The following is a 57,671-nucleotide window of genomic DNA, read 5'->3' as shown; positions in this document are numbered from 1 at the left end:
ATATTTAGAAGCAGAAATTAGTAAAGAGCAGTTCAGAAAGCTCAACATTCAAACGGGTGAGTTTGTATATGTACATCCGAGAGAAGTGAAAGTGTTTATTCCGGAGGATTTTGTGATTTAAGAGAGCGAAAATTAACTTGGATTAACAGTGAATTTTCGCTCATATTAGCAATCTATTAATAAGAGGAAGTCTCCTAAAATATATTTTGGGGGACTTCCTCTTGTTTGTTGCGATAACTTTTTTTTATATGAAATGTAGTGGGAAGTTTGTTATAGATATATGGAAATACAACAGAGAAATCTATCATGTTTGGCGGTAAAACGCAAACACACAAATATGAATATGATGTAGATAATAAAAATACAGTGTATATCGATGCGTTAAATCGCCGTATTGAACACACATATGATGAAAATGCAAACAAGATTAAAACAAAAATGCCAAATGGCTCGATTTTAGAGTCTGTATATGATACAGCAGATCGCGTCGTTGGAGAAAAACGCAATGGAAAAGATTCATTTACATATGAACGTGATCAAAATGGACAAGTTACGAAAGTCAAAGACCATGTTAACGGTGTAGAACGTACAAAAACATACGATAAGGCAGACCGCGCGACAAGTGCAACGGATAGCCGAGGTGGAAAAATTGACTGGGCGTATCATGACAAAGCAAACAGTAAGACAGAAAAACTAAAAGAACAAACAGTAACGCAAGGCGGATACACAAATAAAGTATCGTATGACTACAACACGTTAGATCAAAACATTCGTGTGACAGATGGTTCTCAAACGTATCGCTTTGATTATGACGATCAAGGAAATGTTCGTACGTATACAGCCGGAAATGGTTCGGGTTCTACTTTCAACTATGACCATGCGAACAAAATTAAAGATTTAGTAGTAGGTACGTCAAATAGTATTCTACTTTCTGAACGATATGAATATGACCAATCGGGTAACCGTACGAAGATAAAGCATGAAAGTACAGGCGGAAAAGTAACAGAAACAAATTTTGTATATGACCCGATTAACCAACTATTAAACGAGGCATTACCAAACGGGACAAGTAAATCATACACATATGATGGATTTGGAAACCGTACGAGTGTTAAAGTTGTAGAGAACGGAAAAGAAACAAAATCTATAGCGGCAACATTCAATGAAGGAAACCAGCTTGTAAAATTCGGAAACGAATCGTTAACATATGATGCGAATGGCAATCGTACATCAGATGGGAAGTACAAGTATACATGGAATGAACATGACCAGATTGTAGCTATCACAAAACAAGGTGAAAGCAATGCATTCGCAACTTATAAATATGATGATGATAATCGTCGTATTGAAAAGAGTGTAAATGGTCAAGTAACACGTTACTTCTATGATGGAGATAGTATTAATCCGTTGTACGAGACGGATGGTAGCGGAAATGTACTTCGTCAATATGTATACTCAACAAGTGGCGCGCGTCTAGCAATGAAGACAAAAGGACAAACGTTATACTACCACTCTAATCCTCGTGGTGATGTTGTTGCGATGACAGATCAAAATAAAGAAGTTGTAGCAACGTATGAATATGATGCATGAGGTAACGTATTAAAGAGTGATACGAAAGATATCGCAGCAGACAATCCATTTGGATATGCGGGATACATGTATGATAAAGAAATTGGTATGTATTACTTGATTGCGAGGTACTATAATCCGGAGCATGGGGTGTTCTTATTGGCGGATCCTGATCCAGGTGATGAAGATGATCCGGTTACAATGAATGGGTATACGTGTGCAGACAATAATCCGGTAATGAAGGTTGATCCTGATGGGCATGTAGCTTGGTGGGTTGGTAGTGCAGCAATTGGTGCTGGTTTTGGAGTAGCTAAATATTTATACTAAAACAGGAATACTGGATATACTTGGAAAGGTGGTTTGAAAGCTGCAGGGAAAGGTGCTTTAAGTGGCTTGATTTCTGGTGGTGTAGGGAGAGTGTTTGGGTTTATAACTCCTATGCAAGGGGGGATAAGAGTAGTGAAAAAAACTATTCAAGGAAGGGGGCGAATCCCGTTTAAACAAGCAGGACGTAACGTGTCTCGTTTTATTGGAAACCCGAAAAAACACTTTGAAAGGCTTCCAGGTGCACGATTAGAAAGGCTAGCTAAAGCGAAGAAGAATTCTACAAAAGCAAAGTTAATGCGTATTTCTAATGCGATAGGAAAGCGTAAATAAATTTAAGAAGGAGAATTTAGGATTGGTAGAGCTTTTAGAATATTTATTAATTTTGGGTTTGAATATGCTAGTAGCATCTATCGTATTTTTACAAGAGTACTGCATAGGTAGTATAAGACTGTTTCATTATAAGAGAATCTTTGCCATGATTCTAGTAATACGTTCATTGTTGAGCATATGGATCATTTACCCTATGGCAGCTACCCTGTTAGGGACGCTAAATATCTTAGTGATTCAATCAATTATATTACTTTGCCTTTGGGGGATTATGCAGTGTGTAAAGAAGTACAAGGGAAAGTGGTATATTACAATGATTGCACTTATTATTTATGGTCTTAGCTGTTATTTTCATATTATGTATGCGAAAACTGTATAGATAATTAGAGGGTATTTATAGTGGGACATGTGATAGTTATGATGGATGGGAAACGCAAGTTGTAGGGTAATATATAATGAAAGACTATTTTAAATTAAATTTTAGATAGTCTTTTTTATTGTGAAAATAGGGATTTGAAATATTGCTAGTGAAAGTTAATATAAAATGGAATAGCTGAGATCCTACTCATTTGTACAAGTAATAATTTTTTATTTAAAAATATAATGCATAAAAATGATGATTGAGGAAGATTTGATGAACTTAAAATATAAAAATGGTTTTTATGTAAGAGAAGATGTGCATGGGGAAACTGTATTAGTATCTCAAAAAAATTTAGGTGAATGTATAGAATATATTAATATGTTTAATATTTCTGGAGTACAAATATGTGATATGTACTATGAATTAGAAGATATAAACTTTTTAAATGAGTGTGAGAATATTACACATTTAATGTTAGATAACATGTTTTTAAAAGATGTATCGGGTATATATGATTTAAATAAACTTCAAGATATATCAGTAATGGAGTCTAATTATAAATTAGAGTTAAATAAATTAACAAACTTAGAGAGCTTGACGATGTACTGTGATAAAAAGATAACAGGCTTACAGGAACTAACGAATTTAAAATCACTGTCTTTATGGAAATACAGTCCTAAAAATAGAGATTTGACTGAATTGAAACATTTACGAAATTTAGAAGATATAAGGATTACACAATCTAAAATAGATTCAATCAATGGTATTGAAAATTTTAATAAATTGCAGTCGTTACAATTAAATTATTTACGTACATTAAAAACGATAGAGCATTTAAAGTATGGGAGTAGAAAATTACTTAATTTAGAAATGGAAGCATGCAAAAATATTGAAGATTTTTCTGTTATTCAATGTTTAGAGTCTTTAGAGGTGTTGCACCTTTTCAATTGTGGGGATATACCGACAATAAGTTGTATACAAACATTAGATCATTTAAAACGTTTTTCTTTTTGGGGAAGTAATGTTGTAGATGGTGATGTTAGTTTCTGTGAGGGGATAGAATTTGTTAGTTTTACAGACAAAAAGCATTACTCTCATAAAAATAAAGATTTTAATGATATATAAGAGATAAGAGGGCATTATAATGAGGTTTCCAAAAGATGAAGATGGGCAAGTACTGAATAAATAAAAAGAGTGTCTAATTACTTTCAAGGAGAAAATATGGATATATATATTGAAATACACAAACCTGCAACTGAAAAAAACGAGTATTTTCTAGTGCTAGATGAACATGATAATTTTGAAAATGATAAAATTTCAAAGTTATTATCATCGGTTAATAGATATATAGTTGATGTTGATACAGGCATGGAACGATTTATGGAAACAATGATATCGAGATTTCATTTATATATTTTAGTGAATTTTGAAGGGGTTCAAGAAGAATTAACAAAGGTGCAAAATTACATTTTGGAAAAAGAATTAAAAGAGTTAAACTGGAAAAAATCCACTGTAAAGAGCACGATTTTAACGAATCAGTATGATAATACAACTAATATTTTCGATGTGATTTCTCCTGTATGTATGGAGGGAAGTCTTATGTTCTTTTTCTCTGAGAAGGAAGTAAACGAAGAAGAGTTAGAAAATATAATAAAATATATAAAATTTGATCGGACAAGAGTATATTTTAATAAAGAAACAATTGAACTAGCGGGGAAAATGGGTTATATAGTAGGGCATTTTACAGATGAATATTATATAGTATCTTTACGTTCGGAAAAGCAAGTATTTGTTTGTTATGGGGAAGAACGTATTATGGGGTAGAATAGAGATACAAAACATGAAATTGCTACGTTGAGAATGAAAATGCATCTAAATTAAGGGTGTATTTTTTTTGCAATCTGTATGTATTTCATCTCATCAATTTTTTATTTACTGGTGTAGTTGCATGTAACTTTTTCTGAAATGATAATGTGCTGTTATTTTTATAATGGAGATCGTATTCACCCGTTATACGGGACGGATAGTAAGGGATGATTAAACGTGAAGTATACTTATTATTCGGAATTTCATTTAGTTCAAATGAAAGATAAAAAGGCTAAAGGTATGCCTCTTAGCCTTTTGTTTAATCAATACTTCTCAGTTTTATATTCATTTGGAAGCTATTTGAGTTAATTTACGAATAAATTCCACTGCACTGTTTTTATTATCTGCCAATTCTATAGGTACAGAGATGTAGGGTGCAGTATATAATTGTTTCGCCATATACCTCCTAAGGTGTTTTTAACAAGGTGATGGGTTATTTTTCATTGTGATATTCTTCTAAGGTGATACCTTTCTCGTATATTTCTGTTGCAATGTCACCTACGTATCGAATATGCCATGGTTCATATGAATAACCTGTAATGTGCTCTTTTCCTTTTAAATAACGTATAATAAAGCCAGCACGATGAGCATTGTTTTTAAGCCATTTTCCTTCAGTAGTATTCGCGAATTGAGTTTCTAGTGTATTATTGACACTATTCGCAGAAACATCCATCGTTAAACCTGTTTGATGTTCGCTATGACCTGGCTGTGCAGAAACTTTATCAGCTTGGACTTGACCTTGTTTCGCTACATTTCGTCTATAAACAGTTTGTTGATATTCTTCCGAACGAAATCCGGATATAGCATGTAGTACTATTCCATCTTGTTTCGCTAAAGCAAATAATTTTTCCAAAGCGATAGCAGCTTCTTTTCGTAAATGACTTTTTTCTTGAATCCCATCGAATGCAAAAGTAACTTTAGGTACAACTAAATCGTCAGGTCTATAATTACTTGGAAGTTTCCTATTTTTATTAACTACTACATCCACACTATTGGGGGATCCAATAGTTACAGATCCATCATTATTTTGTATATCGTCCTTGCCTTTAGCGATGTCAGTTATACTAGGGAAAAAAATATATATGCATAGGAAGAGAAGAACAGCTCCCCCTACTAAGCGGCCTATTAATTTTCTAATCATTTTATTTACTCCTTATAGCAATCTATTTTAAAATTTACGTTTCTATATAATTTCGTATTATCTATTTATCATAATTTAAAGATTAATGCTACCAATTCAAAAAAGTCGAGCTAATTTTATTAAATCCATATGAAAATAATTTTTTTGTTTCTATAAATCTCTTAGTATCTTCTTTAGTTCCCGCAACAACAGAAATCAGCCTGTTTTCACCTTGTTTTGCTGTGCCTGTAAAACAGTATCCTGCTTCATCTGTAAATCCAGTTTTCAAACCATCAATTCCTTGAAAATACAATTCATCATTAGATGTATCGAGCATCTTATTTGTAGTTATTATAGTTGAACTATTATACGTTAATGTATAGTTTGTTAGCTTGGTTATATCTAAAACTTCGGGATATGTTTTTAACAAATGTTGCGCGAGCGTTGCGACATCTAAAACAGTCATTTTTGACTCTTTATTTTGAGCATTTGGTAGTCCTGTAGCATTAACAAAATGAGTCGCATTAGATAAATTTAATTGCTTTGCTTTCATATTCATAAGCTTTGTAAAATTCTCTTCACTTTTAGAAATATGCTCAGCTAAAGCAACAGCAGCATTATTGGCTGATGATATTACCATCGCATGAAATAAATCTCTAACAGTTAAACGATTACCAACTCGTATATTGATCTTAGCTCCAATACTATTTACAGCATTTGGACCAATTCTGACGGGATCGCTCCATTTTAATGTACCGTTATGAATTTTTTCTAGTACAATATACTCGGTCATCATCTTTGACATACTTGCTGGAGCAAGGGGCACATTTTCATTCTTACCATAAACAACTTTTCCTGATTGTGCATCCATTAGTATAGCAGCGTTAGCTTCTATAACGGGTTCTTTTGTAAAAGCTAAATAAGTATATAAGGTCACAAAAATAGCAATAAATACTATAAGCATGTTCCTACTTCTCTTTGCTATTTTCATTTTCTATTCTCCTTCATCATTGTTACTAGCAAAGTGTATGTTTCAGGATTTGTTGCAAAGTTTCCGAAGACATAAAGAGCTGAGGAATATTGCAACAGAATCTGATTTTTATTATTACATTGCAATAGTAAATAAACTATCTAATAACCTTACGTAAAGGTGACAAACTTGTAAGGTTTCATAAGTAGAAAATGAATGTAACAAAAGGATCCTATTAATTTAGACCTCTAATTGTTAGATGCAAATATAACAATTAGAGATCTTTACTGTGATGAACAAGGTGCTTAATATTTACGTTTAACGTGCATAACAAGTTATAATAGAAGAAATTAATAAGGAGGCTGGCTGTGAAGAATCTTCGTTATTTCAATATATTTACTATGTTACTTGTATACACACTACTTATGTTTTACATAGGCTGGAACGGATGGGTTTGGCTCAGTGCGGTATTTGGCTGGGAATCTTGGGGATATTACGCTTTCGTAGTTGGATTTATTTCATATGCGTATATTCTCGTACAAGTGTTTAAGTTTTTGCCATTTTTACGAACGGTCGGTTCAATTTGGTTTGCGGTCATACAATATGCGCTTATGTTGTTGCCACTTGCTGATATTACAGTTTTCCTTTTTCAATTTGGGGTGGAGAAAGAAACAGCAATTATTTGGACAGGGGCGGCTGTGATAGCTACATTTATCTTTATCTTTGCGTATGGAGTATTTAATGCGTATAGTCCGGTAGTAAGAAAATACGAAGTGCACATACCGAAAAAGGTAGAGGGGCGTAAAAGTTTACGCATTGCGATGGCTTCTGATATGCATTTCGGTAAATTGTCTGGTGTTTCGCATTTAAAGAGACTTGTCCGTCATGTAAATGAAATGGAGCCCGATATTATTTTACTGCCTGGTGATATTATCGATGATCATCCAGGTGTGTTCATTCAGAAAAATATGGGACCAATCATGAAACAGATGAAAGCTCCATTAGGCGTATATGGTGTGTTAGGAAACCATGAATATTACGGCCGAGCTGTTCCTGAGTTTTTACAAGAGATGGATAAGATTGATATTCGTATTCTTTTAGATGAAGTCATTACAATTGAAGATGATTTTTATCTCGTCGGAAGAAGGGATAAAACAGAGCGTGATCGTCAAAGCTTTGAAAATCTAATGAGTACGGTAGATAAATCGCTTCCTGTTATCGCAATGGATCACCAACCATTTGAATTAAAACAAGCAGCGGACGCCGGCGTTGATTTATTATTATCCGGTCACACGCACCGCGGACAAATGGCGCCGAACCATATTGTGACGAGAAGAATGTACGAACTAGACTGGGGATATGCACAAAAAGGTGCATTCCACGCAATTGTTTCTTCTGGATTTGGATTCTGGGGACCACCGCTTAGACTTGGAAGTAGATCTGAGATTGTGCAGGTGGAGGTTACGTTTGAATAGATTTATGAAATAGAGGGCTGATAGCTCTCTATTTTTAAAAATAAAAAAGGCTCCACATAAGGAGCGCTCAATAAAAGTATAGTAAATGAATTAAAACAAATAACAGACATTTATAATATATACAAAAATAAATGTAATACCAATATATATTTAAATATAGATACAAAATAAATCAGAACATTCATGTTTTTATTGTGAAATATTGTATTTACTTGCCTTTGAAAAAGAGATACTATAAGAAGACTCTGCTTGAAAAGGGGGATTTTAGGTGATCATATCAGATGTCATATACGGTGAGTTTAAAGTAGATAAAGTGTTAGAAGAATTAATTTTAAGTAAGTCTGTGCAAAGACTAGAAGGTATTCATCAAAACGGCGCAAGCTACTTAATAAATGAGAAGTGGAATGTAACACGCTTTGATCATTCAGTTGGTGTTATGTTGTTAATAAAAAAACTCGGTGGTTCAGTAGAGGAACAGATTGCTGGTTTACTGCATGATGTATCGCATACTGCTTTTTCTCATGTGATCGATTACGTTTTTGATAACGAAAATGAAAGTTATCATGAAGAAATATTTAGTGCTGTCGTGAAAAACTCGGAAATCCCGGCGATTCTTTCAAAACATGGTTATAACTATGAAGATATTTTATTAGATGATTCAAAGTGGACATTGCTGGAAAGATCAGCACCAGAATTATGTGCAGACCGAGTGGATTATACATTACGAGATATGTATACATATGGATATATTTCTTTAGAAGAAGCTCAAAATTTTTTAGATGATTTAATCGAAGTTAATGGGAGAATGGTTCTTCAAAATATTGAAATTGCAGAATGGTTTACGAAGACGTATTACAAAGAAGTAATCGATTTCTTTATGAAACCACTTAATATTTATGGAAATGATATGTTAGCTAAAACGTTAAAGTTAGCTCTTCATAAAAAGGTTATTCATGCAGATGACTTTCTTCTTGAAGATCATGAGCTTATATCGAAATTGCAGCTATGTAACGATCCAGAAGTACATGTTTTATTAAGAAAAATTCATCCAAGTATAGAAGTAAAAGAAGATAGAAATGAGTATAATTTACATCAGAAAAATAAAGTCCGTCTTATTGATCCGCCGTTACTTCGTGCAGGTGAGGTTATTCAATCGTCTGTTGTGTCAGAAAACATAAGGAAGATGAGTGAGATCGCTTATGAAAAAGCGGTGAGAGGGATGTATGTGAAAGTGATTGCGAATTAAAAAAGAAGTAGCGCATCATTTCTAATGCGTTACTTCTTTTTATTAATTATCAAACCAATTCCAAACCTCAATATCTCCAAGAGTCGCATAACGTACGTGCGGGGAGTTTTGTAATTTTAATAACTCTTTCGACGGCCCAGTAATGACAATGCCGTATACTTTTACGCCGTTATCCTTTACATATTTATAACGTTTATCTAAGTTCAGCTGATTCTCAAGAAGCATAGCAACTTTATTTACAGTTTTTTCATGTGTAGAAAGAATGCGCATCATTTCAATAACTTTATCCTCTTGCGTTTTCAGATTTTCTGTTTCATCATCAAGGAATCCTATATGTTCTGGAAATCCTATAAAGTCGCTCCCGGATAGGATGAAATCTTCTTCGTTTATTCTTTCTTGCCCCGTATCTAAAGCGTACCATACAGGAGTTGGAGGGAGTTCTTGTGCTTCAAATACACTATATAAAAGTGGTTCTAACTCTTGTAAAGTGTAGGATTTATCAAAAGAAATTGCTACTTCTGCAACGGTTCCCTCATGTACCTTTGCAAGTGTATCCCAAACCTTTTTAGATGCTTCTTTCAAATAATCACCTTGTTTTATTTTTGGATGAACAAAGTGGATGTTCGGTTGATAGTGCATATTCACCCAAGATTTATTTGTGATATTTAAAGAAGATAAAAAGCTGCTCGTTTCCATTGTACCGAGTGGCATTTCTTTTTTACCAATCGTTTTGACTAAATCAAATTGGCTGTTTGTTCGAAAGAAAGCTTCTACACTTGTTCCGCCCCCCATGACGCGGCTATTTGGGATAGTTGCTTCAAGTGCAAGAGAGGGAACATCTCTTATTTCTTTTAGCTTTTTATCATTATTAGCTTGAAAATAAAAGGCAGACAATACCCCGCCAATCATATATATAACGATACAAATTGCTAGTATAAAACCAAACATCTGTAAACGATGTTTCCACTTAATTCTCCAAAAAGGAACTTTAAGTTCTTTTGGAGGTAATTTTTTCTTTACGGGTTCACTCTTCGTAAGCAATTCATCTAAATGAGCTTCACATTCTGCACAAGTTTCTATATGACTTTCTAACTGTTCTTGCTCATCACGTGTGAGCGTACCTTTTTCATATTTCTCCCAAAGTTTTTTAAACTCTGCACAACCCATCTGTATCACTCCTTTATGCTTCTTGCTTCTTTTCGTCCGCGGTGTAATTCAATTTTCACTTTCGCTAATGAGAGACCGGTCATTTCTGCTATTTCCTTATAGGTGAATCCGTAGTAATCTCGTAGTAGTAGCATATTTCGTCTTTCGAGCGGAAGTGAGGATAAACTATCTAACCAACTAGCAATCTCATTTTTTACAAAATATGCATGTTCTGTACTTGGCACGTTTGGTAAATGGAATTCTTCAACTGTCGTTGTTTTATATTTTTTTTCTTTTCGATACCAATCGATAAAGGCGTTGTAGGCAATCGTAAACAACCACGGCCTAATTTCTTCGCCTTTATAATAATCAATGTGGACTAGTATTCGGTAAAACGTTTCTTGCATAAGATCTTCCGCGTAGTGAGAATCTCCGGTTAGGGAGAGAAGATAGCGAAATAAATCTTGCATATGCTCTGAGTAAATCTCTTCTAATGATTGTTTGCGTTTCACTAATTTCCCTCCCTTCATACATAACAACGAAATACATATAAAAAAGTTACATTTGTTTTTAGAATTATAGTAAAAAACGTCAAGAATCAGATATGATTCTCTTTTATCATAATACATATAAGGCGGGTGAACAGAGATGGAAAGCTATGAAACACAAGTTCAAAGGTCAATTGATTATATTGAGGAAGATGTAATGGAAAAACAAACGCTGCGTAATTTGGCGCGTATTGCAGGTTTTTCTGAGTCGCATTTTCATCGTGTATTTCAGGCGTTAGTAGGTGATACAGTAATGGAGTATGTTCGAAAGAGGAGGTTAGCCCGGGCAGCTTATCAACTTTCTCATACGGATGAAAAAGTTATTGATATCGCATTTGAGCATGGCTTTCAATCTCACGAAACGTTCACGAGAGCCTTTAAAAAATTATTTCAAATGACACCAAGTGAATATCGAAAACAAGAAATCGAAACACCGATGTATTACAGAGTGAATGTAAAGCAAAGAAAATTAAATCCGTATTTAGGAGGCATACAAATGGAATATCGTATTGTAAATAAACCAGAATTTTTAGTGGCGGGTTATGAACTGAAGACGACAAGTAAAGAAGGAAAAAATCATCAAGACATTCCAGCATTTTGGCAAGAATATTTACAAAAAGATCTTGGAACGACGATTCCGAATCGTAAAGATACGAGCCAATGGGTAGAACTTGGATTATGTACTGATTTTAATTTAGAGACAGGGGACTTCACTTATATTATCGGAATGGAAGTTACAGACTTTGAAAATGTACCAAATGCAGTTGCAAAGCGTACATTCCCAGCTGCGACATATGCAGTATTTACAACGCCGAAAGTTCCTCATGAAGAAATGGTATCGTCTATTCATCAAACATGGAATGCAGTATTCTCAGAATGGTTCCCGCACTCAGGATATGAGCATTGCGGAGTTACAGAATTTGAGCTATACGATGAGCGTTCCCATGCAGATAAAAGTGAGTTTGCTCAAGTTGAGCTTTGGATACCAGTGAAGAAGAAATAATAAGAGGAAAAGTGAACCACTCAGTGGTTCGCTTTTTTATCATATAGGTTGCCACATTTGACGATTTTTGTCGGTAAATCGATATATCTTGAAAATCGCTGATATAATTTGAGTTGCGCCGATATAAATTCATGTACCGTAGAACTAATACGAAAAACCACTTCATAATTTCATTCACCGAAAAAAATTCCTCAAAAAAAAGACGCCCTACAGCGTCTTTCCTATGAACTAAACGGAAACATAAGTATAATCGTCGTTCCTTTTTCAAGTTCACTATCAATGGAGATCGTTCCGTTATGAGCATGAACGAGCTGTTTTGTAATGGCGAGGCCAAGTCCAGTTCCGATGTTGCTTTCTTCTGTATTCGTTCCTCTGTAGTACCGCTCGAATAGAAGTTCTTTCGTTTTATCGTCCATACCTTTTCCATCATCTGAAATAGATAGTGTAAAGAAGTTAGCATTTTGCGAAAGTTTTACGATTACGTTTGTCGTTTCATTATTATGTTTTACAGCGTTTGCGAGTAGGTTTTCGATAATACGCTGGAACCATTTTTCTTCAATAAAATATTGGATTTTGCTTGAACTTGGCACAAATTCAATATTTTGATTTTGTAGTGTTGGGTTATTAATAAATTGTAATAATACTCTTTGGACGAACTGATTAATTTCAACATTTACGTGTTGCGCAGGAAGAGTATCATTTTTTAATTGATATGTTAAGCTTAAGTCGTCAATTAATGTAGTCATATATTGAGATTTTTCTTTCATTACATGGCCAAATTGTTGAATGTCTTGATCAGTCCAATTATATTGCTTCGATTCTAGTAATAATGCATAGCCGTATATAGAGCTAAGCGGTGTTTTTAGATCATGCGTCAGGCCGGTAATCCACTCTTCACGTGTTTGTTGCAGTACTTTTCTCATTGCATCGTTCTTTTTCAAAGTAATAGAAAGGTGCTCTAGTGAGTTTGTAACATCTTTAAATATACGGAATGACCATTTTTCTTTACCGGAGCGCCGGAACCGAACAGGTTTGCCTTTTTTACTAACAGGTTCTTCATATTTTCCTCCGGCTATGTTTTTAAGCCAGCGCATCGTATGTAATAAAGGCTTTCCAAACTTATTTCCATACCAAATTGAAAGAATGACTAAATAAACAAACACAATAAGGAGGATTAAGCTGCATCCGATTAGAAGTTTCTTGGTAAATACATCATCTAATTCATCATCTGGATAATAATGAGCGTTTGGGGCGGATACAACGACGAGATGACCGCTATTTGAATCGTAAAAACTAGATGTATTTTCTTTATAATTCCACGGTTCTTTTTCATTAAGAGCCGTTTTTATGGCTGAAAATGTTTTTTTCTTCCCAGTTGGATAGGAAAAAACTTCTTCTCCATTGTTATTAAATATTTGTAGTGTTGCTTTTTCTTTAGAAATTAATTGTTTTTCTTGTTCAGTTAGTGCAAATTCATTTAATGATAAAGAAGGATGTCCTTGTTGTATCGTTTTTAGTAAAGTATTACTTTTTAGTTTGGCACCGTAAATAACGATCGCTGGTTTCTTTTCTAATTTAATCTCCCAATAGTTAAATTTATAAATACTGTTGCTGCTATTCTGTAAATACGTAAGTAAGGATGTCTTTGTGTAAGAGGTAGGAACATCGTTAGGCGTATTAAAGTTGTAAAGGACCTTTCCATCTTCATCTACAATTTGAAGCCAATCACTCTTTTCTTTTATTAAATCTTTTACCTCAGATTTTAAAGTAATTTTATTGTCTTCAGAAGAAATATATTCGGAGATTGTAAAGGTATCATAATCAGAAATATTAGGTTCATATAAAGTACTATTAAGAAGAAAAATTAAATAAGAAAAAGAAGCAACTACTGCGATAAGTAACGTAACTAAGACGAAAACGTGTTGTAAAATAAACTGGATTATAAGTCTCTTATTAAAATTCATATCTTTAACCTACTTTGTAATGAACTTATAGCCAAGTCCACGAACTGTTTTTATGTATTCTGGTTTACTTGGATCATGTTCAATTTTTTCACGTAGTTTTCGAATGTGAACCATAACAGTATTATCATCTCCATTATAGGCAGGTGCTCCCCAAACTTTTTCGTATAATTCTTCTTTCGAAAATACGTAGTTCGGATTCTCACAAAAGAAGAGTAGTAATTGAAAGAGTTGAGCGGAACATTCGACAACGTTTCCATCTACTGTTAGTTCCGCAGAATGTTGATCAATTTCAAATCTCCCAAATGAAATGGAGTGCGTTTTTTGTTCTTGTACGCTTTGCTTCATATGTCTTCGAAGTTGTGCTTTCATACGAGCGACTACTTCAAGTGGATTAAATGGCTTCGTAATATAATCATCGGCACCGTATGAAAATCCAGATACTTTATCTAAATCAGAAGTTTTCGCTGTTAGAAAGAAGATGGGGCAATCCGTTTTTTGGCGAATGATCGGACAAATGTCAAAACCAGACTGTCCAGGAAGCATCACATCTAAAATGATTAAATCGTAATTGTTTTGCTGGGTGAGAGATAAGGCTAGTTCCGCAGAGGTTGCAGTTGTAATATGAGAAAAACCTTCTTTTTTAAGAATGGTAGTTAGTAATTGTAAAATTGCTGTTTCATCATCAACGAGTAAAATATTTGCGTGATACATATGAATCCCTCCTAATTTCCTCGAATATCATATCATCTTTTTGTAACTTATGGAATTTTTAAGGAAATTTTAAGGTTTTCTTTCACAAAAAATTAAGATTCAAATGATATGATAAAAGTAACATGGGGAGGAGATGAATGTGAATCCGTTTCAAACGATGCGAGCTAGATATTTTTTAATTGTATTTGCATTATTAATTTTAATAGCACGAAGTAGTAATGAAGTGCTAGAAAATACATTTCATATACAGAATTCATCTTTTATAAACATTCTTATATTTTATATCCTTCCAATAGTATGGCTGTTTTACGGATATAGAAAGCATCGTGTTTCATTTTCATCATTTATTAATAGAAACGAAACATTTAATCTAGTGCAAGTTTTGTATATCGCAATTATGCTATGTATGTTTAGTTACGGCTATCTTATTTTGTACATGTACAGCTTCGCGTGGATTACACCAGATTTTATAATGAATGCCTTGCATGAACCGATTATAGATAGTACCGGGGGATATGTATATCAATTTATTATGGTCGTATTTATCGCGCCTATTGTCGGAGAGTTTGTTTTTCGAGGATTTTTACTACAGCGTTTTGCAGCAAAATGGGGTACTAGTATAGCGGTGGTCGTTGTAGCACTTTTATTTGCATGCTTACATGTTGATTTCCTTGGTGCAGTTGTGTTTAGCATCGTAATATCAATTGTATATATTCGTACGAAAAGCTTACTCATGCCAATTGCCATTCATATGTTAAACAATGCGTTTGTGCTTAGTTCATCTTTTTTAGTAAGCAGAGAAAAGATAATGAGTTTTGCCGATTTTTCGAACTATACGACATTCTTTCCAGGATTAATTATTTTTATGGCAGGATTAAACTTAGTACTCATCTTTTTATTTGTGAATCGCAAATATTGGAGTAAAGAAGTGCCTGTTATATATGCGGAGAAGGAAAAGAGCTTTTCGAGCATAGTGGGGGATAAGTAAGGTAGAGAAGATGTTTGAGAAAATATTGAAGGAAATGATAGATTCCACTTCTATTAGACGTAAGTACTTCTCCATCAATAATGATTTCATCTTATCGTGTTAGGGACATTAATAATAGTTAGCTTTATTGTGGAAGAAATGATGAGGCGTATCTTCAGACAGTATGTAAAGAACGAAGAAAATTATGTTAGGGCTCATAAAATGTTTGAGAAAGTAGTGGGGACTTTTATTTTATGAAAACTAAATCATCATTAATTCGTAATTTGAAAGGGATGTATAAAATTATATGAATGAAACAATATCGTCAAATAAGTTTTTTTATTTGATTGTACTGAGTTTAGTATTAATTACGACAGTAAATGTTGTTCTTCGCTGGGAGGAAGCTTACTTTTTTATGTATTTAGCGCTCCATTTATTAGGGATTTTATGCATTACGGGCGGAGTAGTTGCTGAGAAAAAGCATGAAGAAAGTATTAATTATATGTGTGTGATGGGTCTTATTTTACTTTTAACTGTACAAGGTATTATGAAATATAGTTCTTTTTCTTTGCAAGATTTTAGTTTATTAATAGATGTGCTTCCTTAAGGCGGATTATTATAACGACGCTAGTTTGTAAGTACATTTCTTATACATAGATTATGAGACAAAGAAAATATTTAAAAATAGGGAAAACTCTTCTTGTAATAGAAGAGTTTTTTTATATAAATTGAACGAGCTAGAACAATTCTCACAATTAGCTTGTTCTAATTTTGAAAGTCCGAACTTACAATAATAATAGACAGGCAGCATAGAGGAGGGAATAGCGTGAGGAAAGTTATTGGGTGGTCGCTTTTTTTGTACGTTGGGTTTGCGTTACTTATATATTGGTATTTATTTGGATGGAATCATGAACTCATTCCAGACATGTATAAAGGAACGAGTGCGGATCCAGAGACTTTTATGAATGCGAGGGAGCTTACGCTAAGCCAAGATTATTCGCGCGTGAAAAACTTACTGTACTTTTTAGCGACGCCTCTTGAATGGATTATTTTATTGTTTGTACTTGTGCTCGGTATTTCAAAAAAGTTTGAGAAATGGTCGAAGGAAACGACAAAAATAAATGTCTTACAAGTTGCGATTTATTTCTTTTATTTATCATTACTGACAACAGTCCTTGCCCTGCCGATGCAATGGATTGGGCGTAAAGTGTCGGTTGCTTACGGTATTTCCACGCAAAGTACACAAAGCTGGATAAAAGATCACGTTATCGATTTTTGGGTTAATTATGCGACGATGTTACTCATTGTTACTGTTCTTTTATGGCTTATCCGTAAATTCCCGAAGAGATGGTGGCTAGCAGGGTGGGCGCTCTCTGTACCGTTTACAATTTTCTTAACGTTCGTGCAACCTGTTATTATTGATCCACTTTATAACGACTTCTCGACGCTGAAAAATAAAGAATTAGAAACGAAAATTTTAGCGATGGCAGATAAAGCTGATATTCCAGCTAAACACGTATATGAAGTAAATATGTCGGAAAAAACGAATTCGTTAAATGCATATGTAACAGGAATAGGCCTTAACTCGCGTATCGTAATGTGGGATACGACGCTTAAGCAATTAAAAGATAAAGAGATTTTATTTATAATGGCTCATGAAATGGGACATTACGTAATGAAACATATATATTGGGGCGTTGCGAGCTATGTCTTGCTATCGTTTATAGGTATGTATTTAATTAGTCGTATTTTAAATATGTGTATTCGAAAATGGGGAGATACGCTGAAAGTTTCAAAAATGGCATGTTTCTCGATTTTACCTTTATTTTTCTTAATTTCTTCTGTACTATCCTTTGCATCACAACCAGCAACAAACTACGTTTCTCGTATAGAAGAACGAGCGGCAGATCAATACGCTTTAAATATGACGAAAGATGGAAATTCAGGTGTGAGAACTTTTCAATACTTATCAAAAACAAGTTTAAGCCAAGTAAATCCGCCTGCGTTAGTGAAATTTTTCTTATACACACATCCACCAATTTTCGAAAGAATTCATACGTTTGAACAATATGAAAAACAGAAGAAGCAGTAGTATACTGCTTCTTTTTATTGTGGAGTATTCGAATTTTGGAAAATTATAGTGTATAATATATGGAATATTCAGTGAAATGTTTAGGAGGTTAATATTTTGTTTCATTCAAAATCAATGCCGGCTATAAAAATGATTCTTTCGATGTCTATTTTCGGATCGATTGGATTTTTTTCTGTCCAGACAGGTTTACCGTCTTTTGAATTAGTATTCGTTCGTTGTATTTGTGCGACTATATTTTTAGCATTATGTTGGTTCGTAACGGGGCAGTACAAAAGTGAGAAATGGAACAAAAAAGAAACCATGCAAATATTAGCTTGTGGTGTATTTCTTGTTTTTAACTGGGTGTTTTTATTTAAAGCGTTTGAAGTTATGTCGATTACAATTGCAATTTCTGTATATCATCTTGCACCGATCATCGTATTAATAATTGGTAGTATTGTATTTAAAGAGAGGTTTACAGTATTTTCTATTATATCCATCATTATTTGTTTTATCGGTACAGTTTTAATAGCTGGAGTAGATGGCAATGTGTCGCTTGAGAAATTAATGTCATCTGGAATGGTGTGGGCACTTCTTGCAGCTTTATTTTATGCATTTACAACGTTGCTCGGAAAAGGAATTAAGCATACGAGTGCGTATGCGATGACATTTTTACAAACATTTTTAGGTATATTTTTACTATTACCATTTATAGATTTCGGAGCATTTCAAGGATTAACACAAACGAATTGGATCATGATTACAGCGACAGGACTTATACATACAGGGTTTGTGTACTATTTGTTTTTTGACAGTTTAAGAGATTTACCGACGAGACTAATTTCTGTATTAGTGTTTCTAGATCCTGGTGTTGCAATTGTATTAGATACAGTCTTTACTGGATTCAGACCGACTAGTATGCAAATTGTAGGGATTGTCCTAATATTTGTAGGGATGGCGTTTACTTTTCGGAAGCCGCGAGATGAAAGAGTGCAAGTATGCTCAGAAGCGTGATTTATTCCAATAATTAAATAATATTGTAAAGATTTTGAGTATTCAATATAATCGAAAAAGAGGTGAATAAAGAAAAAGGTGGATGACTAAAATGAAGAAGTTATTAAAAGTAGCTACATCATTAACGTTAATGGGCGGAATATTTGTAAGTGCAAATGGTGCTTCTGCAAATACTGGCGTGAATCAAAAATCTGGTCCTAATATTATTATAGATTTTGATGATTTATCAAAGGATCACTGGGCATATGATGAAATTGTTGAACTAGTGCATCACCGAATTATGTATGGCTACGGAAATGGGAAATTTGGTGTAGAAGATAATGTAACACGCGAACAAGCAGCGGCAGTACTGTATCGCGCACTAGATTTGAAGCGAAATGTACATATTGAAAATCCATATGGAGATATTGACGGGAAATCAACAATGTTTCCTTATGAAATTTTACAGTTAACAAAGCTCGGTATTTTTAAAGGAGACGAAAATCAGAACTTCCGTCCAAAAGATACGTTAACTCGTGCGGAACTAGCGCAAATTTTGGTGAAAGCATATAATCTGAAAGCTAAACAACCTCATACATTTACAGACGTATCAGAAGATTATTGGGCGAGAGATGCGATTAGTGGGCTACAATCTAATAACGTTGTAGTAGGAACAGGCGATGGGAAGTTTGAACCTGAAATGCTTGTAACACGTGGGCAATTTGCGAAATTCTTAAAAAAGGCAATCGATAATTCACCAGGGAAAATGGAATAAATAAGAGTGTAAAAAAGTACAAGTAGATTATATTTGTGCTTTTTTTGTCTATAAAGTGAAATTTTTATAAGTGAAGGACTTGATTAGTAGATAGTAGAATATTGTATATATAACATCTTTTCAAAAGCTTTTGTCTATCCTTTTGAAAATCAAACAGAGGAACTAGAGCGTAAAGATGGGAATATTTCTTCAAATGATTTGTATACAATTCAGAATACCAATTGGAATTGAGAGCGAATTGGCTCACCTAGTAATCTTCAAAATAATAGATGTTAAAAATGCAATATATTACATAAGGCTTGTAAATACAGCATATGTAATATGAAAAAAGAATTTAGTCTATTATGTTCCATTTTTAATAAAGTGGAAATGAAGGAGAGAGGACAATGAAGAAAAAAATGTTACGTATAATGGCCGCAGCGACTATTATGGGTGGATTGTTGGTAAGTGCAAATGTTCCTAACATAAAAGCAGAAGAATATCCTGAAATGATTGTATTTGACGATGTCCCAGTAAACCATTGGGCATATGATTACATTCTAGATGCGGCATATAATAAAATTATGCTAGGTTATGGAAATGGAAAGTTTGGTGTAGGTGATAACGTAACACGTGAACAAGTGGCGGCAGTACTATATCGCGCACTTAATATAGAACATGAAGGACCGTTAAAAAATCCGTATAATGATATTTCTGAAAGATCAACAATGTTTCCAAATGAAATTTTAGCATTAACAGAACGCGGTATTTTTAAAGGTGATGAGAAGGGGAACTTTAGACCTAGGGAAATAATTACACGTGCAGAAGTAGCGCAAGTTCTTACACAGGCATTTTCATTTGAAGTGAAGCAACAGCATACATTTGCAGATGTACCGAATAATTACTGGGCAAAAAATTCAATTAGTGCTCTGCAATCAAATAATGTCATAGTAGGGACAGGAAATGGAAAGTTTGAACCGAATAAAGTTGTAACACGTGAGCAATATGCAACATTTTTATATAAAGCTATTATTAACTTTCATTTAAAAAATGAATGACGTTAAATTATATTGATATAGTATATTTTAAGAAAAAAGCGCGAAGATAACGCGCTTTTTTCTTGTTTTAAATGGATTATTTTGTATATTTATTATGATGTTCATAGTTTAGTGAATAGTATCATATGGAAAAAACAGGTTAATTTTAGTTACTTTTTATATCGAAAAAATATGATTTAGTAACTTTATTGTTCACTAAGTATAAAAATAAGTATATGAAATAGAGTTCATAAATTAGACAAAACTTATATGGATAAGTGTATTGTTACTTTTCTATGAATTCTTTATATTAGAAAAAAATACGTTTTTAGGGAGAGAACAAAGTGAAGAAAAAAATTTTAAAAGTAGCAACAGCTTTAACAATTATGGGTGGAATTGCATTTAGTGCTGAAGGCGCTACAGTGAATGCTGAAGTAGCTGCTAAGCCTAAGCCACAACAAGCAAGTCAGGCTATCTTTAAGGATGTACCAGCAGGACATTGGTCTTACGAAGCAATTCAAACTTTAGCACAAGAAGAAATTATGCTTGGTTATGGAAATGGCGTGTTCGGTTTTGGTCATAACATAACTCGTGAACAAGTAGCTGCTTTAATTTATCGTACTATCGATTTCAGTGAAGTATTCGAGGAAGGCGATATCCTTGAGAATCCATACAAAGATATTAATGAAAAATCAACAATGTTCTTAGAAGAAATTTTAGTATTAACAGAGGTAGGTATCTTTAACGGTGATGGAACTGGAAACTTTAGACCGAAAGATACACTAACACGTGCAGAAATGGCTCAAGTACTTACAGTAGCATATGAGTTAGAAGTAAAAGGAACACAAGGATTTAAAGATGTACCGAAAGGACATTGGGCATACAATGCGATTAATGCAGTAGGTTCAAATGGTATTTCTGTAGGAGATGGAACTGGAAACTTTGCTCCAAACATGAAAGTAACACGTGAACAATATGCGCAGTTCTTATTTAAAACAATTTTTGAATAAATAATAAAAAAGAGTCAGTGTTATATAACACTGACTCTTTTTTTGTGTGTAACGATGGTAAAAGAATATAGTTTCATAAAAAACAATTAAATTTTCAAAAAAAACTTCCTTTTCTGAAGATTTGTTATATAATATAAAACATAAAATCAAATCTGTTATAAAACAGTTTAAGAAGGGGATGCTAATATGTCGACGCAAACTTCACGGGTTACATTGCCCGGAGAAATGTTACCAGCGTACAACGAAATATTGACACCTGAGGCGCTTAGCTTTTTAAAGGAACTACATGGGAATTTCAACGAACGCCGCACAGAACTTTTACAAAAGCGTGTGGAGAAACAAAAAAGAATTGATGCAGGGGAGTTTCCTACGTTTTTAGAAGAAACAAAGCATATACGTGAAGGTGATTGGACAATCGCTGAGCTTCCGAAAGATTTAGAGGATCGTCGTGTGGAGATTACTGGACCAGTAGATAGAAAGATGGTCATTAACGCTTTAAATTCAGGAGCACATCTTTTTATGGCAGACTTTGAAGATTCGAATGCACCAACTTGGAGAAATGCTGTTGAAGGCCAAATTAACTTGCGAGATGCGAGTAAGGGAACGATCTCACATAAAAATGAGAACGGAAAAGAATATCGGTTAAATAGTAAAACGGCTGTCTTAATCGTGCGTCCGAGAGGGTGGCATTTAGAGGAAAAACATATGCAAGTTGACGGCAAGAACATGTCTGGCAGCTTAGTAGATTTTGGTTTGTTCTTTTTCCATAATGCTAAGACGCTTTTAGCAAAAGGAAGTGGCCCATACTTTTACTTACCGAAAATGGAAAGTTACTTAGAGGCAAGATTATGGAATGACGTTTTCGTATTCGCTCAAAAGTATATCGGTATTCCGAAAGGAACGATTAAAGCGACTGTATTAATAGAAACGATTCACGCTTCATTTGAAATGGATGAAATTTTGTATGAACTAAGAGATCATTCTGCTGGTTTAAACTGCGGGCGATGGGATTATATATTTAGTTTCTTAAAGAGTTTCCGAAATCATAATGAATTTTTACTTCCAGATAGAGCGCAAGTCACGATGACAGCGCCGTTTATGCGCGCGTATTCTTTGAAAGTTATTCAAACGTGTCATCGCCGTAATGCGCCAGCAATCGGAGGGATGGCAGCGCAAATCCCAATTAAGAATGATCCAGAAGCAAATGAGGCGGCTTTTGAGAAAGTGCGTGCTGATAAGGAGCGCGAAGCTTTAGATGGACATGACGGGACTTGGGTTGCCCACCCGGGACTTGTACCGGTTGCAATGGAAGTATTTAATCACATAATGAAAACGCCAAATCAAATTTTTAGAAAGCGTGAAGAAATAAGTGTAACAGAAAAGGATTTATTAGAAGTACCGATGGGAACGATTACAGAAAGTGGTCTTCGCACGAATATTAACGTCGGTATTCAATATATTGCATCTTGGTTAAGCGGGAGAGGAGCAGCTCCAATTTATAACTTAATGGAAGATGCGGCAACAGCGGAAATATCAAGAGCACAAGTATGGCAGTGGATTCGCCATGAGGGTGGAAAGCTAAGTGATGGCCGTAATATTACTTTTAAATTGATGGAAGAATTGAAAGAAGAAGAACTAGCAAAAATAGAAAGAGAGATTGGTAAGGAAGCATTTAAGAAGGGGAGATTTGAAGAAGCTACAAAACTGTTTACAAACCTTGTTCGTAATAATGAGTTCGTGCCGTTTTTAACATTACCGGGTTATGAAATTTTATAAGAAACAAGAAAAGGGGATGGAACATATGAAAAACGAAAGAATTGATAAATTGCAAGAAAGCTGGGAGTTAGATACACGCTGGAAAGGGATCACACGTCCATACTCTGCTGAAGATGTAATTCGTCTGCGCGGATCGATTGATATTGAACATACGTTGGCGCGCTGCGGTGCAGAGAAGCTTTGGAAATCACTTCATACAGAAGATTATATTAATGCACTTGGCGCATTAACAGGAAACCAAGCGATGCAACAAGTGAAGGCTGGATTAAAAGCAATTTATTTAAGCGGTTGGCAAGTAGCGGCAGATGCGAATCTTTCTGGACATATGTATCCTGATCAAAGCTTATACCCAGCGAACAGTGTACCAGCTGTTGTAAAGCGAATTAACCAAACACTTCAACGTGCTGATCAAATTCAGCACATGGAAGGAAATGGTGATACGGATTATTTCGTCCCAATTGTGGCGGATGCTGAAGCTGGCTTTGGTGGACAGTTAAACGTATTTGAGCTAATGAAAGGGATGATTGAGGCTGGTGCATCTGGTGTGCACTTCGAAGACCAATTATCTTCAGAGAAAAAATGCGGGCATTTAGGCGGAAAAGTGTTATTACCGACGCAAACAGCGGTGCGTAATTTAATTTCGGCACGTCTTGCTGCGGATGTAATGGGTGTACCAACAATAATCGTCGCAAGAACAGATGCAGATGCGGCAGATTTAATTACGAGCGATATCGATCCAGTTGATCAAGAGTTTATTACAGGTGAAAGAACACCAGAAGGGTTTTATCGTACGAAAGCAGGTCTTGATCAAGCAATTGCACGTGGTTTAGCGTATGCGCCGTATGCAGATCTCGTTTGGTGTGAAACGTCGGAGCCAAGTTTAGAAGATGCAAAACGCTTTGCAGACGCAATTCATAAGAAATATCCAGGGAAGCTACTCGCTTACAATTGTTCGCCTTCATTTAACTGGAAACAAAAATTAGATGAAAAAACGATTGCAAGCTTCCAAAAAGAAATTGCATCGTACGGTTATAAATTCCAGTTCGTAACGCTTGCTGGATTCCATTCATTAAATTACGGCATGTTTGAATTAGCGCGTGGTTACAAAGAGCGCGGCATGGCTGCGTACTCTGAATTACAACAAGCAGAGTTCGCAGCAGAAAAATTTGGTTACTCTGCAACGCGCCATCAACGCGAAGTAGGAACAGGATACTTTGATGAAGTAGCACAAGTGATTACGGGCGGTACTTCATCAACGACTGCTCTAAAAGGATCCACAGAAGAAGAACAGTTTACGAAATAAAGATAGAAGTAGGTGCCTGTTATAGGTACCTACTTTTACTTAAAATATCCAATTTAATATAGTAAATATACCAATAATAGCAGTAAAAAGAAGGAATGCGAATAATGCTAGACAGCCCCATGTAAATAGTTTGTCTTTCCATGTTTCTTCATAATCATCAATTAGTTCCTCTATCACTTTTTTCTGCAATGGCTGTACGGGACATTCGGTGTGTAGTCCTGTAATAATGTTACAATCTCCTTTGAATTTTAAAGCACGTACAATATGATAAGGGTCGTTTCCCATCGATTTTTCAAATTGTAGACATGCCGCGTGCATAACATCTGTTTTTTCTTTTTCAAGATACCAATACCGTCCAGCCATTTCTGGGTATTATAATGTAAAGTAAATATCACCGAGTTTTTTTCTAAGTTCTAATTCATTCGGATAAGTAGCGATTAATCCGTGTAATCTATCTCTTGCTTTTCCAAGGTTGTTATTTTTAAGATCTTTTTCAATTCTCTTTAATGTTTTTTCAGGTATTATTTCTGCCATATACACCTCCTTATTAGAATAGGTGTGTTTATATTTTATAAGAAATAATAAAATTTAGAAATTTTATTATTAAAAAGGATTGTACATTCTATTTTAAGTATGCTATGATAATACCAGTTGAATAATTAAATTAAGCAATCCATATATTATCAAGTGCCGAAAACAAACGGGGAAAAGTATGTGAGAACTAGTTTATGTTTCGAATTTGATAATGTGTGGATTCTTTTTTTATACATGAAGACTAAATAATAAAATGTATTTTCTTAGGAGGAAATAATTATGACAGTTACAGGACAAGTAAAATGGTTTAACAACGAAAAAGGCTTCGGTTTCATCGAAGTTCCAGGCGAAAACGATGTATTCGTACATTTCTCTGCAATCGAAACTGAAGGTTTCAAATCTTTAGAAGAAGGTCAAAAAGTTAGCTTCGAAATCGAAGAAGGCAACCGTGGACCTCAAGCTAAAAACGTAATCAAACTATAATTTTATAGTTCATTATGGAAAAAAGGATGGCTTATGCCATCCTTTTTTTGTTGTTGAGATATATGATATTATATTAGTTATAAAGACTGCCTAAAAAGTACGATTGAAGAGATAAAGGCGTACGCGGAAACTTATGAAAATGATAAAATGGAACTTTAATCAGTGGGGGTTCATCCCCCACTGATTATTAGTCCTCACCAATCGGGTGTTAATGCGGGATAAAGTGATGTTAATTGATTTGAAAAAATCTTATTCTCATGTTTTAGATGAAGAACGATATACAATCACATTACAAATTGAAAGAGATACAGAAAATCTCGGAAGAAAATATGAATATGAAGAAGAGTAAAAGGCTTTCCCAAAAAAAAGGAAGGCCTTTTACTCTTCTTTTCCAACTTTTTTCTTTGCTCGTTTCTTGCATTCTAGGCATTTTGATTTACGAAAAGGCTTTGCAAAGAACAGTAGAATGAAAAATAAAGCGAATATAATACTAGCTGAGTTTTTCACAATCACAATGTTGGTATTTTTTATATGAATCGTTGGTTGGATCTCTTTTTCTTCCATAATAGCCCTCCATATATTGGATTTATATTTTAATTATAGCAAAGTTGATTGTTGTAATGATGTGAAAAGAGGAAGCGATTATAAATATTTATAGATAGTATAAATATTTTTTGTACAGGTTAAAATCATTTCATTGCTATATAATTACTTTTAAATTTAATAAATGTTTGATAAATGATAAAGTATTGTAAAAAAGGGAAATCTGTAAAGCGTTTCCTTTTCATAGGTGCTAAAATTGTACATGCAGCTGCTACTATAAATAGAAAAAGGAGATAGTAGAATATGGAAAGTAAAGTAGAACGTTATGTTGAAAATTATGTTGTAAGTAAAAATACGATGGCCTTACTTCCTGTTGTTCTAGGAGAAAAGAAAGTGGTTACGCGAATTGTTGAAATGGAAGATTCTTTTTTCGTATTTCAAAAACCTCTCGATATTATAGAGAGAAGTTGCCGGAAACATGGTTCTAGTTTTTTTGGAAGAAAAGAAGGAACTAAGGAGTTAACTAGTATTACACATAAAGCTCCTATCGCAATTAGCCCGACAGATCAACTTTATTTTTTCCCTACGTATTCTTATTCTCGAAAAGAGTGTGCGTGGTTGTCTCATTTTCATATTGAAAATAATAAAGAATTAAAAGATGGAAATCTTATTATTAGATTTATAAATGGTTTCGCTGTCAAATTAGAAATATCCAAAAGCAGCTTTGAAAATCAGCAAAATCGTACAGCAAAATTACGGACAGAGTATGAAGACCGGAAGAAAAAACAAGGAAATCCTTCTTTTAAAGAGATTGATAAAAGTGAAGAATCTAAATTAACGCCAGCCTATGAGAAAGTGTATTTTGTGAGGGAAGGCGAAGTGTGAGAGGAAAAGGATGGGGGGACTCATCCTTTTTTGATTTCATTATATATACCGTTACGCTGTAAGATTCATAAATAAAACGAGAAAAATTTGCGGATTTTTTGTTCTTTAATAGCTTGAGAAAGTGTAAAATTACAATATAAGGGTAATTTTACTACATATATTTATCGCGATGTTAATATGCATAATTTAACATTTGCGGCATACATGATATTTCTTACCTTATTGTATAAAAAAAGGAGATGGTATGTTGAAAAGGACTATGTTATTTTGGGCGCAATATATTCTTGTTTTGCCTATATTATTTCTTACCTTTATGTTTACTGGTTTCGTTGGTAGTCAGTTAATGATAGGTGCTGATAAACAACATTTTATTTTTACGCCTCAAAATGCAACAGAATATAGTCAAATTAGTGAAATTGATAAATTACTATTTTCTTTTTCAATTCAGCCAGTTGTCACCATAGTATTTCTGCTATCGATCGTGTACGTACTGACACTTATTGTCTTTCAAATTATTGAATGTAAGAAGAAAAGAAAGATATTACATAGTTTGCAATATATGATTCTTATACCAATTTTTATTTACTTGTGGTTAGGAATAATACAATTTTCCGCAGTTAGTTTAACTTGGATAGATAATTGGAAAGATTACCTTATATTCACTCCTAGTACGATAACTGATGAGCAAGATATATATACGATTGATAAGTTTTTATACAAATTTCGAAGGTTACCTATTCCGAGTACAGTATTAATACTATCTTTCTTATATTTATTAATACTTGTCGTGATTGATAGTATACGCTTACTAAAAAAGTTTCTTATAAGAACTAGTCATTAGAAAAGGGTAATTGTTTGAAGGTACACCAATTATTTGCCATTACTTATTTCCATACAGGTAGAAATAACCTTACGCGTAGTAAGGGGATTTTTTTGAAACTATAGATTGACACTTTCTGTAGTTTCTTCTTTTTTATAATCTGTGCGTGGTGTCCAAATTATTCTCATGTCTTGTCGAATATTGAAAGATTATCATAGCATAATAATGAAGGAATTCTAGAGGGAGATATGGAAACTTAATAATTACATCTCCATATGTCATATCTACCATTTCCTCTTTCATATAAGCGATGATACAGTAGAGGTAGTAATTAGAGTAAAGGGGTAAAGTGTAGAATGGATTTTCAGACAATCAAAGAATATTTTTCACCAGAAAATATGGATCACATTGTTGAAAGTTATAAAGCGTTCGGGCCGCTTCTTGGTATTGGTTTACCGATGATAGAGGCGCTTATTCCAGCATTGCCTCTCATTGTGTTTGTACTGGCGAATGCTGTTGCATTTGGTTTTTGGTTCGGTTTTCTTTATTCTTGGCTTGGATCAGTAATTGGTGCAATGCTTGTATTTTTCATCATTCGTAGCTTTGGAAGGACGCGTTTCTTTTCTTTTGTAAATAAACATGAGAGAGTGCGAAAGGCGATGGGATGGATTGAAAGAAAAGGGTTTGCGCCAATCTTCGTCATATTCTGTTTTCCTTTCACACCATCTGCGCTTATAAACGTTGTAGCTGGTTTGTCTCGCATTAGCGTAAAACAATTTGGACTAGCGTTAGCATTCGGAAAGCTTGTTATGATCTTTATTTTAACGTATATCGGTCATGATTTAATGTCGTTTATTCATAAACCGGTAAAATCGGTTATTGTTGGTGTTGGTATTTTTATTTTATGGTATGTCGGTAAGAAAATTGAAGTAAAGTTAGAACTACATTAGGAAAAGTCTTCTTTGTAAAGATAAGCTTCATTATTAAAGGGCGAGGGGAGAAGCGAATGAAGAAAACTTTGAAAAAAGAAGGGCTAGAGTGGATAAGAACAATTTTAATTGGTGTACTATTAGCTGTATTTTTTCGAACGTTTTTCTTTTCAACGTACGTTGTAGAGGGGAAGTCAATGATGCCGACATTGCAAGATGGCAATATGCTCGTTGTAAATAAGGTGAGTTATCAAGTAGGGGACTTGAACAGGTTTGATGTCGTCGTTTTTCATGCGAATAAAAAAGAGGACTACGTAAAGCGAATTATCGGTTTACCTGGGGATCATATTGAATATAAGCATGATAAACTATATATAAACGGACAATTTGTGGATGAACCTTATTTAGAGGCGTATAAGAAAGAGATAAATGGACGACAACTAACAGGTGATTTTAAATTAGAAGAATTAACGAAAGAAAAGTTTGTACCACCCGGGTCTATTTTTGTAGTTGGTGACAACCGCCTCGGTAGCTGGGATAGTAGGCATTTCGGTTTTGTAAAAGCTGATACAGTTGTCGGTAAAGTTGACCTGCGATATTGGCCGATTCGAGAGGTGCAAACGAATTTTTCAAAAGGTTGATATAATTATTTGAAGTACGAAAAAGGCAAACAATTATGTTTGTCTTTTTTATTTTATATTTTTTTAATCTATTGATAATGAGAATATTTTAGTATTTGTCTAACTACAGGTTTTGTTATTGAAGTACAGATAAATAAAAACGACATTACAGAAAAGAACGTCTTTTATTTTACTGATAAAAAAGTTATACATAACAGAATAACAGATGTTAACGGTGAAAAACAATGTATATTTAGAGAGTGTGGAATACCTGAGGTAGCATGGCAATTTATATATCAAGCGTTGCAGTCTAAAAATACTTGTTCACGTTCGAATTATACATTTAAACTTCCTTGCGCCGTATATGAAAAAGATTTTTTAAATCAATCAGAAAAGTATTTATCGGAATTATTAGGATATTATGCGGATGATGATGATGTTAAAAAATTAGTGAATATTATATGTGACCGTGAAGAGTTAACTACAGTTAAAACTCATTATTATATAAAGGATACATGGTATACCGATAGTATTCAGTATATGTATAGTCAAAATCAATATTGGCTTATCCAAAAAATACTAGACAGTGGAGAGAAGCAAACGAATGTTATTTGTCTAGATATCTTTGCAATTATTGAAGAAATCAAAAAAATGGTTCTGTACCTTAAATCAATAGGTGGTGAATCAAAATGAGTAAAGAAATTAAAGTTACTCCTGCCCTTTTAAGGGAGTTAGCTTCTAATATAGAGCGTGCAGCTCATGAATTATTTGAAACACATAAACGTTTGAATCAGCAATTAATGGATTTACCCTTTCAAGTATCTGGAAGAGATGCTGTATTGAATCAGGCTTTATATGCAGGTTAAATGTTAGAGCGTGTAACGAATGATTTAAAAACTCATAGTAAATCATTAAGAAATATTGCTGATCGTTTTGAGAAAACTGATCAACAAGAAGTTTCATTAGGAGATTGGAAAATAGATAGTGTTGATTTATTAAGTCCTTTTGGGGGAGGCATTGATGAATGGAAAGAAAACCCCATGGGAGCCGGGTTAACAGCATTTGGAACCTTTAAAGATGGTCAAGAGGCATACCAAATTGCTCAAAGGCATAACCAAGGTTTTCGCGCGACACCATATACAAATAATCAAGGAAAACCTATGGTGCGATTTGAGAACCGTACACTTATTAAAGGAAAAGATGGTAATAACATTATTAGAAGAACAAAGCTGCCATTAGAGGAAGCTAAAACAATTGATGAAGTAAAACGTTATGTTTTAAAACCAGGTGCATTATTAAAAGAATCATTATCGTTAAAAAATAACGCATTAGGATATATAAGTACCGGTTTAGATGTCTTTAAAGATACGAAAGAAAATTTGGAAAGTAATGCGAGCGGCAGCAAAATTGTAGGAGACATTGTTGGTGATGTAGCGGTTGGAGTAGGTTCTACTGCTGCTAGTACTTGGGCGGGTGCTGCAGTCGGTACAGCAATTGGAGGACCCATTGGAACTGTGATTGGGGCTGGTGTAGGTTTTACCGCTTCTGTAGTATCTAGCATAATAACGGATGGAATTAAGTTCGATAAAGGGGATTGGAATAATGATGGTGAAAAAGACTCTATAAAAGATCGGATTAAATCTGGAATAGGCTCTGCTTTAGATGAAATCTTTTAATTTTCTATGAGGTGCATAATGGATAAATATAATTTTAAAAATATAGATGATGGCATACGAATATTACTACCATTTGATATAAGAAATATTGTCGGAGCCTTTGTATGGTTTATTATGAATTTTTTGTTATTGATTATAATTTTTGTATTTCCACCAATATATAATGTGTATTTTTACTTGGCGCTTCCATTTTTTATAGTATGTAACTTGTGGGGAATTTGGATTTTTATTAATAAACCTAAGCAGCCTCAATTACAACATTTACTATATTCTGGATTTGTTGGAACTAGCATTTCATTTTGTAGTTTTATAGGTGTTCAAAAAATAGCTTACGAGTTAATAGGATTGGAATCACCTTTATTTTTTATTTTATCATTTATAGTATATTGTTTGGTTGTTTATAAATCCGGACAATTGTGGATTAAATATTTTACAGCTCGTTTAATGGGTATAGATGATCAGAAGGTGAAATTTTCAAAAGTCGGTGTTTTTTCAGGTGTAGGCTACATTGTTGGTCAAATCAGTATAGGAATTTTAAGTCAAGATTCTCTAGCGATTTTGCTAATTATCTTACTGTCATTTTTCTCGATTATTTTCTTGTTTGCGAGTGTCCATGTGTACTTTTATTTTGATTTTAAAAAACATCTTATCATTACAGGGCATTCAAAAATGAAACAGGTTCAACAAAAATCTAATCTTACAAGAAAGGAAAGGAGAAGGAAATGAATTCACAGCTTCTACCTATAGGCTCTATCGTAATCTTAAAAGAAGGAACCAAGAAACTCATGATTTATGGACGTAAACAACAAGTAGAAACAGATAAAGTGAAAAAATTTGACTATATGGGATGTTTTTACCCAGAGGGCTATATTAGTCCTGATTTTACTTATTTATTTAACCATGACGATATTCAAGAAATTGTATCAAGTGGATATAAAGATGAGGAAGAAAGAGCTTTTCAACAAAATATATTGTCTAAAGTGGAGTAAGAAATATTACATGGAAAAAGCTGCTTATATGAGCAGCTTTTTCTATGTAATTAAATACTTTAGTGGTTGTATTTTTATGTTTTGAGAGGGGGGATCGTCATTATACATGTTTGTCTTTTTTCGTGTCCTATAATACAATTATAGTAGCAAACTAACGTTCGTTATGTAAGTGAAAGGTGGGGTTACATGTCACTTCGATTTGTGATTGGTAGAGCTGGAAGTGGAAAAAGTACACTTTGTTTACACGAAGTGCAAGAAGAGTTAAAGCAGCGCCCAAGAGGGAAAACAATATTATATCTTGTGCCAGAACAGATGACATTCCAAACGCAACAGGCGTTAATTGGAAGTGAGGATGTAAGAGGTTCTATTCGGGCACAAGTTTTTAGTTTTTCGCGATTAGCGTGGAAGGTGCTGCAAGAAGTTGGCGGAGCGAGTCGTCTTCATATTGATGAAGCGGGCGTGCATATGTTACTTCGTAAAATTGTAGAGTCCCGTAAAGATGGATTATCGGTGTTCCAAAAAGCAGCGGAGCAAAACGGTTTCTTTGAACATCTTGGTAGTATGATTGCGGAGTTTAAACGTTACAATGTGACGCCATCTAACGTATATGAAATGTGGCAACAATTAGATGCGCATAGCAGTAGTGCAGAGCAAAAGCTGCTAGCGAATAAAGTGTATGACTTACAGCTATTATATGATGATTTTGAACGTGCCTTAATCGGAAAATATTTAGATTCAGAAGACTACCTACAATTGTTAGTGGAAAAGCTTCCGCAGTCTGAATATGTAAATGGTGCGGAAATTTATATAGATGGATTTCATTCATTTTCTCCGCAAGAGCTTGAAATTTTAAGGCAGCTTATGGTTTGTGGAGCGAGAGTTACGATCACGTTAACGATAGATGAAAAAACGTTAGCACAGCCAGTAAACGAACTAGATTTATTTTTTGAAACGACGTTAACATATGAAAAAATAATACAAGTAGCGCGTGAAGAGAAAATAGAAATTGAAAAAACAATTCCACTTATGGAACAGCCGCGTTTTCATTCTCCGGCATTAGCTCATTTAGAAGCTCATTATGAAGCGCGTCCGAATGAAAAATTTAACGGTGAAGCGAGTGTAACAATCAGTACAGCAGCTAATTTACGAGCTGAAGTAGAAGGTGTAGCTCGTGAAATTCGTAAGCTTGTCGCAGATGAAGACTATCGTTACCGAGATATCGCAGTCCTCCTTCGTAACGGAGAAAGTTATTACGATGTAATGCGAACGTTATTTACGGATTATAATATCCCGCATTTCATTGATGAAAAACGCCCGATGTCACATCATCCGTTAGTAGAATGCATTCGTTCAGCTTTAGAGATTATTAGCGGAAATTGGCGTTATGATGCCGTGTTCCGCTGCGTGAAAACAGAGCTTTTATATCCGTTAGGTGTAAGAAAAGAAACGATGCGAGAAGAAATGGATGAGTTTGAAAACTACTGTTTAGCGTACGGTGTACAAGGGAAGCGATGGACTTCAGAGGATCCGTGGATGTATCGCCGTTATCGTTCTCTTGACGAGACAAACGGAATGATCACAGATAGTGAACGTGAAATGGAAGAGAAAATAAACAGGCTGCGTGATGTTGTAAGAACGCCTGTTATTCGTATGCAAAAAAGACTGAAGCGTGCGGGAACGGTTATGCAAATGTGCGAGGCAGTTTACTTATTTTTAGAAGAACTTGACGTTCCGAAGAAGTTAGAAGAGTTACGTATACGAGCAGAAGAAAGTGGAGATTTCTTATTTGCGACAGACCATGAACAAGTATGGGAAGAAGTAATGAGTCTTCTTGATCCGTTCGTAGAGATGCTTGGTGAGGAGAAAATGTCACTATCCATGTTTACAGACGTTATGTCCACAGGTCTTGAGGCACTTCAATTCGCGAACATTCCGCCGTCATTAGATCAAGTATTAGTTGCTAATATTGATCACTCCCGGTTATCAAATGTGAAAGCGACGTTCATTATCGGCGTAAATGAAGGCGTCATTCCGGCAGCACCGATGGATGAAGGGATGCTTTCTGATGAGGAAAGAGAAGTTCTTGGCGCTGCGGGTATTGAACTCGCGCCAACGACGAGACAAACTTTATTAGAAGAACAGTTCGTTATGTACCAAATGGTAACGAGAGCGACTGAGAAATTATATATTTCATGCCCGCTTGCAGATGAAGAAGGAAAGACGTTACTTGCGTCTAGCTTTATTAAGAAAATAAAAAGAATGTTCCCTGATGTGAAAGAATCATTTATTACAAATGACGTAAATGACTTATCACGTTCGGAACAAATTTCATACGTAGCAACGCCAGAAGTGACATTGTCTTATGTCATGCAGCAGCTGCAAACATGGAAACGATACGGATTTGAAGGACAATTAGACTTTTGGTGGGATGTATATAACTTCTACGTAACTTCAGATGAATGGAAGCAAAAAAGTAGCCGCGTGTTATCAAGTTTATTTTACCGAAATCGTGCGCAGAAACTAAGTACAACTGTAAGTAGAGATTTATATGGAGATACAATTAAGGGAAGTGTCTCTCGTATGGAACTATTTAACCGTTGTGCGTACGCTCATTTCGCACAGCACGGTTTATCACTAAGAGAGCGTGATATTTTCAAACTTGATGCGCCAGATATCGGTGAACTATTCCATGCAGCGCTAAAGAGAATTGCAGACAGGTTATTACGTGAAAACCGTACTTGGGCAGATTTATCAATAAAAGAGTGTGAGCATCTTTCTACTTTAGTAATAGAAGAAATTGCACCGTTATTACAAAGACAAATTTTATTAAGTTCAAACCGTCATTTCTATTTAAAGCAAAAACTACAACAAATCATTTTCCGTACGTCACTTATTCTTCGTGAACATGCGAAGTCGAGTGGCTTTGTACCAGTTGATTTAGAAGTACCGTTCGGTATGGGCGGTACAGGATCGCTTCCGCCAATGGAATTTGCGTTGCCAAATGGTGTGAAGATGGAAGTAGTGGGCCGTATTGACCGTGTTGATAAGGCGGAAGACGAGAGTGGTACGTTCCTTCGTATTATTGACTATAAATCAAGTTCGAAAGCGTTAGATTTAACAGAAGTGTATTACGGACTCGCGCTTCAAATGTTAACGTATTTAGATGTTGTTACTTCAAATGCACATACGTGGATGAAAAAGGGCGGCACTGCATCGCCGGCGGGTGTATTGTATTTCCATATTCATAACCCGATTGTTGAGATGAAAGGCGATGCATCTGAAGAAGAAATTGAGAAAGAAATTTTAAAGAAATTTAAAATGAAAGGGCTCGTACTAGGAGATGCTGACGTTGTTCGTTTAATGGATAATAAACTTTCAACAGGAAGCTCTGATATTATTTCTGCTGGTCTGAAAAAAGATGGTAGTTTTAGTGCGCGTTCTAGCATTGCAAGTGAACAAGAATTTAACGTACTTCAAAAATATGTACACCACTCGTTTGAAAATATCGGAAAAGACATCACAGAAGGTGTTATCGATATCGCTCCTTACAAAAAGGGGAATAAAGCGGCTTGTACGTTCTGTAACTTTAAATCAGTTTGTCAGTTTGATGAATCACTTGAAGATAATCAATTCCGTACGTTAAAAGATATGAAAGATAGCGAAGCAATGGAGAAAATTAGAGAGGAGGTTGGCGGAGAATGATAGAAAATTGGCCTGAAAAACCAGAAGGTAGTCAATGGACAGATGACCAGTGGAAAGCGGTTGTAGCGAACGGACGTGATATTTTAGTCGCAGCAGCAGCTGGATCAGGGAAAACAGCAGTATTAGTTGAACGGATTATTAAAAAGATTATAAGTGAGGAAAATCCAGTCGATGTCGACCGCCTGCTCGTTGTAACATTTACGAATGCAGCAGCGCAAGAGATGAAAAACAGAATTGGGGAAGCGTTAGAAAAAGTATTAATTGATGGACCGGGATCGCAGCATATAAGAAAGCAGCTCAGCTTATTAAATAAAGCTTCTATTTCTACCATTCATTCATTTTGTTTACAAGTGATTAGAGGGTACTACTACATGCTTGATGTCGATCCTCGTTTCCGTATTGCGAATCAAACAGAAAATGAATTGTTAAAAGAAGAAGTGCTAGATGACATATTAGAAGAAGAGTATGGAATCGAAGATAATAGTATTTTCTTTGAACTCGTTGATCGTTATACGAGTGATCGTAGTGACGATGACTTACAACGAATGATTTTAGCGCTTCATACAGAATCAAGAGCGCATCCAAACCCGGAAAAATGGCTTGATAAATTAGTAGAAGCATACGACGTTGAAGGAAAGACGATTGAAGATTTAGTGTACGCTTCTTACTTATTAGAAGATGCGAAATTCCAGCTTGAAACAGCGGAAGAGCATATTCGTAAAGCAACTGAACTCGCAATGCTTCCTGATGGTCCAGCGCCTCGCGTTGAAACCCTGCAAGCGGATTTAGCTTTACTTGGAATGTTATCCTCAGCAGCTCGTGGATCGTGGACAAGCGTTTATGAAGCAATGCAAAATGTATCGTGGCAAACGTTAAAGCGTATTAAGAAAAGTGATTACAACGAAGATGTTGTAAAACAAGTAGACTCTCTTCGTAATAAAGCGAAAGATGAAGTGAAGAAATTACAAGAAGAGCTATTTAGCCGCAGACCAGAAAGTTTCTTACGAGATTTTCAAGATATGCATCCTGTATTAGAAAAACTCGTTCAGCTCGTAAAAGTATTTACAGAGCGTTTCCAAGCGATGAAGCGAGATAAAGGAATGGTCGATTTCACAGATTTAGAGCATTTCTGTTTACAAATTTTAAGTGAGCAAAGTGAAGACGGTGAAATGAAGCCGTCAGCAGTAGCACTTCAATATCGTAATAAATTTGCTGAAGTACTAGTTGATGAATATCAAGATACGAACTTCGTACAGGAATCAATTATTAAATTCGTCACGAAAGATTCTGAGAGTGAAGGAAACTTGTTCATGGTTGGTGACGTAAAACAGTCAATCTATCGTTTCCGACTAGCAGAACCAGGACTGTTTTTAGGGAAATACAAACGATTCACACAAGAAGGATCGGGCGGCGGAATGAAGATTGACTTAGCGAAAAACTTCCGTAGCCGTCATGAAGTGCTAGCTGGTACGAACTTTATCTTCAAACAAATTATGGGCGAAGAAGTCGGAGAAATCGATTATGATGCTGACGCTGAATTAAAGCTAGGTGCTAGCTATCCAGAAGGTGAAGATGTAGCGGCTGAGCTATTATGTATTCAGCAAACGGAAGAAGAAGTAATAGACGGAGAAGAAGGTGCCGAAGTCGAAAAAGCACAGCTTGAAGCTCGTCTTATGGCGCAGCGTATTAAAGCAATGGTCGATTCAGGTTATGAAGTGTATGATCGTAAAACTGATAGTATGCGCCAAGTACAATACCGTGATTTCGTTATTTTACTTCGCTCCATGCCGTGGGCGCCGCAAATTATGGAAGAGTTAAAACTACAAGGAATTCCAGTATATGCTGACCTTGCGACTGGTTATTTTGAAGCGACAGAAGTAAATATTATGATGAACGTATTCCGCGTTATTGATAATCCGATGCAAGATATTCCACTTGCAGCTGTACTTCGTTCACCCATTGTTGGACTAAATGACGAAGAACTTGCGACGCTTCGTTCTCACGGGAAAAAAGGGTCATTTTATGAAGTAATGAGCTCATTCTTAAAAGGAGCACCGCTTGAAGAAGAACAAGAACTACATGATAAATTAGAGTGGTTTTATAACTTACTGCAAGGGTGGCGTGAATTCGCGCGTCAACAGTCTCTTTCTGATTTAATTTGGAAAGTGTACGGTGAGACAGGTTATTACGATTTCGTTGGCGGTTTGCCAGCAGGAAAGCAAAGACAAGCAAACTTACGCGTACTATATGACCGCGCGAGGCAATATGAAGCAACATCGTTTAGAGGATTATTCCGCTTCTTACGCTTTATTGAGCGTATTTTAGAACGCGGTGATGATATGGGAACGGCGAGAGCTCTTGGAGAACAAGAAGACGTAGTTCGCATTATGACGATTCATAAAAGTAAAGGGCTAGAGTTCCCAGTCGTATTTGTAGCTGGACTTGGTCGCCGTTTTAATACACAAGATTTAATGAAACGCTTCTTACTTCATAAAGATTTTGGTTTCGGTTCACAATTTATTGATCCTCGTAAACGGATTAAATATACGACATTATCGCAACTAGCGATTAAGCGTAAAATGAAAATGGAATTAATTGCGGAAGAAATGCGCGTATTATACGTAGCGTTAACGCGTGCGAAAGAGAAGTTAATTTTAATCGGAACAGTTAAGGATGCAAATAAGGAAATGGAAAAATGGCTTGATGCAAGGGAGCATAGTGAATGGTTATTACCAGACCATATACGTGCCGGAGCATCATGTTATTTAGACTGGATTGCACCTTCATTATATAGACATCGTGATAGTGAAATGCTACTTGAATTAGGACAAGGAAATATTCCAGGTGACATTTATGGATATGACACTAGCTGGAAAGTAGAAGTTGTTGACGGCAACACGTTACTTGCGTCAGAACCAGTTCAAGAAGAGAAACAAGAATTGTTAGAAGCGCTTCGTGAGAAAAAAGCCGTTCCGTTAGAGAGTGAAAGAAAAGATGAAGTGTACGACAGATTAACGTGGAAGTACGGATATGAGGATGCAACATCTCACCGTGCGAAGCAATCTGTTACAGAAATAAAGAGAAACTATCAATCAGAAGATGGCAGCGATAATGCCTTTATTAAAAAACTACGTGCACCAATTAAAACACGCCCTCGTTTTATGGAGAAAAAAGGATTAACATACGCAGAGCGCGGAACAGCAGTCCATGCTGTTATGCAACATGTAGATTTGAAGAAACCGATTACGATTGAAGCTCTTCAAGAACAAATTGCTGGAATGGTAAATAAGGAATTATTAACATTCGAGCAAGCTGAAGAAATAGCAATTGAAAAAGTGATTTCATTCTTTGAAAGTAATCTTGGTAAAAGAGTATTAGCCGCGAAAAGTGTAGAGCGTGAAGTACCATTTACGATGATGCTTGTAGCAGAAGAAGCATATCAAGATTGGCAAGGGAAGAAAGGCGAATCAATACTTGTCCAAGGGGTTATCGACTGCATGATCGAAGAGGAAGACGGACTTACTTTAATCGACTTTAAAACAGATACGATTGAAGGAAAGTTCCCAGGTGGATTTGATCAAGCGAAACCTATTTTAGAAGACCGATACAAAGTACAGCTTTCGCTATATGCAAAAGCACTCGAGAAAAGCTTAAAACATCCTGTGAAAGAGAAGTGTTTATACTTCTTTGATGGGAATCATGTTGTAAAGGTTGAGGAATAGAGCTTAGAAAGGGGTTATGGAGTATGGCGACGTTAAGAACTTGTGATCAAGGACACGAGTATTATAAAAGTAGCGATAGTCCAACTTGCCCAACCTGTGAGAAAAAGAGAAAGCCAAAAGAAGGCTTTCTTTCTCTTCTTTCAGCACCAGCAAGAAGGGCGTTAGAGCACCACGGAATAACGACTGTAGAAGAACTTTCAAAGTATAGTGAAAAAGAAATTTTGAAATTGCACGGTATGGGACCGGCATCTTTACCTAAATTGAGAGCGGCTTTAGAAGATAAGGGATTATCATTTAAATAAAGAAAAACTAATCATTAGTGAGGAGTAGCATCTTAACTAATGATTAGCTTATCCCGCTATTTGAGGGAAGTAAAACCCCCACTGATTAAAGTTTCACTTTATATAATCGGTATTAATTAGCTGGATAAACGCGTATAACGAAATCTCATTTTGAAAATCGTAAATCGATGGGCAAAATGATTTAAAAAGATGAATTTATGAGTGTAGAGAACTTGATAAAGAATATAAGCGAATTGATTATAATATTAAGGAAGGAAGTGCAACACTATGGATTTCGAAACAGTAATGCAAGAGCTTGAAACTCTCAGCAAGGAACGAACTAAAAAAATATACATATCTAATGGTGCAAAGGATCCACTTTTTGGCGTAGCTACAGGTGCTATGAAACCAATCGCAAAGAAAATAAAAATTAATCAGAGTTTAGCTGAAGAGCTTTATGCTACAGGTAACTATGATGCGATGTACTTTGCAGGCATTATTGCAGATCCGAAAACTATGAACGAATCGGATTTTGATCGTTGGATGGATGGGGCGTACTTTTATATGCTATCCGATTATGTGGTGGCAGTAACTTTATCAGAGTCAGAGTTTGCACAAGACGTGGCTGATAAATGGATCGCAAGTGGTGACGAACTAAGAATGTCAGCGGGTTGGAGTTGCTACTGCTGGCTTTTAGGGAATCGAAAAGACCATGAATTTTCCGAAAGTAAGATTGCCAATATGCTAGGAGTTGTGAAAAATACAATTCACGATTCGCCAGAACGAACGAAATCCGCTATGAATAATTTTCTAAACACCGTGGGGATTTCATATGTGCCGCTACATGAAAAGGCAGTTGAAACTGCAAAGGAAGTAGGCATAGTGGAGCTAAAACGGGACAACAAGAAAAGCAGTTTTCTAAATGCTTACGAAAGTATTCATAAAGAACTTGATCGAGGAAGACTCGGATTCAAACGTAAATATGTAAGGTGCTAAAAATTAGGATTCTGAAATTCTGTAAAATATTCAACTTTTGTATAAATACATCTATTCCTTTATTCTAGAAAAGGACGCTATTTTTTGAATAAAACTTAGATTTTCAAATGACTTTATTGCTATAAAATTAACCCCGTCCTAAATTTAGAACGGGGTTGTGCTTGTTTGAGCTTTTAAAATATAATAAATTTATTTTCATTTTATAAAGAGAGTAAATATCATAAGAGGTATATATCTGTGTGGAAATAAACAATTGAAGGGGAATGTGCATGGATCCCATTAAAGAGAAATTAGATTTATTACGTAATGAAATAAAAGATATGGGTGGTATAATCGATTTAGATTGGTGCGATAGATTGTTATACCCTTATTATAAACACTTTAATGATAGTAAATTGAGATATCGATCAGGTTCATTGTTAGCATTTTGGGGAATTCTCCTAGAGTGGGAAGATGAAAGTGGGTTTCCATTTTATACAGGCACTCAGGAGTATGATTGTCATCATTTTGATATGTATTTAAAGGGATTTCTAAAGTACGCTCCTAAGATTGAGAGGCAATTTCCGAATATTTATCTTGTTATTGTTGGATCACTGATGGAGTTGGATGAAAGAGAAAGATGGGAAAGTGAATTTCCTAACATATGTAAGGAGTTATTCGATGCTGTTAGGGAGGAACTGTTCCATACTGATGTTACACAGATAAATGATGAGACATATCAAAATGCATATAAAGAAGGAAGAATGCTATATTAAAAGAATATAAGCTTGAATTAAAATTATCTTTAATAGAAGAAACAGCCCTAGCTCTACACAATATAGAGCTAAGGCTGTTTCTTTTTTACGCTGTTCCGATTTGATCTTGGTCTGCAACGTCCGAATCGAATGTATTTGTTGCACTAACGCCGCTAAAAGTATTAACGACAAATCCGACATTGGAAGCCCCAGATCCGTTATAAGCTTTCGTATTTTCTTTCGGAGACACGTTATAAAAATCTCCTAAGTTGAAAGAGCCGTTACTGTTTTGAACGACAAGATTTCCTACAACCGAAGGCATACCATCCACCTACTTTACTAAGCTTTTTAATTACTATATGAATTATTTATTGGAAGGTTCATCAGTAATGTATTGGCGGATTTGCATAATACGAGAGTTATTAAAAGCATAATCAACATTTCCAATTTGAAAGCAACCAGAATTTAAAAGTGTCCGCAAGTGAACATCATTTACTTCAATAAAAGGGCACTCATTTACAATATTCATTCTTACATCTGTGGTTCGCTTTGGAATAGTAATGTGTTCATCTGTGAAAATTTCAAAAGCATCTAAGCGACCTTCTCCTTTTAAATAACAAGAAATTTCCCGATGAACCAAAAGCGCCCTACTTTTTAATTCCATTTGATTTGCATCACCAACTTGAAATACTGCAGCAATCCCTAAAGAAATAATAGAAACATTTTGGACAACTGAAACATGATGTAACATAATTTTGAGTCTCCTCAACCTGGAGTCGTAGGGACAGCTGTTACTAATGGTACAAATGGCCCCTCTGTAACGGATTCGAATGGCGTATCAAGAATAGAAGAAAGGATGAGAAGGTTAGCATCTCCAATTAAAAATAATGCGGAAGAAGAAACCCCGTTCATTTTAATCTGCCCTACTTTTAACTCGCGGTTCACAACATTTAAATTCATACATACTTACTCCTTTCGGAAATTGCCTGGTATGTGTTGAATAAAGGAAAGGAAGGCTTTGTCAATATCTTGTTTCATCGCTTGAATAATGACGTCTCGTAAATAATCGGGATCTGTGGAAACACCCTCATATGATTGAACTTGTGATAAATAATACGGAAGTCTATGTTCCATCTGTTTTTTTATGTCATCCACCATCATTTGTCGATACATCTCATCAAGCGGCGTTCTCTCTTCTTGTTCAAAATGGAGAATTCGACTATATGCTTCTTCATCTAAATAGCGATGCATTTCTTGGAGGATACCTTGATAAAAGTCTGGATTTGTTTCTGTTTCAGGATTTACTTTTAATGTTTCTGTATCCACTTGAAAATCTTCAATTTGTTGTCCTTTTGTTGAAAATGGATTCAAGCCAATATTTAAAGTACCGTTTAAATTTTCTACTTTTAATTGATCGAATTTATATTCCACTTTTCCTATAGAAGAGGAGGGACGACTTTTTAACTCATTAAGCTCTTCTTGTAGTAGGCGAACTTGATCTTCAAGATTTAGAATAGTTTGCTGCTGTATTTGAAGAGCTTGCTGAAGTTGGTTTAGGTAAGTGTATATATCTTGATTCATTTTGTGAAACCTCCTTTTCAATAGGGAGGGTATATTACTGCTATATATTTATGATAATGGTGGTCTAAGAAGAACTAGTTGAAGGCTTAATGGAAATAATTTGTCCTTTCGCACTTAAAGGGCGAAGAGGTTCTGTAAATCCGCCAGTATTTGAAAATTTAGAAAGAGCCTTAATACTACCTGCAGTTCCAATTTGAAAAACGGAAGAGGTCGTAATGCTATCGATTTTAATGCTGTTAATGATGATACTTTGGTTCACATAAAAATTCAAAGCAATCGCCCCCTTTAGTTCGAACCAATTATTGCTTGATCGATTACATCTGAATCATTGACAGTCGTTGAACTTTGATAATTGTAGACAGAGACGTTATCCCCAACATTAAAGGAGCCGGCCCCAGCAAAAGCGCGTGAATAACTAATAGGCCTAATCGCAAATACATCTCCAATATGAAAAATACCACTTGATCCAATATTAACGATACGAATATGTCCGACCATAGCTGGCATACAAAACACCTTTCATTTTTAAAATTTTCTTTTCTACTATTGTATGGGCGTTTTCAATAAAATGTGTATTTTTTTGAAATAAAAGAAACACATACGTTATTGCGTATGTGTTTCGAACATTTGAGTGTGTGTGCAATCTGTGTGTATATGCCAAATAACATTTAAGAGCCTGTCCAGTTCTTGGCTACAATCCACTGTTTTTTGAGAAGTCATTCCGTAGCGTTCAGCAAAATAGATCATTTTTTCGCGTTTTTTTTCGATAGCTTGCTCAAACATTGAAATCGGCTCCATCTCTCAATAAATTTTATGTATATATTTAGTACATATTATACAAAAATCACATAAAAAAGAAACATCTTCGCTAAAAAAAGTATAATTTCTACATTTTATGTCAAATGACGGATGTGGAACAAATATAAGGATGGTTGAATATTGTAAAAATTAGCGTGCATAAGAAGGTTTTTTTCTTAAAGATGCGAATACAATTAAAGGGTATGAGTTTTAGGATGGAGAGTGGAAATATTGCGTTTTGTAACGGCGAAGAAAGAAGAAAAGGTATTTGTAGGTATTGTGGATGAAGAGGAAGATAGAGTCTTACATTTAAGAGAAGCGCAAAGACAAAAAGGGGAAAAGGTTACGATCCCGATTACTATGTTAGAGTGTATTGAAAGAGGAAGTGAATGCCTTGAGAAGGTGTACGATATTGTAAATTGGGCGAAGGAAAATGCGGGAGCGGCGTATTATCCGTTAGCAGAAGTGAAAATATTAGCACCGATTCCAAGGCCGAGAAAAAATATTCTTTGTGTTGGAAAGAACTATCGTGAGCATGCGGTAGAAATGGGCGGAGTAGAGTCTATCCCTGAAAATATAATGATCTTTACAAAAGCGCCAACAACAGTGATCGGAATTGATGAGCAAATTAACGGTCACCCTCATGCAACGAATGAACTGGACTATGAAGGTGAACTAGCAATCGTTATTGGTAAGCGAGGGAAACAAATAAAAATAGAAAAAGCTCTTGATCATGTTTTTGGATATACAGTTATAAACGATGTAACTGCTCGGGATATTCAAAGGAAACATAAACAATTTTTCCTAGGGAAAAGTTTCGATACATTTTGTCCGATGGGACCGTATTTAATTCATAAATCAATGGTTAGAACGCCGAATGAATTACACATTGAAACGGTGGTAAATGGAGAAGTAAGGCAAACTTCAAATACGAGAGAAATGATTTTTTCAGTAGAAGAGATTATTTCAACTATAAGTAAAGGTATGACATTAGAACCAGGAGATATCATTGCAACAGGGACACCAGCTGGTGTTGGTAAAGGTTTTACACCACCGAAGTTCTTGCACGCTGGTGATGAAGTTGTTATTAAAGTAGAGGGAATTGGTACGCTTAGAAATATTGTGAAATGAAAAAAGAGCTATCTTGTGAAAAGGTAGCTCTTTCCTATGGTTGCGGATTAACAGAGTAATCTATAATAGCGAAAATATACAATCCGATTAATGCTAAAGTACAAATTCCAATTAGCATAGCTGCAAGTGCGCTTCTCTCACGGCCAAAACCGATAATTGTAAGGAAAACAGCAGTCCAAAATGATGTTTTAAGTAGTGTGAATGTATTAGGAGTTGAATAATGACTTAGTAACGTTGTAAATAATATGAAGCCGATGAATGTCATAGAAATAAAAATTGTAGCTAAATAGTTAATGTGTTTACCGTATTTCAACAGCATACAGTTGCCTCCTTTTAAAGAAAACAGAATATTCAATTTTATTTTACGATACATTACTAAAAAAAGAAAGGGGTTGTCCTATATTTTAGGACAACCCCACTATTATTAAGATAATACAGCTTTAATTTTTTGGAACGCCCACTCTAAATCTTCTTCAGAGATTACTAGAGGTGGTGCAATACGAATTACATTTTCGTGTGTTTCTTTACATAATAGACCAGCTGCTTTTAGTTGTTCACAGTAAGGACGAGCTGGCTCGTTTAATTCGATACCGATGAATAAACCTTTACCACGAATATCAGTAATCATTGGGTTATCAATTTCTTTTAATTGCCCAACTAATTTTTCTCCCAATTGAAGAGAACGCTCTGTTAATTTTTCTTCTTCTAATACTTCAAGAGCTGCGATAGAAACAGCACATGCAAGTGGGTTACCACCGAATGTAGAACCGTGAGAACCTGGCTCGAATACGCCTAAAATGTCGCTATTTGCTGCAACACAAGAGATTGGGAATACGCCGCCGCCAAGTGCTTTACCAAGTATGTACATGTCAGGAGTTACATTGTCCCAGTCGCAAGCAAATACTTTACCAGTACGGCCTAAGCCTGTTTGGATTTCATCTGCTACGAATAAAACGTTTTCTTTTTTACATACTTCAAAAGCTTCTTTTAAGAAACCAGCTGGTGGAATGTTAATTCCTGCTTCACCTTGGATTGGCTCTAAAATGAATGCAGCTGTATTTGGTGTAATCGCAGCTTTTAACGCTTCTAAATCACCGTAAGGAATTACAATAATGCCAGGAAGCATCGGACCGAAGCCACGCTTGTACTCTTCGTTTGATGACATAGAAACAGCACCCATTGTACGTCCGTGGAAGTTATCTTCACAAACGATGATTTCTGCACGGTTTGCCTCTACCTTTTTCACATCGTAAGCCCAGCGACGAGCTGTTTTAATTGCAGTTTCAACAGCTTCTGCACCTGTATTCATAGGAAGTACCATATTTTTATTTGTTAGTTTCGCAACTTTTTCGTACCAAGGACCTAATTGATCGCTATGGAAAGCACGAGAAGTTAACGTAACTCGATTAGCTTGGTCAATTAAAGCGTTAATGATTTTTGGATGACGATGACCTTGGTTTACTGCAGAATATGCACTTAATAAGTCCATATAGCGGTTTCCTTCAGGATCTTCTACCCAAACGCCTTCTGCTTTAGAAATAACGATTGGAAGTGGGTGATAGTTATTTGCTCCGTATGTGTCTGTAAGTTCGATAATATCCTTAGTTTGAATCATGATTGTTCCCCCTTTTGTTATTACAAGAAGTTTGTAAATACTCTAAATATTATAGCATTTAAATGTAAAAAAGCGAAACATTTCCTGAAAATAAATGAACATGTTATCATATAGAGTGAAAAAGTGTGAAAAAGAGGAGGCAGGGATACGATGGTACATATGCATATTACAGCATGGGCGTTAGGATTAATTTTATTCTTCGTTGCGTATTCACTTTATTCAGCAGGAAGAAAAGGTAAAGGTGTACATATGGGGCTTCGCCTTATGTACATTATCATTATTGTGACAGGTTTCATGTTGTACATGAGTATTGTGAAGACGGCAACAGGTAGCATGCACATGTGGTATGGCTTAAAAATGCTAGCTGGTATATTAGTAATCGCTGGAATGGAAATGGTTCTTGTGAAAATGAGCAAGAACAAAGCAACAGGGGCATTTTGGGGATTATTTGTTATCGCGCTAGTAGCGGTATTTTACCTTGGATTGAAATTACCGATTGGTTGGCAAGTATTTTAATTAAAAATAAAACCACCTTATAATCTCAAATATTTGGGAGATAAGGTGGTTTTTTTACTTTATGTCGCATCGATATGCAATTCTTCTCCGTTTACTTTCGTAAAACGGAACATATTTTTATTGGAAGACGAGTGACGAACGAAATGGTGCTGCAGTGTACAGATCATCTCTTCGTTATCGAACAAAAGAATATTTACTCCTTCGCATGCTTCCTCTTTCGGCAAGAAGGATAAATAATTATGACAATACATGCAATCATATAAAGAGTAATGAAGTGATTGTAATGCCTCAGTTAATAATGTAAAGACAGAGTCAGGTAACTCCTCAAGCCATTCATTATAGCTAAGAAGTAATTTTTTTCGAATTCGTATCATTTCCCCATTTTGCAAATGGTGCTGTTCGTTGGCGATTTGTAATACATCTTGTTCATAGAAACGGGCTGGTAGCCAATTGTTGTTATACAAAAGTTCAAATCCATCTTGGATAATATCTTCTAATAAAAATGCTTCATCATTTTCATCATCAAAGAATACCCACTCATTGTTTATATATTCTACATTACCGACTGTATGAGCGCGCGGCTGGTTATACAAAATATGTTTGCGTTGTACCATAGTTCATTTCTCCTTTTATAGAAATAGTTATTCTTGTTATGGACAGTTCGTACGTTCTTTATAACTAGACACACCTAAAGAGAGGTGGGCATACAATAAAACACGCTTTACACTGTGAAACTGCTATTCCATATATGAATAGTTAGTTATCGTCAAGTTTGTTGTTTTTATGTATCCGCACTCATAGGGTGGGGATTACTGCACGTTCAGAAACAGATATTAGATTAGGAAGGATGATTCTTATGTGCGGGATTACAGGATGGGTGGATTATAAGCGCTCATTAGAAGGGGAAAGGGACGTTGTGACGAAAATGGCGGAAACGCTAGCGAAACGTGGTCCAGATGATAATAAAGTTTGGATAAAAGGAAATGTCGCATTTGGGCATAAACGGTTAATCGTTGTAGATCCTGAAGGTGGTAAACAGCCGATGACTTGTTTAAAAGATGAAACGAATTATGCCATTTGCTATAACGGCGAACTGTATAATACAGAAGACATTCGGAAGGAGTTGTTAAGAAGAGGGTACACATTCAAGGGTCATTCTGATACGGAAGTATTATTAGCTTCTTATATCGAATGGAAAGAAGAATGTGTCGATCATTTAAACGGTATATATGCGTTTGCAGTATGGAATGAACAGAAAGAACAAGTGTTTATTGCAAGAGATCGATTAGGTGTAAAACCGCTTTTTTATAAATATGATAGTGGACGATTATTATTTGGTTCAGAGTTAAAAGCGATACTGGCGCATCCAGAGGTGAAGGCGGAAGTAACGTTAGAAGGATTATCAGAAATATTCGGTCTTGGACCATCTCGAACGCCTGGTCACGGTATTTATGCTGGTATTAAAGAATTGCGTCCAGGTCATGCGATGACATTTTCAAAGAACGGTTTATGTATATGGAGATATTGGAATGTAGAAAGCAAAAAACATGAAGATTCATTTGAAGAAACCGTAGAAAAGACACGTTTTTTATTACAAGATGCGATTACAAGACAATTAGTTTCTGACGTACCGTTATGCACATTTTTATCGGGCGGTGTAGATTCAAGTGCAATAACAGCAATTGCCGCAAAAGAATATGAAAGATCAGGGAAAGGTCAATTGCACACGTATTCTATTGACTACGAAGATAACGAAAAATACTTTAAAGCGAATGCATTTCAGCCCAATTCAGACGCTCCATTTATTAACTTAATGACTGAGACATTTCAAACAATTCACCACCGTTGTGTCATTTCAAATGAGCAACTAGCACAGTATTTAACAGAAGCAGTGCTCGTTCGTGATTTGCCAGGTATGGCAGATATTGATTCTTCATTATTATGGTTTTGCCGTGAAATAAAACAAGATTTTGTCGTCGGTTTATCTGGAGAATGTGCAGATGAAATATTTGGTGGCTATCCGTGGTTTTATAGAGAAGATGATTTACAATCAAGTGCATTTCCATGGATGCGGTCTACAGAGGCGCGCGAACAACTTTTAAAGAAAGAATGGAGAAATAAATTAAATTTACAACAATATGTGCAAAGGCGCTATGAGGAATCCATTCAAGAAGTTCCGATTTTAGAGGGAGAAAGCCCGCTAGAAGCAAAGAGACGACAATTATTTTATTTGAACATGGTTTGGTTTATGACAACGTTATTAGACAGAAAAGACCGTATGAGTATGGGGGCAAGCTTAGAAGTACGCGTTCCATTTGCGGACCACCGACTTGTCGAATATGCGTGGAATATTCCTTGGGAAATGAAAATGTATAAAAACCGCGAAAAAGGTCTATTGCGTAAGGCGTTAGAAGGATTACTTCCAAATGATATATTGTATAGAAAGAAAAGTCCGTATCCTAAAACGCATAATCCATACTATACGAAAGCAGTAAGAGTATGGCTACAAGATTTATTAACGGATAAAGGATCAATTTTACACGAACTATTCGATAAAGAGCAGCTTAGTGGATTAATTGAGTCTGGCGGTAGTGCATTTCAAAAACCTTGGTTCGGTCAATTAATGACTGGGCCTCAGCTTTTAGCTCATTTGGCACAAATTCATGTTTGGTTTAAAGAATATGGGGTAAATATTAAGGAATAGTAAGAGGCGGCTTGCATGTTGTGTAAGCCGCCTTTTTTTCTATTTCACTTGAATATAAACATATCTATTGTATTTTCCATCATCTGTTGTTGCGGTTAAGACAACACGTCCGGGTTTTAAAGCTTTCACATGAGTTGTATCATTTTGGGTTTCCAGGGCAATGATGTTTGTGTCACTACTTTTCCAAACTATCTTTTGATTTGTTGCATTTTCAGGAAGAACGGAGGCAGATACAAGTTTTTCATCTCCTTGATTTAGCTCAAAAGATCGCTCGTCTACTTTGATACCTGTAACGGGCACGTGATTTGGTTCGACAGTTACTTTACATGTTGCTACATATTCGCCAGTAGCAGTTGTTGCAGTGATAGTTGTAGTGCCAGTTTGTACAGCATGGATACTTGCTTTTTCATCCGTTGCTTGTATTGTTGCTACATTTGGATTATCGCTTTTCCAAATTAACTTTTTATTTGTAACGTTTGGGGTAATCTTCGCAACAAGTTCAAAGGTTTCTCTTTCTTTTAAAGAGTGTTCGGATTGATTAAGTGTAAGGTTAGTAGGGAACGTTTCAAGTAATTTCTCAGGTGTTTTTGCGTCCCAAGTCATAGGTTTATTCGAGCGCAGTGCTTGTGCTACAACTGCCGCTGTATCCATATTCGTCATAGAAGTTGTAATAGAGGATTTTACTAGAATTCCAGGGCCGTTTGCCGCCCAAAAAATTGTCTTTTCTTCAGGAGATTCTCCGCCATGTCCATATCCTTTTCCTCCGTGGTCCGTTGTCATAATAATGAGGCTATCTTCTAATAAACCAGCGTCACGAATTGCATCTAATACAACCCCTACATTTTTATCTGTTTTTTCAATTTGTTGCATATATGCGGGGCTACCGTAGCCTTTAGAATGCCCAGCACCATCAATATCGTCAAAATGAATGAATGTGATCGCAGTATCTTTTCCTTCGGTTTTAATGTAATTTGAGATTTTTGGTGCTAATTGGTCATCCGGGACAGACTCTAAGTGAGCGCCTACAGATTGTTCGATAATCCCTTTATTAATCGGACTTCATCCAGCGAATGAGGCTATTTTTGCGTATGGTCGTTCTTGTTTTAGTACTTTCATAAAGGATGGATAAGGTGAGTTTTCAGGGAATGCTACTGACCCTGCGACTGTATTATCAAGTTTGGTTTTATCAGGTGTTACACCATGTATGATGCCACCCCAGTTTTGAGCGCTAATCGTTGGTGAAAGAGCTTGCGCATTATAAGTGCTGGCACCGTTAGCGATAAAATTTTTAATATTAGGAGCAGTAGCATCTTTAACAGCGATACCGGCTCCATCTAACCCGATAATAAAGACATGTTTGTATGGGTAGTTTGTAGATTGTTTTAGCCGCTCTTGAAGAGGAAGCATGTCTTGTTCGTCAATTTTTCCATCTTCAGAAATGGCTTGAATTGTCGTTTTTCCAATGCCTTTTCCAATTACTTTGACTCTTTCATCTGTCGCTTCAATGTCTGCGATGCTTTTATCACTACTTGTCCAAGTAACTTTTTTATTTGTTGCATCGGAAGGCTGGATATTGGATTGTAAATAGGTGTAACCATCAATATTTAAATGAAGGGTTGGTTGATCAATGGAGATGTCAGTAACAGCAATTGGTGGAGCGGATTGATACATCTTTTGAACATCTGCAGCTGTTACTGCTTTTCTTAGAATAGATACTTCATCTAGTGTTGCGTCAAAGTTGTTTCCAAATAAAGTTCCTTTGCCATCAACTCCAATTTTTGTTGTGTAATTTGTATCGATTGTACCTTTCGTTTTACTAATATCAATTTGTTGTTCTAGTTTTCCGTCTTTATAAATAGTTGCATATCCATCGCGGTCATGAGAAATCGTAATGTGATGCCAAACGTTATCAGCGATATTTGGAATAGAGGCATCTATGCGAGAGCTACCAGAAGTTTTGAAATTCCAAAGGAGGGCCTTGTCCTTTAACCCAATAAACCACCCTAAGTTTCCGCCACTATTCCAATCTTTATTTGAAATGATAGCTGGATCAGCATTTACCCCGGAAGATTTTACCCAAAAGGCTACTGTGAAATCTGTACTTTCTCCAAATTTTAATTGCGAAGTGTCTCCTAAGTCGATATAAGAAGCGGTTTTTTGTGATATTGCTTTAAACTTGAGAGCCTTATTTATGCGTCCATCTGTAAATAAAGGATTACCATTTTTATACGAAATGATGTGATTGGACGCGGAACTATCATTTAGATTTTCCTCGAACGAAAGTTTAATAACCTCGTCAGTGAGTTTTTCTTGTTGCATTTGTATTGCTGGGGTGGGTGCAGCTAAAACGTTAAATGGAAGTGTCGTGGATAGGATCGTACTCATGGAAAGTGTAGAAATCAATACTGCTTTTTTTATAAAAGGTTGTGTCATTTTAAATCCTCCTTATATGCTTCTTTAATTAGAATTCGACGGAATTCTGTTTTCTTTTCTAAGATAAATAGTAAAGTACAAATTTTGAGGAAATATAACCAGAATATTGAGATTTTTTTAAGGTGTTGTGAAGTTCCACAGTAATTAAGAAGGATACAAAAATATGACAAATAATATTAAATGAATTGTCATATAAAATTCAAAATCATATTAGAAATAATACTTATTTAGAATAATTATTTTGACGTACTTATTATTACTTGTTATAATTGGAAACAAATGTTCTTGAAAAAGATTCTCATTTGCGAAGTTGAGGTGTTATATAGATGAAAAAGAAAAAAATAGGTTTACTCGTAATGGCGTATGGAACGCCGGAGTCATTAGATGATGTAGAGGCGTATTATACTCATATTCGTCATGGGCGTAAGCCGTCTGAAGAAGCGCTTCAAGATTTAGTAGGGCGCTATAAAGCGATTGGCGGAATTTCACCACTTGCAAAAATTACGAAAGAGCAAGCGCATAAATTAACAGATTCATTGAATAAAATGTATACAGAGTATGAATTTGTTTGTTACTTAGGTTTAAAACATATTACTCCGTTTATTGAAGATGCAGTAGAAGAGATGAAGAAAGATGGAATTGAGCAGGCGATTAGTATCGTATTAGCACCGCACTATTCTACATTTAGCATTCAAGCGTATAATGACCGTGCAATTCGCCTATCAAAAGAAATAGGTGGGCCTGTTATTGAACCGATTGAGCAATGGTACGATGAACCGAAGTTTATTTCGTATTGGGCAAATCAAATAAAAGAAACGTTTACTACTATTGCAGATAAAGAGAAAGCAGTCGTGATTTTTTCGGCGCATAGTTTGCCAGAAAAAATTATTGCAGCAGGTGATCCTTACGTAGAGCAATTACAGCAGACAGCGGATTTAATTGCGGCAGAAGCCGGTATAAAGCATTATACAACGGGTTGGCAAAGCGCTGGAAATACACCAGATCCATGGATTGGGCCAGATGTGCAAGATTTAACGAGAGATTTATATGAAGAACATGGTTATGAGTCTTTCGTATATTGTCCAGTTGGCTTTGTGGCAGAGCATTTAGAAGTTTTATATGACAACGATTATGAATGTAAAGTTGTAACTGATGAATTAAATGCCGCATATTTTAGACCAAATATGCCTAATTCACAATCTGTATTTATTGATTGCTTAGCTGAAATTGTTTCCAAAAAAATGAAGGAAATAGTTGACAAGGATTTAGTTTTGAATAATAATTAATTTATAATAATTTTAAATAAATAATAATTACTACGAAAGAAAGAGGAGGATCCCCCTAGATGAATCCAAATAATCGCTTAACAACAAACCAAGGTGCTCCGGTTGGAGATAACCAAAATTCTCGTACAGCTGGTCGCCGTGGACCGGTATTGTTAGAAGACTATCATTTAGTAGAAAAACTGGCTCACTTTGATCGTGAACGTATTCCAGAGCGCGTTGTGCATGCACGTGGTGCAGGTGCTCATGGTGTATTCGTAACGAAAAACAGCATGAAGCAATATACGAAAGCAGCGTTTTTACAAAATGAAGGAACTGAAACACCTGTATTCGTTCGTTTCTCAACGGTTATTCATGGTCAAGGTTCTCCGGAAACAGCGCGTGATCCACGAGGGTTCGCTGTTAAATTTTATACAGAAGAAGGAAACTACGATATCGTAGGTAATCATTTGCCAGTTTTCTTCATTCGTGATGCAATTAAATTCCCAGACATGGTGCATTCTTTAAAACCAGCACCTGATACAAATATTCAAACTCCAGATCGTTACTGGGATTTCATGACGTTAACTCCAGAATCAACACATATGATGACATGGGTATTTTCTGATTATGGTACACCAGCAAACTACCGTGAAATGGAAGGTTTCGGCGTCCATTCATTTAAATGGATTAATGCAGAAGGTAAAATCGTTTACATTAAATATCACTGGAAACCACAGCAAGGTGTGCGTAACTTAAGTGCAAAAGAAGTGCAAGAAGTACAAGGGAAAGACTTCAACCATGCAACTCGTGACTTGTTCGATGCGATCGAAAAAGGAAACCACCCAGAATGGGATTTACACGTACAAGTGATGCAACTAGAAGAAACGGATTCTTTAGATTTCGATCCATTAGATCCAACGAAAGTATGGCCAGAAGATCGTTTCCCATTAATCGAAGTAGGGACAATGACGTTAAACCGTAACCCGAAAAACTTCTTCGCAGAAGTAGAACAAGTGGCGTTCTCTCCAAGTGCAACTGTAAATGGTATTGAACCATCGGAAGATAAATTATTACAAGGTCGTTTATTCTCTTACCCAGATACACAGCGTTATCGCCTTGGTGCAAACTACTTACAAATACCTGTAAACTGCCCATACGCAGCTGTTCATAACCAACAACGTGATGGTGCGATGCAAATAAATCAAAACCCATCTACAATAAACTACGAACCAAGTCGCCATACTGAAAATCCGGTTGAAGACAAAGCTTACCGCGATTCAACTATGAAAGTAGAAGGCTATGTATCTCGTGAAAAAATTGAGAAACCAAATGATTTCAAACAAGCAGGTGAGCGTTACCGTTCATTCTCTAAAGAAGAACAAGACAACTTAATTGCGAACTTAACAAATGACTTAAAGGACGTAAATGAGCGCACGAAATTATTAGCTGTTTGTAATTTCTTCCGTGCAGATCAAGAGTACGGTATGCGTTTAGCTGGGGCGTTAAATGTTGATATTACGCAATATGTAGGGAATGCTCCGAAATAAAGTGAAAAAGACGACCGGGTTTCGGTCGTCTTTTTATTTGTAGTGTTTGCTATTATAAAAATGTTTATAGCAATTGGGAAACAAGGTGATGAGCGCGCTGCGTTTATAAAAAACAAAGCGATGGCTGAGGCGTTTCAAATTATGAGGGGGCTAATGGTACTTGAGATGATCCTTTTTATTTATCATCGTTTTAATGAAACGATAGGAACACCGTTTAATCCGGTTCGCTTTTTAGCTGTAATAGCTGTGGCATTTCTTATTATCTTAAGTACGAATAAAAGAAAGTACGGTGATTCGTAAGTTACGCCGGGGTATTTTTCGGTTTCATCATGTCGGAATTTGTTGGTAAATCGATATGTTGTGTCGAAACGTCGATATATTGAAAGAATCGCTGATATATTCCCTCTAATACCAGATGGGGTATTTTAAGACGTAAATATAAACACTTATGTAACAAGTCCCCTATATTTAATAAAGCTAAGTGGCCTGAGTTCTACAGTAGATAGGAACTCAGGCTTTTTTATGCAAAAAATTTATGAAATCTTTTTGGGATAACGCTGAGGACAAGAAAGAGTGCGATTTCACCTAAAATAGCGACAATGATATTGAATAAGAAGGTACGAAAGTTTGCAGTGATATGATTAAGAATAGCGTATTTCCAATAGGATAAGCTCATAAAAATCACTCCCTGAGGCATTTTTTATAGTATATAAAATTTGTTTCATAAAAGTGCATGTCCTAGTTTGTAATTTGTAAAAATACAAAATGAATTCTCAACAAAACCTCAACAATTGAGTAAGAAAAGAATATGGAATATATTACTTATACCACTACATAGAAATAGGAGTATTTACAAAGTTGTTTTCTGAATTAACATAAAATTTACAAAAAACTAATAAATTGTTGAAATGATACAAACAAAAATATATACTCTTTATATACTTTTTACAAAATAAGGATGTGATTAAATGATTTACAAGGTTACTTAATTGTATATGAGTTGTTTCATTCAAGGATTCGAAATAAATTTAAGTGAGGAGAAATGAATATGTTTCGATTTATGAAATCTCCAATCGGTATAGCGGTTGGGGTAGCTGCGGTTATATTGGCATCACCAAAAGCGAGAAAGGGATTGCGAAAGCTTGCAGTAAAAACAGTATCAGCCTTTCTTGGTGCGAAAGAACAAATTCAAAGTACGGGTTCGGAAATGGAAGAGGCTTTGCCGAAAGTGAAAGAAGCGGCACGTAAAGTAGCTGTGAAAACAGTATCACCAATTATAGGAGCGGTCGAAGCTGTTCCAAATACAATTTCTAAATTCCAGGAAAAATGGGTTTCTCGTGTAAATGCGTATCATTCTGAGCAAAATATAGATTATGAAAATTTGCCCGTCAGTCCTTAAGTACTACATGAGTAATACAGCTTTTTACTTCCTTCAAGACGATAAGGAGGATGGGAATGCAAAGTAAATCATTAAAAACGAGATTTATACGATCATTACCTGGAAGAATTCGAATTGAAATTTATAAGTTAAAACACAACAAGAACATGGCGAACTTGATATTAGACCGATTTAGTCAAGCGGAAGGTATTTATCAAGTAAGTCCCTCAATTTCTACAGGAAGAGCCCTTATTACTTACGATATCAACAAGACCTCTCTACATAACATTTGCAAAATAATTCAACTTATAGAAGAACAAGTGACCAAGCGAAAGAAAACTAGTACAAATAGCAGTGAAGAAAAGAAGGAATTAATAGATTATTCATCTAGTGTAGTTTCTCGTAATAATGACACTGCTCATAGTAAAAAGGATGAAGGTGTGCCGTTACCGTTAGCACTTTCGGTTGTTGGGTTAGGTGCTTTCGGCATAAAACAATTATTTATGGGTAGATCTGCCTTAGCTAGAAGTCCTGGTCTTTTTTATGTATCTGGAGCTTTATCTGTTGTGACGGGTTATCCGTTCCTGAAGCGAGGATTCAAAAAAATGGTTGCTAGCAAAAAGGTGAATTCTGATTTTGTGCTTGGTGTAGGAACACTTGCACTTGCGCTCGCACGGGAGAATATTGTCGTGCTTGCTGGTCTTAGTCTATTAAACTACTTAAACTGGAAGCGTAGTCAGGCAAACATAAACGAAGAAAATGAAGCGTATAAAGAAAATCTCCTTTCTCCAGAGATTAAAGCGTATAGTGAAAAACAATCAAAATGGGGAATGATTTTTGGTGGAGCAACTTGGGCTTTCACTAGAAATCCTTTACGCGGAATGGCAGTTTTATTAGCGGCTAATCCGAAACCAGCTGTCTCATCGGCAGAATATGCGTGGCGACAAGGTGACCTCGTTGCAAGAGAAAGAGGATATGTCATTCCAAGTGGTGGGTCGTTATCACAGTTGTCTCGAACAAAAACGATAGTATTGGATGATACATCTCGTATATTCCAGTCCTCAGCAGAGGGGATGAGTTGTATTTCACAAGATGAAAATGAAGGGCAAGTTTGGTGTACAGCCGCTTCTCTTATTGAGAAAAGTGAGCATGTATGGAAAGAAGAAGTTATGCAACGGGCGGCGCAAACTGGAAGGACGTTAAGAAGAGCGTTTGAAGTTCAAATAGAGAATGAAGGGATAAAAG

59 protein-coding genes and 4 pseudogenes (2 of these 63 cut by a window edge) are annotated in these 57,671 nt (G+C 35.5%); 43 read left to right on the top strand and 20 right to left on the bottom strand.

Annotation, left to right across the window (positions count from 1 at the left end):
- From BAU27_RS05890 to BAU27_RS05870, 6 genes and pseudogenes are all read left to right on the top strand, one after another.
- A protein-coding gene (locus tag BAU27_RS05890) for a sulfate/molybdate ABC transporter ATP-binding protein (protein ID WP_071770354.1) crosses the window boundary here: on the top strand, positions 1–121 show its final stretch. 953 nt of this gene lie to the left of the window's left edge; 121 of the gene's 1,074 nt are visible here — the last part of the coding sequence; its start codon lies beyond the left edge, outside the window; its stop codon occupies positions 119–121.
- A 245-nt stretch (positions 122–366) separates the two neighbouring features.
- Positions 367–1,869: pseudogene (locus BAU27_RS32740) on the top strand (RHS repeat domain-containing protein); the annotation flags it as partial.
- A gap of 159 nt (positions 1,870–2,028) precedes the next feature.
- Positions 2,029–2,226 (top strand): hypothetical protein, encoded by a 198-nt coding sequence (locus BAU27_RS32735; RefSeq protein ID WP_254797940.1) that lies wholly within the window; start codon positions 2,029–2,031, stop codon positions 2,224–2,226.
- Between the two features lie 64 nt (positions 2,227–2,290).
- Positions 2,291–2,602 carry a hypothetical protein gene (locus BAU27_RS32730; protein WP_083595892.1) on the top strand — a complete coding sequence of 104 codons (312 nt, stop codon included), beginning with the start codon at positions 2,291–2,293 and terminating at the stop codon, positions 2,600–2,602.
- 255 nt (positions 2,603–2,857) lie between these two features.
- Positions 2,858–3,709 (top strand): leucine-rich repeat domain-containing protein, encoded by an 852-nt coding sequence (locus BAU27_RS05875; RefSeq protein ID WP_071744578.1) that lies wholly within the window; start codon positions 2,858–2,860, stop codon positions 3,707–3,709.
- A gap of 96 nt (positions 3,710–3,805) precedes the next feature.
- Complete coding sequence (locus BAU27_RS05870) at positions 3,806–4,408, top strand: hypothetical protein (RefSeq protein ID WP_071770352.1); 603 nt, start codon at positions 3,806–3,808, stop codon at positions 4,406–4,408.
- A 475-nt stretch (positions 4,409–4,883) separates the two neighbouring features.
- Here the strand turns inward: BAU27_RS05870 and BAU27_RS05865 are convergent, their stop codons facing one another.
- Positions 4,884–5,591, bottom strand: a complete 708-nt coding sequence (locus tag BAU27_RS05865; protein ID WP_071770351.1) for a M15 family metallopeptidase — start codon at positions 5,589–5,591, stop codon at positions 4,884–4,886.
- A gap of 88 nt (positions 5,592–5,679) precedes the next feature.
- On the bottom strand, positions 5,680–6,561 hold the full coding sequence (locus BAU27_RS05860) for a D-alanyl-D-alanine carboxypeptidase family protein (protein WP_071770350.1): 882 nt from the start codon (positions 6,559–6,561) through the stop codon (positions 5,680–5,682).
- Positions 6,562–6,908: 347 nt separating this feature from the next.
- Between BAU27_RS05860 and BAU27_RS05855 the strand changes: the two genes are divergently transcribed.
- Both BAU27_RS05855 and BAU27_RS05850 read left to right on the top strand, forming a co-directional pair.
- Positions 6,909–8,015, top strand: a complete 1,107-nt coding sequence (locus BAU27_RS05855) for a metallophosphoesterase (RefSeq protein ID WP_071770349.1) — start codon at positions 6,909–6,911, stop codon at positions 8,013–8,015.
- A 268-nt stretch (positions 8,016–8,283) separates the two neighbouring features.
- Entirely contained in the window at positions 8,284–9,261 is a 978-nt protein-coding gene (locus BAU27_RS05850) for an HD domain-containing protein (protein ID WP_071770348.1), read from the top strand.
- A 42-nt stretch (positions 9,262–9,303) separates the two neighbouring features.
- On the opposite strand, the gene BAU27_RS05845 is transcribed toward BAU27_RS05850, so the two are convergent.
- Entirely contained in the window at positions 9,304–10,428 is a 1,125-nt protein-coding gene (locus BAU27_RS05845) for an anti-sigma factor (RefSeq protein ID WP_071770347.1), read from the bottom strand.
- 5 nt (positions 10,429–10,433) lie between these two features.
- Positions 10,434–10,937: an RNA polymerase sigma factor gene (locus BAU27_RS05840; protein ID WP_139254606.1), complete on the bottom strand. Its 504-nt coding sequence runs from the start codon at positions 10,935–10,937 to the stop codon at positions 10,434–10,436.
- A 118-nt stretch (positions 10,938–11,055) separates the two neighbouring features.
- Here BAU27_RS05840 and BAU27_RS05835 point away from each other — a divergent pair, with 118 nt between their 5' ends.
- Positions 11,056–11,958: an AraC family transcriptional regulator gene (locus BAU27_RS05835; protein ID WP_071744585.1), complete on the top strand. Its 903-nt coding sequence runs from the start codon at positions 11,056–11,058 to the stop codon at positions 11,956–11,958.
- A gap of 221 nt (positions 11,959–12,179) precedes the next feature.
- Here BAU27_RS05835 and BAU27_RS05830 read toward each other — a convergent pair whose 3' ends face one another.
- Positions 12,180–13,922: an ATP-binding response regulator gene (locus BAU27_RS05830; protein ID WP_071744586.1), complete on the bottom strand. Its 1,743-nt coding sequence runs from the start codon at positions 13,920–13,922 to the stop codon at positions 12,180–12,182.
- A 9-nt stretch (positions 13,923–13,931) separates the two neighbouring features.
- Positions 13,932–14,633, bottom strand: coding sequence for a response regulator transcription factor (locus tag BAU27_RS05825; protein WP_071744587.1), 702 nt, complete (start codon positions 14,631–14,633; stop codon positions 13,932–13,934).
- Positions 14,634–14,772: 139 nt separating this feature from the next.
- Here BAU27_RS05825 and BAU27_RS05820 point away from each other — a divergent pair, with 139 nt between their 5' ends.
- The 10 genes and pseudogenes from BAU27_RS05820 to aceA all read left to right on the top strand — a co-directional run bounded on the left by BAU27_RS05820 (position 14,773) and on the right by aceA (position 24,544).
- Positions 14,773–15,621 (top strand): CPBP family intramembrane glutamic endopeptidase, encoded by an 849-nt coding sequence (locus BAU27_RS05820; protein WP_071770345.1) that lies wholly within the window; start codon positions 14,773–14,775, stop codon positions 15,619–15,621.
- Positions 15,622–15,711: 90 nt separating this feature from the next.
- Positions 15,712–15,911 (top strand): annotated as a pseudogene (locus tag BAU27_RS32725) (hypothetical protein); the annotation flags it as partial.
- On the top strand, positions 15,908–16,207 hold the full coding sequence (locus BAU27_RS05810) for a hypothetical protein (protein ID WP_001006056.1): 300 nt from the start codon (positions 15,908–15,910) through the stop codon (positions 16,205–16,207). The pseudogene BAU27_RS32725 and the gene BAU27_RS05810, both read left to right, overlap by 4 nt.
- 219 nt (positions 16,208–16,426) lie before the next feature.
- Positions 16,427–17,692, top strand: a complete 1,266-nt coding sequence (locus BAU27_RS05805; RefSeq protein WP_071744590.1) for a M48 family metallopeptidase — start codon at positions 16,427–16,429, stop codon at positions 17,690–17,692.
- A 96-nt stretch (positions 17,693–17,788) separates the two neighbouring features.
- Positions 17,789–18,685, top strand: a complete 897-nt coding sequence (locus tag BAU27_RS05800; protein WP_071744591.1) for a DMT family transporter — start codon at positions 17,789–17,791, stop codon at positions 18,683–18,685.
- 82 nt (positions 18,686–18,767) lie between these two features.
- Positions 18,768–19,439 (top strand): S-layer homology domain-containing protein, encoded by a 672-nt coding sequence (locus tag BAU27_RS05795; RefSeq protein WP_071770344.1) that lies wholly within the window; start codon positions 18,768–18,770, stop codon positions 19,437–19,439.
- 386 nt (positions 19,440–19,825) lie between these two features.
- Positions 19,826–20,476: an S-layer homology domain-containing protein gene (locus BAU27_RS05790; protein WP_071744592.1), complete on the top strand. Its 651-nt coding sequence runs from the start codon at positions 19,826–19,828 to the stop codon at positions 20,474–20,476.
- Between the two features lie 323 nt (positions 20,477–20,799).
- Positions 20,800–21,465 (top strand): S-layer homology domain-containing protein, encoded by a 666-nt coding sequence (locus BAU27_RS05785; protein WP_071744593.1) that lies wholly within the window; start codon positions 20,800–20,802, stop codon positions 21,463–21,465.
- Positions 21,466–21,651: 186 nt separating this feature from the next.
- Positions 21,652–23,241 (top strand): malate synthase A, encoded by a 1,590-nt coding sequence (gene aceB, locus BAU27_RS05780; protein WP_071770343.1) that lies wholly within the window; start codon positions 21,652–21,654, stop codon positions 23,239–23,241.
- A gap of 25 nt (positions 23,242–23,266) precedes the next feature.
- Positions 23,267–24,544 carry an isocitrate lyase gene (gene aceA / locus BAU27_RS05775; RefSeq protein WP_071744595.1) on the top strand — a complete coding sequence of 426 codons (1,278 nt, stop codon included), beginning with the start codon at positions 23,267–23,269 and terminating at the stop codon, positions 24,542–24,544.
- A 39-nt stretch (positions 24,545–24,583) separates the two neighbouring features.
- On the opposite strand, the pseudogene BAU27_RS05770 reads toward aceA, so the two are convergent.
- A pseudogene (locus BAU27_RS05770) lies at positions 24,584–25,078 on the bottom strand (DUF6584 family protein).
- 279 nt (positions 25,079–25,357) lie between these two features.
- On the opposite strand from BAU27_RS05770, the gene cspA reads away from it, so the two are divergent.
- Together cspA and BAU27_RS33505 are read left to right on the top strand one after the other, a co-directional pair.
- Positions 25,358–25,561 (top strand): RNA chaperone/antiterminator CspA, encoded by a 204-nt coding sequence (cspA, locus tag BAU27_RS05765; RefSeq protein WP_000218989.1) that lies wholly within the window; start codon positions 25,358–25,360, stop codon positions 25,559–25,561.
- 226 nt (positions 25,562–25,787) lie between these two features.
- A complete protein-coding gene (locus BAU27_RS33505) occupies positions 25,788–25,910 on the top strand; it encodes a hypothetical protein (RefSeq protein WP_412676973.1) in 123 nt (40 codons plus the stop codon).
- 29 nt (positions 25,911–25,939) lie between these two features.
- Here BAU27_RS33505 and BAU27_RS05755 read toward each other — a convergent pair whose 3' ends face one another.
- Positions 25,940–26,125 carry a hypothetical protein gene (locus tag BAU27_RS05755; protein ID WP_071770342.1) on the bottom strand — a complete coding sequence of 62 codons (186 nt, stop codon included), beginning with the start codon at positions 26,123–26,125 and terminating at the stop codon, positions 25,940–25,942.
- Between the two features lie 282 nt (positions 26,126–26,407).
- Between BAU27_RS05755 and BAU27_RS05750 the strand changes: the two genes are divergently transcribed.
- The 14 genes and pseudogenes from BAU27_RS05750 to BAU27_RS05685 all read left to right on the top strand — a co-directional run bounded on the left by BAU27_RS05750 (position 26,408) and on the right by BAU27_RS05685 (position 41,479).
- Positions 26,408–26,989: a competence protein ComK gene (locus BAU27_RS05750; RefSeq protein ID WP_071744598.1), complete on the top strand. Its 582-nt coding sequence runs from the start codon at positions 26,408–26,410 to the stop codon at positions 26,987–26,989.
- A 244-nt stretch (positions 26,990–27,233) separates the two neighbouring features.
- A complete protein-coding gene (locus BAU27_RS05745) occupies positions 27,234–27,830 on the top strand; it encodes a DUF4306 domain-containing protein (protein ID WP_071770341.1) in 597 nt (198 codons plus the stop codon).
- A 335-nt stretch (positions 27,831–28,165) separates the two neighbouring features.
- Entirely contained in the window at positions 28,166–28,759 is a 594-nt protein-coding gene (locus BAU27_RS05735) for a TVP38/TMEM64 family protein (RefSeq protein ID WP_071744601.1), read from the top strand.
- Between the two features lie 56 nt (positions 28,760–28,815).
- Positions 28,816–29,379, top strand: a complete 564-nt coding sequence (gene lepB, locus BAU27_RS05730; protein WP_071770340.1) for a signal peptidase I — start codon at positions 28,816–28,818, stop codon at positions 29,377–29,379.
- A gap of 81 nt (positions 29,380–29,460) precedes the next feature.
- Positions 29,461–30,051, top strand: a pseudogene (locus BAU27_RS30780) (hypothetical protein); the annotation flags it as partial.
- Entirely contained in the window at positions 30,048–30,224 is a 177-nt protein-coding gene (locus tag BAU27_RS32720; RefSeq protein WP_244159079.1) for a WXG100 family type VII secretion target, read from the top strand. The pseudogene BAU27_RS30780 and the gene BAU27_RS32720, both read left to right, overlap by 4 nt.
- Positions 30,225–31,034, top strand: coding sequence for a WXG100 family type VII secretion target (locus tag BAU27_RS30775; protein WP_244159080.1), 810 nt, complete (start codon positions 30,225–30,227; stop codon positions 31,032–31,034).
- An 18-nt stretch (positions 31,035–31,052) separates the two neighbouring features.
- Positions 31,053–31,760, top strand: a complete 708-nt coding sequence (locus BAU27_RS05715; protein ID WP_071770339.1) for a hypothetical protein — start codon at positions 31,053–31,055, stop codon at positions 31,758–31,760.
- Positions 31,757–32,023: a DUF4176 domain-containing protein gene (locus BAU27_RS05710; RefSeq protein ID WP_071770338.1), complete on the top strand. Its 267-nt coding sequence runs from the start codon at positions 31,757–31,759 to the stop codon at positions 32,021–32,023. The genes BAU27_RS05715 and BAU27_RS05710 overlap by 4 nt, the downstream gene beginning before the upstream one ends.
- Positions 32,024–32,209: 186 nt before the next feature.
- Positions 32,210–35,725, top strand: coding sequence for a helicase-exonuclease AddAB subunit AddB (addB, locus tag BAU27_RS05705; protein ID WP_071770337.1), 3,516 nt, complete (start codon positions 32,210–32,212; stop codon positions 35,723–35,725).
- The gene (gene addA / locus BAU27_RS05700) at positions 35,722–39,447 is read left to right on the top strand and encodes a helicase-exonuclease AddAB subunit AddA (protein ID WP_071770336.1); all 3,726 of its coding nucleotides are present in this window, start codon (positions 35,722–35,724) and stop codon (positions 39,445–39,447) included. The genes addB and addA overlap by 4 nt, the downstream gene beginning before the upstream one ends.
- Positions 39,448–39,470: 23 nt before the next feature.
- Complete coding sequence (locus BAU27_RS05695) at positions 39,471–39,749, top strand: RNA polymerase alpha subunit C-terminal domain-containing protein (RefSeq protein ID WP_071770335.1); 279 nt, start codon at positions 39,471–39,473, stop codon at positions 39,747–39,749.
- A 267-nt stretch (positions 39,750–40,016) separates the two neighbouring features.
- Positions 40,017–40,724, top strand: coding sequence for a DNA alkylation repair protein (locus BAU27_RS05690; protein WP_071770334.1), 708 nt, complete (start codon positions 40,017–40,019; stop codon positions 40,722–40,724).
- A 269-nt stretch (positions 40,725–40,993) separates the two neighbouring features.
- On the top strand, positions 40,994–41,479 hold the full coding sequence (locus BAU27_RS05685) for a hypothetical protein (protein ID WP_002116956.1): 486 nt from the start codon (positions 40,994–40,996) through the stop codon (positions 41,477–41,479).
- Between the two features lie 85 nt (positions 41,480–41,564).
- Here BAU27_RS05685 and gerPF read toward each other — a convergent pair whose 3' ends face one another.
- The 7 genes from gerPF to BAU27_RS05650 all read right to left on the bottom strand — a co-directional run bounded on the left by gerPF (position 41,565) and on the right by BAU27_RS05650 (position 43,822).
- Positions 41,565–41,780, bottom strand: coding sequence for a spore germination protein GerPF (gene gerPF / locus BAU27_RS05680; protein WP_001141570.1), 216 nt, complete (start codon positions 41,778–41,780; stop codon positions 41,565–41,567).
- 42 nt (positions 41,781–41,822) lie between these two features.
- Positions 41,823–42,209 (bottom strand): spore germination protein GerPE, encoded by a 387-nt coding sequence (locus BAU27_RS05675; protein WP_071744609.1) that lies wholly within the window; start codon positions 42,207–42,209, stop codon positions 41,823–41,825.
- Positions 42,210–42,223: 14 nt separating this feature from the next.
- A complete protein-coding gene (gerPD, locus tag BAU27_RS05670) occupies positions 42,224–42,418 on the bottom strand; it encodes a spore germination protein GerPD (protein ID WP_016104152.1) in 195 nt (64 codons plus the stop codon).
- 6 nt (positions 42,419–42,424) lie between these two features.
- A complete protein-coding gene (gene gerPC, locus BAU27_RS05665; protein WP_071770333.1) occupies positions 42,425–43,039 on the bottom strand; it encodes a spore germination protein GerPC in 615 nt (204 codons plus the stop codon).
- Positions 43,040–43,103: 64 nt separating this feature from the next.
- A complete protein-coding gene (gerPB, locus tag BAU27_RS05660; RefSeq protein ID WP_002116962.1) occupies positions 43,104–43,310 on the bottom strand; it encodes a spore germination protein GerPB in 207 nt (68 codons plus the stop codon).
- 14 nt (positions 43,311–43,324) lie between these two features.
- The gene (gerPA, locus tag BAU27_RS05655; RefSeq protein ID WP_001111190.1) at positions 43,325–43,546 is read right to left on the bottom strand and encodes a spore germination protein GerPA; all 222 of its coding nucleotides are present in this window, start codon (positions 43,544–43,546) and stop codon (positions 43,325–43,327) included.
- A gap of 96 nt (positions 43,547–43,642) precedes the next feature.
- On the bottom strand, positions 43,643–43,822 hold the full coding sequence (locus BAU27_RS05650) for an aspartyl-phosphate phosphatase Spo0E family protein (protein WP_071744611.1): 180 nt from the start codon (positions 43,820–43,822) through the stop codon (positions 43,643–43,645).
- A gap of 246 nt (positions 43,823–44,068) precedes the next feature.
- Here BAU27_RS05650 and BAU27_RS05645 point away from each other — a divergent pair, with 246 nt between their 5' ends.
- Positions 44,069–44,968 (top strand): fumarylacetoacetate hydrolase family protein, encoded by a 900-nt coding sequence (locus tag BAU27_RS05645; protein WP_175546521.1) that lies wholly within the window; start codon positions 44,069–44,071, stop codon positions 44,966–44,968.
- A 34-nt stretch (positions 44,969–45,002) separates the two neighbouring features.
- Here the strand turns inward: BAU27_RS05645 and BAU27_RS05640 are convergent, their stop codons facing one another.
- On the bottom strand, positions 45,003–45,287 hold the full coding sequence (locus BAU27_RS05640) for a hypothetical protein (protein ID WP_071744612.1): 285 nt from the start codon (positions 45,285–45,287) through the stop codon (positions 45,003–45,005).
- A 105-nt stretch (positions 45,288–45,392) separates the two neighbouring features.
- Entirely contained in the window at positions 45,393–46,583 is a 1,191-nt protein-coding gene (gene rocD, locus BAU27_RS05635; RefSeq protein WP_000616664.1) for an ornithine aminotransferase, read from the bottom strand.
- Between the two features lie 150 nt (positions 46,584–46,733).
- On the opposite strand from rocD, the gene BAU27_RS05630 reads away from it, so the two are divergent.
- Positions 46,734–47,099, top strand: coding sequence for a YisL family protein (locus tag BAU27_RS05630; protein ID WP_071770332.1), 366 nt, complete (start codon positions 46,734–46,736; stop codon positions 47,097–47,099).
- 59 nt (positions 47,100–47,158) lie between these two features.
- On the opposite strand, the gene BAU27_RS05625 is transcribed toward BAU27_RS05630, so the two are convergent.
- Positions 47,159–47,713 carry a DUF2777 domain-containing protein gene (locus BAU27_RS05625; protein WP_071770331.1) on the bottom strand — a complete coding sequence of 185 codons (555 nt, stop codon included), beginning with the start codon at positions 47,711–47,713 and terminating at the stop codon, positions 47,159–47,161.
- Positions 47,714–47,955: 242 nt separating this feature from the next.
- On the opposite strand from BAU27_RS05625, the gene asnB reads away from it, so the two are divergent.
- A complete protein-coding gene (asnB, locus tag BAU27_RS05620; protein WP_071770330.1) occupies positions 47,956–49,803 on the top strand; it encodes an asparagine synthase (glutamine-hydrolyzing) in 1,848 nt (615 codons plus the stop codon).
- A 39-nt stretch (positions 49,804–49,842) separates the two neighbouring features.
- Here the strand turns inward: asnB and BAU27_RS32715 are convergent, their stop codons facing one another.
- Both BAU27_RS32715 and BAU27_RS32710 read right to left on the bottom strand, forming a co-directional pair.
- Positions 49,843–50,841 (bottom strand): Ig-like domain-containing protein, encoded by a 999-nt coding sequence (locus BAU27_RS32715; protein WP_302848830.1) that lies wholly within the window; start codon positions 50,839–50,841, stop codon positions 49,843–49,845.
- Between the two features lie 21 nt (positions 50,842–50,862).
- Entirely contained in the window at positions 50,863–52,236 is a 1,374-nt protein-coding gene (locus BAU27_RS32710; protein WP_254797939.1) for a LamG-like jellyroll fold domain-containing protein, read from the bottom strand.
- A 326-nt stretch (positions 52,237–52,562) separates the two neighbouring features.
- On the opposite strand from BAU27_RS32710, the gene hemH reads away from it, so the two are divergent.
- The 5 genes from hemH to BAU27_RS05590 all read left to right on the top strand — a co-directional run.
- A complete protein-coding gene (gene hemH / locus BAU27_RS05610; protein ID WP_071770329.1) occupies positions 52,563–53,522 on the top strand; it encodes a ferrochelatase in 960 nt (319 codons plus the stop codon).
- A gap of 59 nt (positions 53,523–53,581) precedes the next feature.
- Positions 53,582–55,048 (top strand): catalase KatB, encoded by a 1,467-nt coding sequence (katB, locus tag BAU27_RS05605; RefSeq protein WP_071770328.1) that lies wholly within the window; start codon positions 53,582–53,584, stop codon positions 55,046–55,048.
- 60 nt (positions 55,049–55,108) lie between these two features.
- Complete coding sequence (locus BAU27_RS05600) at positions 55,109–55,348, top strand: hypothetical protein (RefSeq protein ID WP_254797938.1); 240 nt, start codon at positions 55,109–55,111, stop codon at positions 55,346–55,348.
- A 748-nt stretch (positions 55,349–56,096) separates the two neighbouring features.
- The gene (locus BAU27_RS05595) at positions 56,097–56,447 is read left to right on the top strand and encodes a YtxH domain-containing protein (protein ID WP_071770326.1); all 351 of its coding nucleotides are present in this window, start codon (positions 56,097–56,099) and stop codon (positions 56,445–56,447) included.
- 56 nt (positions 56,448–56,503) lie between these two features.
- Positions 56,504–57,671 carry the start of a cation-translocating P-type ATPase gene (locus BAU27_RS05590; protein WP_071770325.1) on the top strand. The gene runs 3,422 nt beyond the window's last position, so the window shows 1,168 of its 4,590 coding nt (coding positions 1–1,168); its start codon is at positions 56,504–56,506; the stop codon falls past the right edge of the window.

The sequence above is a fragment of the Bacillus sp. NH11B genome (assembly GCF_001884205.1).
Classification (GTDB): Bacteria; Bacillota; Bacilli; order Bacillales; family Bacillaceae_G; genus Bacillus_A; species Bacillus_A proteolyticus.
The sequence above is the reverse complement of the archived record's forward strand: the minus strand, read 5'-3'. Positions and strand labels throughout refer to the sequence as shown.

Bases quoted from the DNA above. Each gene is read 5' to 3' on its own strand.
- BAU27_RS32730 (WP_083595892.1), top strand. From the start codon at position 2,291: ATGCTAGTAGCATCTATCGTATTTTTACAAGAGTACTGCATAGGTAGT.
- BAU27_RS05875 (WP_071744578.1), top strand. From the start codon at position 2,858: ATGAACTTAAAATATAAAAATGGTTTTTATGTAAGAGAAGATGTGCAT.
- BAU27_RS05870 (WP_071770352.1), top strand. From the start codon at position 3,806: ATGGATATATATATTGAAATACACAAACCTGCAACTGAAAAAAACGAG.
- BAU27_RS05865 (WP_071770351.1), bottom strand. From the start codon at position 5,591: ATGATTAGAAAATTAATAGGCCGCTTAGTAGGGGGAGCTGTTCTTCTC.
- BAU27_RS05860 (WP_071770350.1), bottom strand. From the start codon at position 6,561: ATGAAAATAGCAAAGAGAAGTAGGAACATGCTTATAGTATTTATTGCT.
- BAU27_RS05845 (WP_071770347.1), bottom strand. From the start codon at position 10,428: ATGGGTTGTGCAGAGTTTAAAAAACTTTGGGAGAAATATGAAAAAGGT.
- BAU27_RS05840 (WP_139254606.1), bottom strand. From the start codon at position 10,937: ATGAAGGGAGGGAAATTAGTGAAACGCAAACAATCATTAGAAGAGATT.
- BAU27_RS05835 (WP_071744585.1), top strand. From the start codon at position 11,056: ATGGAAAGCTATGAAACACAAGTTCAAAGGTCAATTGATTATATTGAG.
- BAU27_RS05830 (WP_071744586.1), bottom strand. From the start codon at position 13,922: ATGAATTTTAATAAGAGACTTATAATCCAGTTTATTTTACAACACGTT.
- BAU27_RS05825 (WP_071744587.1), bottom strand. From the start codon at position 14,633: ATGTATCACGCAAATATTTTACTCGTTGATGATGAAACAGCAATTTTA.
- BAU27_RS05810 (WP_001006056.1), top strand. From the start codon at position 15,908: ATGAATGAAACAATATCGTCAAATAAGTTTTTTTATTTGATTGTACTG.
- BAU27_RS05795 (WP_071770344.1), top strand. From the start codon at position 18,768: ATGACTAAAATGAAGAAGTTATTAAAAGTAGCTACATCATTAACGTTA.
- BAU27_RS05790 (WP_071744592.1), top strand. From the start codon at position 19,826: ATGAAGAAAAAAATGTTACGTATAATGGCCGCAGCGACTATTATGGGT.
- aceB (WP_071770343.1), top strand. From the start codon at position 21,652: ATGTCGACGCAAACTTCACGGGTTACATTGCCCGGAGAAATGTTACCA.
- aceA (WP_071744595.1), top strand. From the start codon at position 23,267: ATGAAAAACGAAAGAATTGATAAATTGCAAGAAAGCTGGGAGTTAGAT.
- cspA (WP_000218989.1), top strand. From the start codon at position 25,358: ATGACAGTTACAGGACAAGTAAAATGGTTTAACAACGAAAAAGGCTTC.
- BAU27_RS33505 (WP_412676973.1), top strand. From the start codon at position 25,788: ATGTTAATTGATTTGAAAAAATCTTATTCTCATGTTTTAGATGAAGAA.
- BAU27_RS05755 (WP_071770342.1), bottom strand. From the start codon at position 26,125: ATGGAAGAAAAAGAGATCCAACCAACGATTCATATAAAAAATACCAAC.
- BAU27_RS05750 (WP_071744598.1), top strand. From the start codon at position 26,408: ATGGAAAGTAAAGTAGAACGTTATGTTGAAAATTATGTTGTAAGTAAA.
- BAU27_RS05745 (WP_071770341.1), top strand. From the start codon at position 27,234: ATGTTGAAAAGGACTATGTTATTTTGGGCGCAATATATTCTTGTTTTG.
- BAU27_RS05735 (WP_071744601.1), top strand. From the start codon at position 28,166: ATGGATTTTCAGACAATCAAAGAATATTTTTCACCAGAAAATATGGAT.
- lepB (WP_071770340.1), top strand. From the start codon at position 28,816: ATGAAGAAAACTTTGAAAAAAGAAGGGCTAGAGTGGATAAGAACAATT.
- BAU27_RS32720 (WP_244159079.1), top strand. From the start codon at position 30,048: ATGAGTAAAGAAATTAAAGTTACTCCTGCCCTTTTAAGGGAGTTAGCT.
- BAU27_RS30775 (WP_244159080.1), top strand. From the start codon at position 30,225: ATGTTAGAGCGTGTAACGAATGATTTAAAAACTCATAGTAAATCATTA.
- BAU27_RS05715 (WP_071770339.1), top strand. From the start codon at position 31,053: ATGGATAAATATAATTTTAAAAATATAGATGATGGCATACGAATATTA.
- BAU27_RS05710 (WP_071770338.1), top strand. From the start codon at position 31,757: ATGAATTCACAGCTTCTACCTATAGGCTCTATCGTAATCTTAAAAGAA.
- addB (WP_071770337.1), top strand. From the start codon at position 32,210: ATGTCACTTCGATTTGTGATTGGTAGAGCTGGAAGTGGAAAAAGTACA.
- addA (WP_071770336.1), top strand. From the start codon at position 35,722: ATGATAGAAAATTGGCCTGAAAAACCAGAAGGTAGTCAATGGACAGAT.
- BAU27_RS05695 (WP_071770335.1), top strand. From the start codon at position 39,471: ATGGCGACGTTAAGAACTTGTGATCAAGGACACGAGTATTATAAAAGT.
- BAU27_RS05690 (WP_071770334.1), top strand. From the start codon at position 40,017: ATGGATTTCGAAACAGTAATGCAAGAGCTTGAAACTCTCAGCAAGGAA.
- BAU27_RS05685 (WP_002116956.1), top strand. From the start codon at position 40,994: ATGGATCCCATTAAAGAGAAATTAGATTTATTACGTAATGAAATAAAA.
- gerPF (WP_001141570.1), bottom strand. From the start codon at position 41,780: ATGCCTTCGGTTGTAGGAAATCTTGTCGTTCAAAACAGTAACGGCTCT.
- BAU27_RS05675 (WP_071744609.1), bottom strand. From the start codon at position 42,209: ATGTTACATCATGTTTCAGTTGTCCAAAATGTTTCTATTATTTCTTTA.
- gerPD (WP_016104152.1), bottom strand. From the start codon at position 42,418: ATGAATTTAAATGTTGTGAACCGCGAGTTAAAAGTAGGGCAGATTAAA.
- gerPC (WP_071770333.1), bottom strand. From the start codon at position 43,039: ATGAATCAAGATATATACACTTACCTAAACCAACTTCAGCAAGCTCTT.
- gerPA (WP_001111190.1), bottom strand. From the start codon at position 43,546: ATGCCAGCTATGGTCGGACATATTCGTATCGTTAATATTGGATCAAGT.
- BAU27_RS05650 (WP_071744611.1), bottom strand. From the start codon at position 43,822: ATGTTTGAGCAAGCTATCGAAAAAAAACGCGAAAAAATGATCTATTTT.
- BAU27_RS05640 (WP_071744612.1), bottom strand. From the start codon at position 45,287: ATGCTGTTGAAATACGGTAAACACATTAACTATTTAGCTACAATTTTT.
- rocD (WP_000616664.1), bottom strand. From the start codon at position 46,583: ATGATTCAAACTAAGGATATTATCGAACTTACAGACACATACGGAGCA.
- BAU27_RS05630 (WP_071770332.1), top strand. From the start codon at position 46,734: ATGGTACATATGCATATTACAGCATGGGCGTTAGGATTAATTTTATTC.
- BAU27_RS05625 (WP_071770331.1), bottom strand. From the start codon at position 47,713: ATGGTACAACGCAAACATATTTTGTATAACCAGCCGCGCGCTCATACA.
- asnB (WP_071770330.1), top strand. From the start codon at position 47,956: ATGTGCGGGATTACAGGATGGGTGGATTATAAGCGCTCATTAGAAGGG.
- BAU27_RS32710 (WP_254797939.1), bottom strand. From the start codon at position 52,236: ATGACACAACCTTTTATAAAAAAAGCAGTATTGATTTCTACACTTTCC.
- hemH (WP_071770329.1), top strand. From the start codon at position 52,563: ATGAAAAAGAAAAAAATAGGTTTACTCGTAATGGCGTATGGAACGCCG.
- katB (WP_071770328.1), top strand. From the start codon at position 53,582: ATGAATCCAAATAATCGCTTAACAACAAACCAAGGTGCTCCGGTTGGA.
- BAU27_RS05600 (WP_254797938.1), top strand. From the start codon at position 55,109: ATGTTTATAGCAATTGGGAAACAAGGTGATGAGCGCGCTGCGTTTATA.
- BAU27_RS05595 (WP_071770326.1), top strand. From the start codon at position 56,097: ATGTTTCGATTTATGAAATCTCCAATCGGTATAGCGGTTGGGGTAGCT.